Raw genomic sequence first — 57671 nt, forward strand, 5'->3', positions numbered from 1 at the left:
AGGCTAATGCTCTTGGAGGAGCAATATACAATACTGATACTTTAACCATAACAGAATCCGCAATAGAAAACAATAAAGCAACAACAACGGTATCAGCAACAGGATATGATGTAACTGTTGATGATAATACTAGTGGAGGAGTAATATACAATGATGAGGATAATTATAATATTACAGACACGATATTTTATAAAAATAGTCCGGCAAACTTCATCATAAACGAAACAACAAAGAACATACAACTGGTAAATAATGATAATTACATTTCTATTGTTAACTTCACTATCATAGCTGACGGTAAAGAAATAGGAAATGGTAGTTGTGTAGAAAATCTAACACAGTTTACAATACTGGATGAATATAAAAACGTTGAAATAGTCATTAACGGTACAGATGAGAAAACATTGAATAACAGGTACATACTTAGAGGATATAGTACTGAAGTACATAATTACACGCAATTAGTAAAGGCAATAGAAAAAGCTCAACGTGAAAATTATGATAGTTACATAATCAACTTACTGGAAGGGGATTATAATGCAACAGCCACTATATGCTGGAATAATTCAGCTACAAGAAACATCACCATAAAGGGTAATGGAGTGACACTCAACGGACTAGACAGATACCAATTCATCAAGATAGGAAATGGTCACAGCCTAACACTAGAAAACATCATCATTACAAACTACACGGCAGGAACTGGTGGAGCAATCTACAATGAAGGTAATTTAACAGTGACTGACTCACGATTTGAAGACAACAACGCAAACTTTGCTGGAGCAATCTACAACTACAATGCTAATTTAAGCTTGACAGGTACAGAATTTAAAGACAACAACGCAAAAGGGTATGGTGGTGCTATCTTCAATAGCTACTATGCTAATTTAACCGTGACGGACACACGATTTAAAGACAACAATGCAGGGAGTAATGGTGGAGCAATTTACAATTACTGGTATTGTACTTTAACTGTGACTGACTCACGATTTGAAGACAACAACGCAAACTTTGGTGGAGCAATCGACAATCATTTGAGTACTTTGACCGTGACGGATACACAATTTGCAGACAACAATGCAACATATTATGGTGGTGCTATCTACAATACCTATTATAGTTATTTAGCCGTGACAGGCACACGCTTTGTACATAACAACGCTGAACGTGGTGGAGCAATCGATAATTGTGTGGATAGTACTTTAACAGTGACCGGCACACAATTTGCAGACAACAACGCAAGCAGTGGTGGAGCAATCTTTAATAACCAGAGTACTATTGAAGAAATTACTAATACGTTATTCTACAATAATACCCCGGTAAACTTCATCATAAATCAGACGACAGGAAACATACAACTAGTAGAAAATGATGATTACATTACCCTTAGCAAAGTTACACTAATAGTAGATGGTGAAGAAGTATTAAATAATATTGATGCTGCACAGTTAAGTACTTATACACTTCCAGAGGGTAATCATCTTGTTAAACTAATATTTAACGGTACAAATACAACCAATAATGAATATATAATATCAGATTCAATAGACATAACGGATTATGATGCTTTAGTAGCCACAGTAGCAATAGCCAAAGAGAGTCAATATTTCAATATGATAATTAACCTACGGCCAGAAGGAAACTACAATGCAACAGCCAGTATAGACTGGAGTAATTCAGCTACCCGGAATATCCTCATAAACGGTAATGGAGTGACACTCGACGGACTAGACAGATACCAATTCATCAAGATAGGAATGGATCACAACCTAACACTAGAAAACATCACAATAACAAACTACACAGCAGAAGATGGTGGAGCAATATACAACTATGGTACTTTAACCCTGACCGACACACAATTTGCCAACAACTATGCAGATTATGGTGGAGCAATCTACAATGAGGGTATTTTAACCGTGACTGGCACTCAATTTACGGGCAACCATGCTGGAAGTATTGGTGGAGCAATCTACAACTACCATGGTATTTTAACCGTGACTGGCAGTCAATTTGCAGGCAACAATGCAACATATAATGGTGGAGCAATCCATACTGAAGTTGGTACTTTAACCGTGACAGACACAGAATTTACAAACAATAATGCAAGTACTATTGGTGGAGCAATTGACAATAGTGGTAGTACTTTAACCGTGACCGGCACACAATTTACAGGCAACAACGCAAATAATAATGGTGGAGCAATCTACAACTACCATGCTACTTTAACCGTGAACAACACACAATTCACGGGTAACCACGCAATGGGTGGTGGAGCAATTGACAATAGTGGTGGTATCTTAACCGTGACCGACACACAATTTACCAAAAACAACGCATCATATTCTGGTGGAGCAATTGACAATATCTGGCATAGTACTTTAACCGTGACTGACACACAATTCACGGGCAACAACGCATCATATGGTGGAGCAATCAATAATTACTTCAATAGTACTATAACCGTGACTGGCACACAATTTGCAGACAACAACGCAAACAGTTATGGTGGAGCAATCTACAATTACTACAATAGTACTTTAACCGTGACTGGCACACAATTTGCCAAAAACAACGCATCAAATGGTGGTGCAATTCACAATGACTTCTATAGTAATTCAACTGTGATTAACACGCAATTTGCCAAAAACAGCGCAAGCAATGTTGGTGGAGCAATATGTAATAACCAGTCAAGTAATTTAACCGTTAACAATTCAGTACTAGAATACAATAACGCAACAAGTGGTGGAGCAATCTACAACGATAATAGTATTGCTAGTATAGGATACAATTACTTCATAGCAAACACTGCACAGATGACTGGAAATGCCATAATAAACGAGGGAGCCGCCACAATAGAAAACAATGAAGGTGATAAAACCACCAAGTATAGCGGAACAATATACACAAACTCAACCCTTCAAGTGACAATAAAAAACAATAAGTTCTATGACAAATACAACACCAACATCAACATAACCACAAATAACAGTAATCCTACAGTACATTATAAGATAAACTTAACATTCACATTAAAGGACATGTTTGATGAACCAATAGCCCAACAAAACATCACCATCATCATAGATCACACATACAACATAACAACAAACGATGAAGGAATAACAACGATGGAATACACAGTTAAAAGTAATGAAACAGTAGTTACTGCAACATACCCCGGTAACGACAAGTATAGTACAAACACCACGATATTACGTATTACGGCCCAGAAATTAGACACACAACTCAAAGTAGATGACGTGGATACAAAAGTAGGAAAAGTATTCACGATAACCGGAACACTACTAACGGATGGTAAACCAGTACCAGAAGAAACTGTAAAGATAACCGTTAATGGCTCAACAAAACCTGCAATCACAAACAAAGAGGGAAAATTCAACACAACATTCACACTACAAGAGATGGGAGAATACAATATAACCGCAGTATTTGCTGAAACAGGTGCATATAATCCATCAACCAACAACACGGCAAAAATAAATGCAACAAAGACCGACACAAAACTAACACTAAAAGTATCCAACATAACACCCGTAAACAGCACTCCAATAAATATTACAGCAACACTAACAGATACAAACGGTAACAAGCTAGCAAATCAAAATGTTATAATAACTGTTGCCGGTAAAACATACACGGTAAAAACAAATGCTAACGGAACAGCCATACAAAGCTACACGCCAACCAGGCTAGAAAAACAGACAATAACAGCAACTTACAAAGGAGACAATAAGTATATTAACAGTACTGCAACAGACAACATAACAGTCAAGAAAATCAACACGAAACTGGTAGTTAAAACATCCAATAGTACTCCTATTAACAATACACAAGTAAACATTACAGCTACCCTCACGGATGCAAATGGTAACAAACTATCTAATCAGAATGTTACAATAACCATTTCAGGTAAAACATTCACGGTAAAAACAGATACTAATGGTGTGGCAACAAAAGCATACACGCCAACAACCTTGGGAAAACAAAACATAACCGCTACCTATAAAGGTGATAGCAAGTATGTAAACAGTACTGCAACAACCAGTATAACAGTCAAGAAAATTAACACGAAAATAACGCTACAGGCATCCAACACGACACCGATAAACAATACACCAATAACTATTACAGCTACGCTCACAGATGCTAGTGGTAACAAGTTATCCGGTCAGAACATAATCCTAAACATCAACGGTAAAAACTACACGGTAAAAACGGATAGTAACGGTACTGTTACTAAATCTTACACTCCTACGGTGGTAGAATCACAAACAATAACAGCTACCTATAATGGAAACAGCATGTACAACAACACGACAAAATCAGTGAAGATAACCGTGAAAAACAAGATAAAAACCAAGACCACAGTCACTCCGGTCACAGGTGTCATAGGAGAGAAAGTAACAATCAAGGCAACGGTAACCGATACAAACGGAGGTAAGGTAAACGAGGGAAATCTTATCTTCAAGGTAAACGGTGTTACTATCAAGGATAACGGCAAACTTACAGGCTCATCCAACCCACTTAAGATTAAAGTGGTAAACGGTGTTGCTACGGCTACTATCATACCGGATATAAACATGACCAACGCCAAAAACATTATCGCTTCATACATCGGTACAACGATATATAATGCATCCATAAGCAGTCCCGCTAGTATAAATATATCAAAACGAAACGCCAGTATAGAAGTAAGCATTAACAAGAAGATAATCAAACAGGGACAGGTACTCACTATAACCGCTAAAATATATGACACAACAGGCGGCAAGAAGACAACCAACATCACAAAGTACCAGGATGAATATGTCTACTTCAAAGTAAATGGCATAACTTTAAAGGATGCTGATGGCAACATGCTTAAAGTCAAGATAGTTAACGGCACAGCAACGGTAAACTACACCATACCACTGGGAATATCATGCGTAACTGATATGCAAACATTAACACCAAAAAATCACACCATACAGGTAGGACTCTACAACAAAAACTACCAGAACATCATGACAAAAACACCAACCTTCCAAGTGGAAAGATCAAATATTACAATAAACCTATCCAACGCTACAATAAACAACAAGACACACACATTATCCATGAAAATCACAATCAAAGACTATCTCGGCAATGTAGTGGCCGGTCCTAACAAGTGTATTATAAAAGTAAATGGTGTAACACTCAAAAATGGTACGAACGTACAATACTACTACACAACCGATGGAGTCTTAGACCTTAAAAACATACCGGTACCTCAATCTAAAAACTACACCAGCATAGAGGTCATTACACAGGACAGACTGGCATACAACTCACAGAGAAACACTACAAAGGTTATTATAATAACGAACTAACCTTCCCTCTATTCTTATTTTTTTGTTAATTATTATCCAATTTATGAATCTTAAAAAATCTTTTTAATTGTATATTTAAAGAAATGATTATGTATATTATTATTTATAACTAACAAATAATATTGCATTCTGTAGACCTTCAGATATTGAATAAAGATATTATTTGGATTTTTACAGGTGTGTTCTTTCTTATTTTCTTGTTGTATATAAAGGTTGCATGAGTTGATTGATTAATCATGTGCCATTTTCCATATTCATCTGATATTTTCAAGCGTAGTTTATGTAATCGTGTAACTGTTTCATATCTATTTATAATCAAGTTTCTGTGTCCAAAAAAGATATTGAATCGTTACATCAACCAAAGAAATAATAGTCAAAATACAAAATGAAACATAATATTGGCAAAATAATTGTCAGGTTCTTTAGCATGATTTCTTTCTAAATAATCTTGACGTAAGATAATATTGGATTTAGCTTCTTCAAATAACTAATGTACTTGAGCTGTATGTTATGAAAGTGGCACGTACTGTTCTGAAGAGGAGAAGAAAGCTAACTGTCTAACTTATCCGATATAACTCATTATCACCACATTTTTTGTTGTATAGCCTTAATTCAACAGTTAACTTTCAAATTTATATATCTATTGCCTGATATTAGAATATGGCTTATTGTAAATTTAAATCCATATTAATTAACATGTGGTATAAAATTATAATGATTTAAGTTTACACATGCATGATTGTTATGGGTTATCAAATCAATACCTGTAAAAATGTCTTTATTTTTATTGTCAAATTAATAATTAAATCTAAAGCTGCTATAATTTATGTAATGATTGTATATGGATGTGTTAATTATTGGATTGGGGTATATTAGTCTATTAAAACTGTATATTATTATTCATTAATTCTTTATTTTCATGAAATAGGGTTTGAATTATATGTAATTGTATAATCTGATGTTTAATGGTTTATAATTGGATGTTCTAATAGTATATGATTTTTTAATAACTTTTATTTTTCAAAAATACTTGATTTTTTATAGAATAATTATATTAATTGTTAAAAACATATATTTAATTGGTTTGTTTGATTATTAAATAAATAAAATTAAATAATAATATTTTTAAATTATTTATCTTTTCTTAAAAAAAAGGATATGTGAAAAATGCTTTTTTGATAAATGGTATTATTTCATAATAAGGATTATATCACATTCATTTAATCACAATAAGCCAATAACATCTTAATATATAAATTGAACTATTAACTATTCCAGTATATTCTTATCTACTGGGGTGTTTTAGTATCACTTGTATGACCTATACACGTGGTTATACAATAATTATCGGTTTTTTATATTAAGTATAGAATAAGGAGAAAATTATGTTTAAAAGAAAATACTTAATTGTTTTTCTTACATTGCTCTTTGCTTTTATGAGTGTAGCTGTGGCCGCTGATGCTAATGATTCAACAGTTGACACAACTGTTATATCAGATGATGTTCCAACGGCTATCTCAAACGTACAGGAGCAGACAACTGTAAGTGAAAATAATATAATAACAAAAGAAACAAGGAATTTAAAACAGGATCCGACACCAATAATCGTTAATTCAGAAGCAGATTTTAATAATCTGTTTGATTCTGACGGTTATTTAACTGGTGTAACGGATGGTTCAACAATTAAAATTAATGCCGACATTTCAAAAAATGACAAATCATATATTATTAACAAGGCCATTAATTTAACAAGTGATAACAATAACACAATAGATTTAAATACTTCTATGGGATATAATCTTCCCAACAGTCAGTTACATTATACGTCATTTAACTTTGTAGCAGGAGCTGCCGGCTCCAACATCACGAACATACATTTCCATAACACTGAAATATATGTAAACAATACAAACAGTATTGTATTTGATGGTGTTAGTGTTACCGTTACAGATAATAGTGTAGGTACAGAAGTAGGAATAATGTCAATACGTGATGATTCAACCAATATCACAGTTAAAAACAGTTATTTCAATACAAACAATAATGGTGGATACAGCACATTAGTGCTTGCCGGAACCAGTTATTCAACAATAGATAATAACACCATAATTGGAAGTGGAACTGTTGGTAATTTACTGTATTTAACCACATACAATGTAGCAAATATAGCAGAGGATGATATTGAATTAAATTCATATAACAATATAACAAATAACACTATAACCGGTCCAAGTACAGCATCCGGCATCTGCTATGGTATTGCATTAACAGGTCATGACAACCTCATAGCAAACAATATTGTTAACATGGCTGGTCAGGGTATAACAACCCAATGGGCTTATACCGATCCTGCAACTCCGGAAATAGGTAACAATAGTGAACGATATAAAGGAAACAATTATACTAACAATACAATAAATGGTGGTGCGTTATTCAAGGCAACCAATAACAGTACTATTGAAAACAACACATTTACGGGTACCGTTACAAGTGGTGCTAACTCAACACTAACTAACAATACAATTACTAAAAAAGTTACTGCTCAGACCGGTTCATCATTATACAATAACACTATATTTAATGGCGTGTTAATAAATGGTCAAAATGTTCGATTAATTGACAATAATATCAGCAAAACAGTCAATACGACATATGATAATATATACATAGAATATAATCACATTTGTGGTAAAATTAAAGTACCGACAACCACAACAAATGTTACCGTACAAAACAATATCTACTGTAAAGATACTATTTCCGGCAATCCAACCATATTTGTCAATAACACTCATTGTACTGGCAGTTGTACAGCAAATACATGTGGATGTAGTCATGATACACCTAATTCCATGGGAAATCTAAAAGGTGCTGGTCAAATAATTGAAATTACTAGTGATAATATATATGAGTACTTTGAATTTGATGATGAAGAATTTTATATGCCACGTTCAATACAAAATCGTAATGCGGGTAATACATTTATATTTGATCAATCAGCATTTGATGAAATGAAACAGGCTGATTATGTGACGTTAAGCTGTCCTAATGCAACATTTACCGCTAAGGATAATCCTACCTTTAACACAATATTATTCATCACAGATACTCCAAATTACATTGGAAATTTCACTGTTAAATATAATAAAAATAAAGATCATTACTATGCAGGAGTTATGTATTTAAGCGGTGGAATGACTAAAAAAGAGATGCCATGTGTTATAGAAAACATTACGGTAACGGTAGATTATGATTTCGACTTACCTGATGAAACCATTAGGATGATTGTAATTCAATGTGATAAAGACCCATCTCATATAGCTTATGATGAGGATGGAAATCCATATCTATTGGAATATGTAATTAGAAACTCAAATATTAACATGAATATACCTTCTGATGATATAAACTGGGAAGGAAGTGCTAAACCTATTATCATACCTATAGAATTAGTATCTACTGTACAGGGAAATACCGGTAATGATACAGGTAAAAACTGCATTATTGAAAATAACAATATTACACTAAATGAATCAGAATACTATGGTAACTATTCAACAATATGGTCCATATTCAACTGTAAAAACAATACAAAAATACTTAACAACAATATGTACATGAGTGGAGAAAAATATCTGTATGCAATAGAAAATGCCGCATCCAACACCACAATATCAGGTAACAACATTGTAGTCAACGGTACACACTACACTGCAGGTGTATATATAACCGGATTAAATATGCAGAATAACACTGTAGAAAACAATAATATTACACTATACTCAGGTTACGGACATGCAGGAACCAATGGTAAAGAAGAAGACAGCGGATATGCAGTTGTAATTGAGGACAGAGGATATGGCGGAAAAACATATGATGAAAACAAGGGAAGTGCAGTATACAACAACAAAATACTAAACAACAACATCACCACATACGGTAATAACCCATACAGTATAGAACACTTCGGTGGAAAAAACACTACAATAGCAGGAAACAACATAACAGCACATGGATACAACCCAACAGGTATAGCACTCACAGGAGTAAATGTAACCATAGAAAACAACACCATAAAATCATATGCACTTACCAACATAACCGGTGGAACAGTAGACTACTTCCCTGCAGTAAGTACAGGAGTATTACTCCAATGGTCCAAAAACACAACTCTAAACAACAATGTTATAGAAGTGGAAAACGGAACAGGAGTCACCGCAAACAAATATACAGAACTTTACATAATAAACAACAACATTACAACGACAGATGACTATGCAGTTGCACTATATGGAGTGGTAGATGCATCAGTTACTGAGAATACCCTCATTGCAAGAAGCCTAAAGGGTGATGCTGCAGTAAACGATGATGATGGAACAGGCAATATCATCCAGGACAATCAGCCTGCAGAACCTGTCAAGGAATACTCACTTCAGATAGACACTACAGAATTTACACAAGGTACAAATGCAACAATCACGGCAAGCATATACTACGGTGAGGATATAGCAACAGACATCAACAAAGGAAAAATATCATTCAAGGTAAACGGCAAAACATTAAAAGACGCTAACGGCAAGGTAATCTATGCCAAAGTGGTAAACGGTACAGCAATAATAGAAAACTACCAAATACCGGATACATGGACCAATAAAACAGTAATACAGGCAATATACTCAGGATCAAATCAATTGGAAAAAATGACAAGTGAAAAAACAAACATAACAGTAACATCAAAAGAATTAACATTAACTACTAGTGACGTCACTGCAACAGCCGGTTCAACAGTTACACTCACGGCAACTCTAAGCGACAATACGATTAATATTGGTAAAGTAGTCTTCAAAGTTAACGGTAAATCAATCAAAGATGCTAACGGTAAGGTAATATATGCTAAAGTAGCCAATGGTCAAGTAAGTGTAGAATACACATTACCTGAAGATATGAAGGCTAAAGATTACAATATTACTGCAGTATTCCTATCACCAGATTATGAACGCATAGAAGATACTAAGACATTGACTGTCAATTAGTTTAAATTCATTTATTATCATGTGGAGATTAGATTCTCCACTGATACTTTTTTTTTAAATAAAAAATTATTGATTTAAATAACTCAATTCTAGAAATAAAAACAAATTATTTTTAATATAAGAAACATTTTAAGAATTTATTTAATCCTCGCCTCCGTTGAGTGCTGGTTACCACTATCCGGTTAAATATTTTTTACATTTAAAATTATTGGAAATTATATTAACTGCCTGTAACCATATTAAATATTAATCTACTATGTACTGGATAGTAATAAGAATACAAAAAAAACTTATTAATGATATTTTTCATTATACTGTATTTGTTGCTGCCGGTAACACAGGCATCTCATGGAAATTATTTAATTTCATCTTTAATGAGGATAGGATAGTTAATGATGATTGTTCATCGATGATTATTAAATTAATCCTTTTTTTTTTAGATGGGAGTAAGTATCAGGTATTTCCAAGATTATTTAAAGGTTCCCAAAAAGCATATATAATAAATTGAACACTTAACACAGTAACTTCAACAGGACTAATGAATAAAAAGGAGGATGCCAAGAGTATATGGGGGGATAAATATGAATGCCAAGAAGCTGATAATAATATTATTAATTCTTATGATGCTATCCATACCAATAACCTTTGCCAAAAATGGGGATTATACTGTTCCATCAGTGGTTAAGGATATAACGGTAGAAAAGGATGGATCAACGGTTATCACAGAAAAAATAGTTTATGAGATTGAAGGAAGTGTTAATGGAGTATTCAGGGATATTCCATTAAAGGATAATCAGTCAGTCATTAACATTTCCGTTAAAACACCCGGTTATTATAACAAGCTGGATATAGAAAGGAATGATTCCAATGTGAAAATGAAGGTATGGCTCTACAATGATGAGGCCAAAACCCAGAAGACAAACAATGAGAAGGTAGAGGTAACCTATAAGTATACGATAACTAAAGGTTTAAAGATATATAATGATATTGCCGAACTGCAGTACATGACATGGGGAAATGACTGGAATACAAATGTAGACCATATGGAATCCAATATTCACATACCATGCACCAAGGATGATGTTGAATACTGGAACAACCCGGAAACCTATGTCACCTCAAGTGAGTGGACAAGCACTGATACATTAACGACAAAACTGGATAATATTTCTTCAAAGACTTCATTCGAGCAGAGACTGCTAATGCCAAAGGACTACTTTGAAAATGCGACAAATGCTCAGATAATAAATATTAATGCAAAGGATTTAATAGAACAGAATCAGAGGGAGTACAAGCAGCAAAACGATTTTAACGCTACTGTATCAACGATATACAAGATATTTATTGGACTGCTTTGTCTTATACCATTTGGGGTATATTTGAAATATGGCCGGGAACCCAAAATTGATTATGATGCCGAGTATGAATATGATGTTCCATCGGATGAATCACCGGTACAGGTCAATGCCATAATGGTCGGTGATGTTGGTGAGGTGGATATCGACGCGATACCTGCGACAATACTGGACTTAATAGATAGAAAGTATTACAGGATAGTATTGAATGACCAGACAAGTACGATTATAAGACGAACAGATAAGGATGCATCAGATTTAAGGGAATATGAAAAATCAATAATAGCGTACCTGTCAAAGTATGAAGAAAACGGTGACATATCAATCGGGGAGTTTGGAAAAAAATCAAATAGGTCTGATTTCAGGTCGTTCATGTTCAAGTGGCTTAAAGATGCAAAAGAGGAGGTAGCTTCAGAGTCTGTTATTGAAAAATATTTCGATAATAGTGGAAATAGGATTTTTAGGATATTGGCTCTAGCATTCATGTTATTTATTCCACTATCCCTGATATTTGTATTGCTGAGGGTAATACCAATTCGTGTCAGCCCATTTTACATATACTCCTTATTACTATTGTTTGTAATGGCAATAATAATAATTATTCTACCAAACACTCTTGGTGGAAGATGGACAAGAGAAGGAAAAGAAAAACATGAAAAATGGAAGAATTTCAAGAAATACATTAAGGATTACAGTCTAATCGAGGAAAGACCACCTGCATCGGTACAGGTGTGGGGAAGATATCTTGTATATGCGGCGGCACTTGGATGTGCAGATGAAGTAACCAGGAACATGAAACAATACCTGAACTCACATGACGTATCAGAGGACTACTTCAGCCAATCAAGTGCAGTATCATTTGCATATTACAACGGATTTGCACATGTCGAAAGTTCAGTAAACACATTTGCACGTACAGATTCCGACTCCGGCATTTCAGGAATAGGAAGTGCTGGAAGTGGAGGATTCGGTGGTGGAGGAGGTGGAACCTTCTAAAACCACTATTAATTCTTTAATTAAACTTTTTTTAGGTGATTATTTTCATAATTTCCTTTTCTTTTTATTATGATGTTAACATTAATGATTTCATTATGTGAATCGTATACTTTTTTAGTCATATATCTTCAACAAATTAATAACATTTATGTGGAGTTAAATTATTTCATGTTGTCAATATTCATTTTTCTTCTTTAAATTTTTAAGTAAACTAGTAATAATAGCACATTAGTACAGGAATATCTAAAAGAATACAAAGTGGCAACACAGGTTAGCATGGTAATTGAGGAAATACTGGTAAATATAATAAACTTAAATGATAACGTGGATGTGATTGATGTAATAGTAAAAATAAAAGATGAACATATACTCGTATCAGTCAAAGACTCCGGTATAGAATATAATCCAATAATTAAACAAGATAACTTAAAATTTGATAACATTAGTGTATTAAATAAAATAGCAGATAATATAGATTATTCAAGGGTTCTGGGATTGAATAGTACTGTTATTGTATCAAGGCATTCGATAATGAAAATATTGCCGTTTTATTTTAAAATAAAAAATTTAAAGAAAAAATAGAAAATAATGGTGCTTTTAAGTATTAATAGCCGACTATTTTTTAACAAACTTCACCTTCACTTTGTCATTTTCCGGCTTTTTGAAATTCTTCACATGCCCGATACGCGTATACTCATATGATGTGTTAAATGATTCATAAAAAACCACGATGCAATCATCACCGTATAGCATCAAATCACCACTGTTAATCTGATTAACCTTTTCAGGTTTTGACGTTAAGGTAGTATTCAGGCTAACGAATTTCTCATTTGAATTCAAGTCATCAATGTCCACTTCAAGTGGCAGCAAATCCAGAAATGCCTTTGTCGTTGGATTATCCTCCAGTTCAACATCATATTCCGCCTCATCTGTTATCAGTTTAACGCTATCTGTGGTATTGTCCGCATAGGTTGAAGTGGAAAAAAGCATTGAAAGCAATACTATAAATAAAATGTAATGATATTTCATATTACTCCTCCGTTAATTGATAGCTTTGTAATTAATCAATCATAAAATTATCCATTAAAGAATTATGTTTATCCATCATATAATCCACAGTATTAATGGGACTATACCCCACTAAAATTGATGATAATAATGAAGAAAATCAAAAACTCCATATCGCTAATTACAACCAGTTTATCAATATATTCTTAACCAAATACAAGCTATGAATATGAATATCCAACATAACATCAAAACAGCAAATATAATAAAATATAAAAAATAAAAGATTACATAAGGATAAAATTTCAAAAAGAGGGTATTCTATAATGACAAAAATTGTACACATGTCCGATATACACGTGGGTTTTGCAGAATTCAGGGAAGATATTCTATTAAAGGCTATCAATCAAATAAATAAATTACATCCGGATGCAGTGGTAATATCCGGGGATATAACAGATCATGGTTATTACAGGGAATTTGTCAAGGTAAAGGAATACATAGATTTGATAGATTCACCGACAATAGTTATACCGGGAAATCATGATGCAAGAAACATAGGTGATGAGGTATTCGAGGAAATTATAGGTAGTCGTGACAGTACACTGGAATTAAAGGAGTCCAACATAAAAATAATAGGACTGGACAGCAGCGTACCCGATCTTGGTCATGGTAAGATTGGTAGATTACAGAGAAAATTCCTGGAAACGGAAATAAGGGATGCCAAGGAAAGAGACATGTTTATCATCATCACGGTACATCATCATATCATTCCCGTGCCTAACACAGGTAGGGAAAGAAACGTCTTAAGTGATGCTGGTGACATTCTCCTGTTGCTGCTTGAAAATAACATTAACTTGGTATTAAGTGGTCATAAACACGTACCTCACGTATGGAAAATGAACAATACCCTATTTGTAACTGCAGGTACGGTCTCCTCAATGAAATTACGTGGAAATACCCATCCGTCATTCAATGTCTTGGATATAAATGATGATAATGTAAAAATTACTTTATACAACTATGATGGGACAATCCATGAGTTAACACCTCCATAAATATTATTATTTTTTAAACATTAATGCAAATAAGGGATTTTTCATACTTTTAATCAACCCCATTTTTTGAAGCTTAACACATATCTTATCAAACATCCCAAGCTTTAAAAACCCCTTTTTAATATATTGAATTTATCGATAAAAATTAGGCCCATGATTCTATAACTTCAATTATTCTCATACACATATCCAATTATTAATTATGATACTGAAAAAGATATGTATTTGATGGGGTATATATGCATGGATTATTATAAAAAACTGATAATTTAATGATTAATCATAGGATGTGCAACAATCCCGTTTCAATGTCTTCTAACATGTTTAATAACATTATGTTTGATACTTTTTATAATTGATACAATATTTTCTTTAGAATATGGGGGTTATATGATATGCAATTGGTCTACTAATATAATTGTCGCACACCCTCGTTTAAGTACTTTATGTGAATTTTATTGTACAAATTAATTTTGATCGAAATCCAATATGTAAAAAGAAAAAAGGTTTTGAAATTTTTAAAAACTTAAACTGTAAGGGGGAGGATAGTTATGACCTACTCTTTCTATTTATAATCTTAACCTCAGTATCTCCTTCAGTTCTTCGTCTGACAGTTCTGTTATGAATGTTTCATCTGTGCTGATAGTTTTTTCTGCAAGGTCCGTCTTGTTTTTTATTATCTTGTCAATGTTTTCTTCAAGAGTTCCTTTTGTAATGAATCGATAAACCATTACATCATTTTTCTGACCGATTCGATGTACACGATCGGTTGCCTGATTTTCTATGGCGGGATTCCACCATAAGTCATAGTGGATGACATTTTGTGCCGCCGTCAGGTTCAGTCCTGTTCCACCAGTTTTCAGTGTTGCCACCATAATCTTATATTCCTCTTCTTCCTGGAATGTGTTGATGATATTATTTTTTTCCTTTCGTGTCTGTGAGCCATGTAAAAACAGCACATCTGTTTTAAGCTTCTCGGATATCAGTTTCTGTATTATTTTACCCATTTCAACATATTGGGTGAATATCAGCACTTTTTCATCCACGTCCAGTATATTTTCCAGCATTTCGGTAAGTAACTCCATTTTTCCCGATTCATTGATTTTTACATTGTCTGACTTAAGGTATTGTCCGGGATGATTGCAGGTTTGTTTCAGGCAGGTTATCAGTTTCAGGATATTTCCCTTTCTTTCAATGCCCTTTTTGTTGGTTATGGTTTCAAACAGTCCATTCAATAGGTTATTGTATAGTTTTATCTGTTTTTTTGTTAGATTACAGTAGATGTCGTTGACAAATTTCTCCGGCAGTTCTTTTCTTATTTCATTATCACTTTTAAGTCTTCTTAATACAAATGGCTTTGCTATAGTTTTAAGATCGTTTAATGCTTTTTCATCATCTATCTTTTCTATCGGTGTAACATATCTTGTTTTGAAGTCTTCCAAGGTGGATAAATATCCCCTGTTTACAAAATCAAATATTGACCAATAGTCCGTCAATCTGTTTTCTATGGGCGTACCTGTTACCGCTATCTTATTGAATGCGGGTAATGTTTTGATTGCCTGTGTCTGCTTTGAGCCTGGATTTTTAATGTTTTGAGCTTCATCTATCACGCAGATAAACCATGACTCGTTTATAAACATTTCCAAATCCTGTCGTATAATGCTATATGATGTTAGTATAATGTCCCGTATTTCGGATGGGAAGCTTCTATTGGGTCCATGGTAGATGTGATATGATAGTTCCGGGGTGAATCTCTCTATTTCCTGTTGCCAGTTTGACAATAGTGTTGGCGGTACGATAATTAATGAGGAAGTGGCTTCCATCGGATTTTCCTCTTTGAAATATAATATGGTGGCAAGTACCTGTACTGTCTTACCCAGACCCATGTCATCTGCAAGGATGCTTCCAAAACCGCTTTTAATGTTCTGTATTAGCCATGAATAGCCTATCCTCTGATATGGTCGTAGATTTGCCTTTAGAGTTTGTGGCACTTCATAGAGTCCGGATGTTTTAATAAGTTTTCTGAAGTTATCGCTTAGTTTGACTTTCATATCATGGAATTCTTCAAGGATTGCATAGTGCAGTATCTCATTGCTTTTATCCACATGTCTTAGTAGCCATGTGTGTCCTTTCAGTTGACGAAATGCGATTCCATCAACAATGTGGATTTCATCATCTATCTTAATAAGTCCGTTCATGTCATCTGTTATTTCATCAAATCTGTCAAGTGTAATTTCCACATCATCTAATCTTATCTTCCAGATGTAATGGTCAATTATTTTATCCAATCGGAAATCTTCTTTGTCCAAATCAATATCCAATACCAAGTCCATATTGTTGTGTATGATTTTAAATGGGTTATGCAGTTCAACATTAACGTATGGAAGAAGTTTTATTATATTTTCGCTAAATATGATAAAGTCTTTATTGTTTATCATGATTTTCTCATATATGGTATTTTCGATTTTAAAGTATGTGAATAGATCATATATTTTCCTGATATTCTCTAGTTGATCTGTAGTGGCCTCATTAATACTTTTATAATTATCATCCTCTTTTATTTTTATTTCAATATCAAGGTTGTCATCTATAAACATTGCATAACTATATTCCAATTCATTCAAACAGAAAGCTGAAAGCTGTTTTTGAATTCTTTGAATTGTACTATCGTGACTGTGTGTTTTCAGGCTTAACTTTTCTCCTGTAAATAACTTGAAAATATTATCGCCGATATTTTCAAAGTGTCCTATCTGATTTTTCCTGATTGTGTACCGTATTAATCCCTTCATTATCAGACTGATTAGTACTATGACCTGATTATCTTTTGAAAGTCTTTTTTTGTTGAATGTAACCATGTCTTTCGGACAATCCTCATAGTATTTTTCACAGTAGTTAATTACATTGCCGCTATAGAATGATGGAATCCAGCGAATTTGACAAGAGTTTTCTGTTTTAAAAACTTCGGGCATCACTGCATCATGATTAACCAGCGTATATGTCAAGTCCAATACTTCCTTTAGAAATAACACGTGTTCATCCATGTCTTCAATATCTGCCTGCTTTAATTCATTTAAGAAGATAAACAGTTTTTCTTCATCACTGACTTGTTTAAAGCCAACAAATTCATATTCATCATTAATCCGGATTTTTATATTATTTTCGAAGAAGCAGTTGCCCGTGAAATTCTCATTTTCTTCCTTTTGTGATTTGAATGAAGTTTCAATATCCCCGTTATAATCAATGTATGCTGTGTGGGGATTGAATTTATTTGGATATGAATTGATTTCATTTTTTAGTAATTCAAACAAGTCACTGTAGATGAACTCTAAGCCCTTGGTTGGATATTCAACATTTTTAAGTAAAATGACGTTTACATCATATAAATCAATTAAAGAAACATCATCCGTTGTTTTTTTAAATTTAAGCTCTAAAATATCAGGGAATGTTTTAACGGGATATGTTATTTTTCTGGTTAAATCCAATCCCCTGATTTTAAATATTAAAAAGTTATTCTTCTCCAGTCTGCGATTAAATTCCTTAAGAAGGGATAATGTGTCGATTAGGTTATCATTTTCATTGTCATATGAACATTCAACATCCAATTCATCCAGTGATTCGGGTAAAATCTTAATTCCAGAATCTAAGAGTTCTTCAGGTAAAGTCTTGTTGATAACCTTATGGACGTTAACGGGACTGTCATCAACAATTTTACATAATTTTTCCTTTTCATCATCGGTAAATTCCTTGAATTTGATATTAATACGGTTAAAATCATACTTTTCATGACGTATTGACCCACTTAACATGTTGTCTTTAATCTCAACGGAAAGTATATCCTTATATGGACGAAGCTTTTTGTTATGGTTAAAGTTGTAGTGGTACTTATAGTCATGTTCAAAGTATTGTCTGGAAAAATTTTCAAACCAATCCTTCATATGAATCCCCCGTTTTAGAAAAAAAGTTATTTGTCAATTATATACTATTGCATTTAGTCTGGAATGTAAAAGTGGCTATCGAAGCGTTTTAATAATCTAATTCTTGCATGTTGTCATAATGTTAACATCTTCTTTATAATTACCTGTTTGTTTTTTGTGATTAATAGATTTATCGGAATATTATTCTTAGACAATCATTTAATTTGCATCATGTTGCCTATGATTTGAAAAAACTCTTAAAATCTTTTATTTGCTATGTATTTCGTGTTTTTGGGGATTTATATGTGTTTATTTCGTTTATCATAGTATAGTGAAGTTTAAAAAAATATTTCATGATTTAAACAAAAAATAGGAGTGGACTGAAATGTTAGCTGAAATCGCACACTTCCATCAAATTACCGTTATGTTTCAGGAGATATTAAACCTTCAGCAAGAATTATAAGACGATTTATCACTAAATATGAAGGTTATTTTAAAATATTACTTAGATATACTTTAATTTTTAGTCATGAAGTTAATTTAACTAGTTTTAATCAGGTAGCAGTTGATGGTAGTATTAAAAAAGCAAATAATAATAGATTTAATGTTATTCATAAGGAAAATATTGAAATATTACTTGATTATTATGAATGGGAGTTTATATCAGCTGATAAATTAAATAATCTACGAAAACCTGCTAAAAATTACAACAACATAAGAACCCACGGAGTAATCCGGACAGAAAATATAATGAACTTATGTGCATTAACACACAACATAAAAAGAGTATACACTATCAAATACAATATACTCGATGAAATAACATAATTAGACAATTTCCTAGAAAAAATAGCCATACAATTCGAAACAGAACTCACAGCAAAATAAATAAAAAAAGTATTACTAAACAACAAAAAAGGATAATTATGTCAAGTACTCGATATATGAAAAAAAAATAAGAAATAAGGTTATTTTTACATTAAAGACTTAATGCTGCAATCATAAAAATAAATGCATCGGTACATAGGTGTGTGATGTATGATACTAGTAAATTTTTTGTCTTGATGTATCCTATGAATTCAAATATTGATCCAAATCCCTGTATGAATATTGCAAATAGGAACATTTTCAAATCATATGCATGTAATGATGCAAACATGAGCATTACAATTATCATGGATATGATTATTGATGCTTTTCTGTTATCGGTGTATTTATAGAATATTCTAAGCAATAACAGGAATGGTATTAATTTGATTATTTCCTCAGTCATTAGTGAAAATATGAGTGGTATAATTGATATGAATGTTACTGTGCTTTGTTCAATAAGTTGTCCACCTGTGAGTCCGAATTGCTCTAATAAGACTGACATTGCCACTGCATATACAAGGTATCCTACAAATAGTCCTATTGCCAATAGAATATCTTTGGCTTTTGGTTTTTGGAATAATGCCTGATAATCCCAGTTAAGATAGTATAATAATGGCAGAATCATTATTATGAGTATTATTATTGACCCATGTATTGTGCTTCCTCCACCAAAAAGTGATCCGAATATTAATAAAATCAGCAGCACTATCCATGCTTTTTTGGATAAGAGTGGATTTTCTTTATAGAATGGAAAATCACGTTCTTTATCTTCAAATTTAAATCTATCCTTTTCTAGCATAAACATTATGTTTATTGTTAATAGTATTAAAGAATATTGTTAATTATTGTGAAAGTATGTGACAATTATTTTTTCACTATGAATTATATGTGTTATTTCTAGATATAAACTAAATATTCTATATAAAATGGGCATTATAAACACTAACAGCAAGTTATTGTTGAAATGTGCTGAAATTAAATTTTTTTATAAAAAAAAGAAGAAAAAGGTGAGTTTTTATGATATTGTAATGTTTTCAGTATAAGTTTGTGTATCATTACCAACGGTAAACTCTACTTTTAATTCATGATTTCCAAGTAGACTATCAATGATTTCAAAGATTATGGTTGATATGTCATCACCAACAGTACCATTAAAGACTACTTTTCCATCAATGTATACAACCAAATGTCCATTTATAAAGTTTTGGCCAAAGATTTCATTTAATCTTTGAATTGTAAAGTATTTTCCTTCAAAGACTAATTTATCCTTAACAGATACCTTATATGTTTTTTGTATAGTATTTGGAGCTTTTATACTTTTAACCTTTTGGACATTATTATATGTATTGATAGGTTTTTTATACTCTGATGGTATGAATAGTGTAATATTCTCTACTTTACCGCTTATTGGATTTAACACAAATGCGGTGTGACGTCCTCCAGGCAGGTATAATTCGAATAATGCCACTCCATTTTCATCAGTAGTTGCAGTATATTCAAGTCCATTTGATAAAACAGATACCTCTGCATTTGTTAATGGTTTTCCATTTTCATCATAGTATTTTACCTGTATGAGATTCTGTTGGGACTCTATTTCCATATGTGACTTATCAGGTATTGTGTAAACTTTTATACATGCAATTTCATCATCATAATAAAGATCACTATATTTACCATTTATTCCAACAAATGATGAGTTATTGGTATAATGTTGTCTTGTACCTTTTGATACGGGTACAGCTGCACCGGCACCAATTTCAACTATGAATGTATCGTTTTCATCTACTCCTATGTATTTTTCTAATGGTATTGTTTCAAATCCCATATAAGTTGATACACCACTTTGATTATATATGGATATATCATTTACTAAGACTTCAATATTGTAGTTTACTCCACTTTGATTAAAGTAGGTTCCTACAGCAGTTATTAAGTCTTTTCCTACACTTGTATACTGATTAGCATAGGTTACATTTACTTTATAAAGATCATAATCTATATCTGATATAATATCATACTGATAGTTTTTCTCATAGTTAGGATAATCCTCAATTATGAATGCTACAGGAAGTCTTCTTGTTCCAAAGGCAGTATCATAATATGATACATAATAATAACCTTCATCTGCCCAGTCAGTTCCCCAACTGTTCTTGATAATCCATGCACCATCACCTGGTGGTGTAATTCTAAAGTTATCTTTTGAGTAGGAGTCATCCCATCCGACTAGAGTTACTGAATGATCAGTTCCAAGACCAAATGTTTCATTATAGAAGTATGCAGCATTTGTCTTTTCATTGAAACTTGAATCATCTTTTGAAGCTCCATGTACACTTACACCCACAGCACCATATTTGACTAGTGCTTCCTTGAATTTCTGGTTATCGGTAACGTTTTCTCGTGGCATCATAAGTACAACATTATGAATATGATATTTTGTTCCATTATCATATATTGGACTTATCTTTCCAAGTTCATCATATGTATTATCCTCTGATGTTGTAACACCAAGCCAACTTAACATATATGCTGAACCAACGGTTCTTAGAGCTCCTTCAGTAGAATCTGCCATACCATATATGGAATACATCAATCCTGAATCCTGAATGTTTGATTCAGAAATATCAAGTAAAGCCGTCTTATTTGATGCTTTAAGATATGCTGATTCTAGTGAACCAGTTACACCAAATGCCCAACAGGAACCCATATCTCCCTGATTTTTTACTGGAGTTACAAGGCCATAATCTCTCAGGTCAAATGATGTTGCATTAACTAATGATTCATCTAAAATTATTGGACTGTAATCAATTGAACTTCCAATTGAGTCATATACATAAATGTAGTCAGTATCATTGAAATTGTTCTCTTTAAGGAATGTATTATTTTTAAGTTCTGTAGAGTTTTGATCAAACATTGAAGATATGTTACCTGCAAAGTATGAATTTGAAATATTATAATCTGCATCATAAAGATAAATATCACTACCTTCTAATGCATCATTATCCTCAAATCGTGAATTTAAAATAATTAAATCTCCCAAGTCAAAGTAGATTGCACCACCTTGATTGTAATCTTCAATTTCCTCATTTGCACTATTGTCAGTAAGGCTGGAATTTACCACAGACAAATCAGCATTTGATGTATAAACTCCTCCACCATTTATGACAGCATAGTTTTTAGTTAATGTAGAGTTAATTATAGTTAAGGTTCCACCTAACTGCAGGATTGCTCCACCAAAGTTAGATCCACAATCCTCAAATAATGAATTTTTTACTAATACTCCTCCTCCTTTAATGCCAAGCATTCCGTTTATATCGGCAAATAATGCACCACCATTCTTAACTGAAGTTACATTAATGAAAGTACAATTATCAATCAGTACTATAGAACTATCAATATCCTTAACACCTATAGCACCAGCAGTTTCATTAGCATTCAAGTTCATAAATGTACAATTATAAACAACAATCGTACCGTTGGTGTTATAAATAGCAGTTGCATATTTGGATTTCATATTGGCAAATGTTGTATTTGCAATGATGGCTTCAGAATTTGAAATATATATGCAAGCCCAGTTTATGTTTTTATTCATATTAAAGGTTGCATTTGTAAGTATTAGTCCACTTTCATAGGTTACAAATATTGCAGAACCAAACTCATTATTAAGGTTTGTGAAAGTATCACCACTACTGTTATATGAACTTTCAATTACCAAAACAGCTCTGGAATCAGATATATCATTGTTTTCGAAATTTACATGAGTTGTTGTTAAATTTGAATCCGTAATCCTAATTGCATTAACATTTGTATTTCTAATATTTAAATTATTAATTGTGATATTAGAGTTATATGCAGTGAAAAAAGATCCTAAACTATTCATGTTAATGGTATAGTTGTTTCCTTCAATGAATACATCAGAATTATTAATAACAATACCAGTTTCAAAATACTTTGAATCAGGTCCCACTGTAAATTCATAATTACGTTTTAGGCTTAAATTACAATCACTTTCTAACAGATCATTTTTAAAATCATCTATAGTACCAGTTTGGGTGTTTTTATCAACAGTTGTTGAATCATCAATATCACTAGTAGTTGAATCATCAATATCACTAGCACTTGAATCATCCGCACCATTATCAACGGATTCTGTTGTATTATCTGCAGCAAAAACCATTGATGTTGACAGTAAACATACGAATATAAGACTTATAAATACAAGAACTGTCTTTCGATTCACTTTTTCACCTCCGAATAGTTATATATAATAATATGTTTAAAGGGGTTTATATCTTTTTAAAAAACTGAATAATAATTGGATGATATCCATATAATCTATGACATATAAAATATTTATAAAATCAGGAAATATTGTTGTTTTAAAGGAATATAGGTTAAATATATGAAAAATAGTATTATTAAATTATCGGATTTAATATATCCCTAAAGTAGAAAATTATGAAAACTATCAATGAGATGAAAAAGATTATTCTACTTTTATTCATATTAGATCTCCATAATGTTTAAGTATGAATTATAAAAAATTATTGATAAATAGAGACTTGACCAAAACTATTATTAAAGAAGGTGTAGACAATTATTTGCTATTAATAATATCTTTTAACTACCTATTCTATAGAAAATAACAACATAATTATAATTAAACTAAAAACAGCTATCCAATATTTGAAAAAAAAAAGTTTTTTTGTTGGATTGAATTTCAGACACTCCTGATTTAATTCTTTTTGCAAAATTTGACAAGAGATATTGTTAAAATTTTTGTGGCAAGTATTATCCCCATGATTTTTCAGTTTTCTCTTCGTTATATCTACGTATTGCGAAGAAAAAAAAATAAAAAACTACAAAGTTACCAAAAAAGGATTTCTCCTATTAAACTTTAATGATAATTTAGAAAATCATTAAATAACTACAGATAAGATAACAGTCAAACAATAACTAAGATGCCCCATTAGTCAACTGCAGAATTACCACAATCAACATGAAACTATAAAAGAAACAAAAACAATAAATAATAATAGTATTACCAACACTCATGGGTAATACTAAAATACAAAAGTTATTATTTTGTATACTAATTTTTAAGTATATAATCTCAATAATGGTTTTATTATCAAGAGGAATTACCTCTGCGTAATTCCTCTTAAAAAAAGAGACGAAAATCACTAATTTTAAGAAAATTCACAGCCCTTATTATAACAATTCAATTACCCTTTTTTTATAAATTACTAGAAAAACTAGAAAACAGCATATACACAAACAATGAAAAAATAGAAAATGCAATAAATCTCCTTTAAAAAATTCAGCTTTAGGATAAATTCAACAAGAATTTATCGGTACATTTTATAATATCTCTTTTTGATATTTATCTTAATAAATTTAGAAATAACAGTACCATTGGCTTGGCAATAGTTGTCGTACAAGCTATCTGGCAATAGAAAAAAGGTGGGGAGGTTAAAGGGAGTTTATCAATTATTATTCCAAAGGGAGTAATAATCTATTTTTTTACAAGTACGCTTGTTATTCTATCTGATTTGTATGCTCCGGTTTCACCGGCTATGAGTTCTATTGTATGTGCTCCTGTTGTGATGTTTGTTGGAATTGTAACATTGATTATACCATTGGTTGCCGTTGTAGTGTTTATCATCTTGCCGTCTAGTTTTATACCAACAGTTACCTTTCCTGATACGTTGTTTTTGTTTTTATCTACGATATTGGCGGTTATTCTTGTGGTTGTTGTCTTTGTTGTTATTGGGGTGTATCTTATGAATGCTTCTCCTTTTGTCACGTTAAGTTTTCCTGTTGCCTCGATACGGTTGTATCCGGTGTATGCGTATACAGCGGTGAGGTTGTATTCTCTTGCACTTAAGGTGATATTGTAGTCAAGTACTGCTACTCCGTTTACTACGTTTGCCTGTAGGGCTTTACCGTTGGAGTCTTTGAGTGTTACGCCGTTTGCTTTTATTATGACTGTTCCACCGGTTATGCTTTGTCCTTTTTCATCTGTTGCTGTTATGACAAATTGTATTTTGTCACCGTTTTCATGTGTTGGCAGTTTTGCTATTTGGATTTTCACATTTCCTGGTGTAATGTTATTTTTGGTATTGTTTGCCCGGCTTGAGGCGTATTTGTCATTTCCTGCGTATGTTGCCTCTACAGTGGTGTTGTCCTTGTACCAGCTTCTTGGTATTGTATAGTTTAGTGTTGCAGTTCCGTTGTTTACGAGTGCATATAGCGTGTTTCCGGGTTCATCCTTTAGGGTAATTCCGTTTACTTTGAAGGTTACTCTTCCTGTGGTTACTGCTTTTTTGTTGTTGTCTTTGATTGTTGCTTTTAGTTGTGTGGTTGATCCTACTTTTCCGTTTATTTGGGATACTGTTGTTGTGGTTGGTGTTGGGGTGGTTGTTTTGTTTAGTTCTTTGATGATTTCCTGTAATTCTTTTATTGTGTTGTTTTGTGTTTTTATTGTGTCTTGTAGTTGTTTGTTGGTGTTGTTTAGGTTTTGTATTGTTTTGTTTTGGTTCTGGTTTTCTTTTGTGAGTGTTTGTATGGTGTTGTTTTGTTGTTTTATTGTGTTGTTTAGTGTTTTTATGGTGTCTTGTAGTTGTTTGTTGGTGTTGTTTAGGTTTTGTATAGTTTTGTTTTGGTTCTGGTTTTCTTTTGTGAGTGTTTGTATGGTGTTGTTCTGTTGTTTTATTGTGTTGTTTAGTGTTTTTATGGTGTCTTGTAGTTGTTTGTTGGTGTTGTTTAGGTTTTGTATTGTTTTGTTTTGGTTTTGATTTTCTTTTGTGAGTGTTTGTATGGTGTTATTTTGTTGTTTTATGGTATTATTTAGTGTTTTTATTGTATTGTTTAGTTGTGTGATGTTTGCCTGTAGTTGTTTGTTTATATTGTTTAGTGTTTGTATCGTGTTATTTTGTTGTTTTATGGTATCGTTTAGTGTTTTTATTGTATTGTTTAGTTGTGTGATGTTTGCTTGTAGTTGTGTGTTTTGGTTGCTTAGGTTTTGGTTTTGTGTCGTTAATGTTTGTATGGTGTTGTTTTGTTCATTTATGGTGTTGTTTTGTTCATTTATGGTGTTGTTTTGTTCATTTATGGTGTTGTTTTGTTCATTTATGGTGTTGTTCTGTTCATTTACAGTATTGTTAAGTTGGGTTATTTTCTCTTCAAGTTCTCTTATTTTGGCGTCCTTATCTATTTCTACTTTGAAGTTTATTATTGTGGTGGATGATTTGTACTCGTTTGTTTCTGTAAATTCTACTTGGATGGTGTAGTCTCCTGGTGTTAGTGTGGTTTCGGTGATTATTCCACTTGTCGTGGTTTTTGTTATGTCGCCGGTTATGATTATATTGGCATCTGTTATTGGGGTGTTGTCAATTGTGTTGGTTACTGTTATGTTTAATTGTGTGTTTGATTGTGTGTTGTTTATGATGTTGTATGTTATTTTTGTATCCTTCTTGTTTACTGTTATTGATTTTGAAGCTGTGCTTCCGGTGTAGTTGTCGTTGTCATTGTATGTTGCGGTGACTTGTACTGTGTTGTTGTTTTTCGGGGTTATATTTACATGGTAGTTTCCGTATTCATCTGTTGTCGTGGCAATACTTTCCTCGACCATATCTATTATGACTTCCTGGTTTGCCAGGAGTTTACCGGTTTTATCAAGTAGTTGTCCGTATATTGTAACTGTTTTGTTTACCATTGCATTTGGAGTATTTTTAATGGTTATAATTGTCTCTTGTTTAGAGATGACAATAGTGGTTGAGTTTGTACTTTGAGTGTATTGACCGTTTCCTTCATAGGTTACTGTTATTGTATGTGTTCCCATCCTGTTTGGCGTATATTCTGTTGTTATTAATCCGTTATTGTCTGTTCGTAGAGTTTCTGTTTTTCCATTAATGTTTACTGTCACATCCCTGTTTGATAGTTTATTATCATTTTCATCAGTTAATACTGCATTTATGGTTATTGGTGTGTTTATTTTTGGTGTAGTATCATTTAGTGTTATGTCAAGTTGGGTATTAAGCGTTTTGACGTTTATGGTGGTTGAGTTTGTACTTTGATTGTATTGGCTGTTTCCATCGTATGTGGCTGTGATTGTATGTGTTCCTGTCCATCTTGGCGTGTAGTCTTTAATTATTCTACCTTCATTGTCTGTGCGTAGATTTTCAATGATTCCATTGATGTTTAAGGTTAAATTCTTATTGTCGAGTTTATTGTCCTTGTCGTCGGTCAGTTGTATGGTAATTAGTACCATTGTATTGTTTAATGGTGTTGTATTTGTTAGTGTTAAATTTATTTTTGTAATATACTGAACAGTGATATCTGTTGATGTGCTGCAGTTGTAGTATGTTTCATCTCCATCATATGTAACTGTAACAGTATGTGTTCCTCCATGATTTGGTATGTATTCAATGTTTAGCTCTCCATCTTCGTTTGTCATCATATTTTGTTTATCCCCATCTATGGTGATGTTTAATGGTTGATTGGATAATCTGAGTCCGTATTGATCTTTTAATATGACGTTTATATTAATCTTATCATTTACAACAGGTTTGGTGTTATTTGTGGTTATTGTGATGTTTGTATTGAGTTTGTCATGGAACTTGTTATGTTCTATTATAACTGTTTTATCTGAGTTTGTGTATATTGTTCCATGATATTGAGTAGTTGTATCTCCTTCATTGTCTTCTATTACTGCTGTTCCATCATTTATTATGGCATTTCCAGTCATTTTTGCAATATTGGCTATGAAATAATTAAATTCTATAACTGCACCACCTGCATTGTTGTATATTGCACCTCCAACTCCATATCCATCTTGTCCTTGTCCTGTTGCGGTGTTTTGTGTGAGGTTGGAGTTTGTTATGGTAAGATTACCTGAGTTGTGTATTGCACCTCCAACTCCATTTGTTTGTCCTGTTGCGTTGTTTTGTGTGAGGTTGGATTGTGTTATGTTAAGAGTACCAAAGGTGTTGTATATTGCACCTCCATATCCATCATATTGTTGTCCTGTTGCCTTGTTTTGTGTGAGGTTGGATTGTGTTATGTTAAGAGTACCATATACGTTGTATATTGCACCTCCCCATCCATCTTGTTGTCCTGTTGCAGTGTTTTGTGTGAGGTTGGAGTCTGTTATGTTAAGAGTACCATCCCAGTTGTATATTGCACCTCCACGTCCCACTCCATTTTGTCCTTGTCCTGTTGCCTTGTTTTGTGTGAGGTTGGATTGTGTTATGTTAAGATTAGCACCATATGCGTTGTATATTGCACCTCCATATCCATATCCATTTGTTTGTCCTGTTGCGGTGTTTTGTGTGAGGTTGGAATTTAATATTGTTAAGTTACTGTTAGTACCGTTGTTGTATATTGCACCTCCAACTCCATATCCATTTTGTCCTTGTCCTGTTGCTGTGTTTTGTGTGAGGTTGGAGTCTGTTATGGTAAGATTACCCCTATTGCTGTTGTATATTGCACCTCCACGTCCCACTCCATTTTGTCCTTGTCCTGTTGCTGTGTTTTGTGTGAGGTTGGATTGTGTTATGTTAAGAGTACCATGGTTGTATATTGCACCTCCCCATCCCCATCCATCTTGTCCTTGTCCTGTTGCCGTATTTTGTGTGAGGTTGGAGTCTGTTATGGTAAGAGTACCACTATTGCTGTTGTATATTGCACCTCCATATCCAGTATATGTTTGTCCTGTTGCTGTGTTGTTGTTGAGGTTGGAGTCTGTTATGGTAAGAGTACCACTATTGCTGTTGTATATTGCACCTCCATATCCATCTTGTTGTCCTGTTGCTGTGTTGTTGTTGAGGTTGGAGTCTGTTATGTTAATAGTACCACCGTTGTTGTATATTGCACCTCCACATCCAACACCTTGTCCTGTTGCTGTGTTGTTGTTGAGGTTGGATTGTGTTATGTTAAGAGTACCACCATTGTTGTATATTGCACCTCCTTGTCCATTTTGTGCATGACAGTTGGTGATTGTGATGTTGTTAAGGTTTACCATTTGATTACTCTGTATATTTAAAAATCGGTATTTGTTATCTCCGTTTATTGTGTAACTGTTTCCGTTTATTGTAAGAGTCTTTATATTAGGATTTAGTGTTGGACTGGCTGTGAGTGTTATGTTGGAGTTAATGTTTATAGTTACCTCTTCATCGTCACTACCCATTGCATAGCTTAGATTAGCATAATTGCTTACGTTGTGGGTTTGGCTTGCGGTTTTTAAGTTTTCTTCTTTTTTGTTTATTTTTTCTACTCTATTGGTATCTTCTATGGATACACTTTGTCTTTCTTGTACTGCTACTTCATTAACTACCTGTGCATCTGTACTTATACTGTCAGATATATCAGAGTTGATGCCATCAGTATTTGTGTCTGCTGCATTTGCTACTCCCACCAGTAGTAGTAATGTTACCAGTAGCAGGATTATTAATTTTCCTTTCATGTTAATTCATTCCATGTATTTTTTTTAGTTTTCATGTATTGCTATTTTGATATTTTGTATTATCTTTGCATGAATACTGAACATAATTTTTTTTTATATGATGATATTAGATATTGTTTTTATTTATATTATAGTTTATATGGGTTTTGAATGTAAACCTCTGGAGGGATTAGTTCTTAATGGATACGATGTTATTTTCCTTATTTGTTTATTCATGAACTATTTTCGTCCCATTATATTTTTTATCGCTAATAATGTTTTCATATGCTTTTTATTAATGCGTTATATCCTGTCAAGTTGAAGTAGGAATCATAAGGGTTTCTTATTAAAAAAGTTGGGGGGTAAAGGGGTTGTTAAATATAGTTATAACTATAAGAAAGACTTAAAGTATACGATATCTTTATATAGTATGATGTTAAGAGTATTATTAAAAACAATAAAAACCGACTGAAAGTCGAAAAAAGATTGATGAAAATATGAGGTTAATTATGATATGAAAACCCCTAAATCTTTAATTAATGGAGGCAACCATGAAAAAAGGTGAAAAAAGGAAACAGATGTTATTAAAGATTGCCTATGATATGTTTCTCACAAAGGGATATGAAAATACCCCCGTCGACGAAATCATAGAAAAAGCACAAATAGCTAAAGGCACATACTACTACTATTTCCAAAGCAAAGAACAGATGCTCGAAGAAGTCATAGACATGATGATTGAACATGAGGCCGAAATGGCAGAACAGATTATCAGAACGGATATTTCAGTACCGCAAAAAATAGTCGGAATACTTACATCAATGAAACCTACCGAAGCAGAACAACCCATAAAAAACACACTTTTCCAAGAGGAAAATGTGTTAATGCACCATAAGGTTAGAAAAAAACTGATTGATACACTTACTCCACTTTTATCCGAAGTTATAGAAGAAGGAGTAAATGAAGGCATCTTTAAATGCGACAATATACCTGAACGTGTTAAGATGCTCCTTATCATAAGTGATGGTACATTTAATGAAGCTACATTCAGTCAACGGGACATTGCAGTCTTCATAGACATGACTGAAAAACTTCTCGGAGCGGAAAACGGAACGATGAATTTCATATACAATCTGATTGATAAAACCGATATGGAGGCGGTCGAATGAACAATACAGGAAACTACAAATATAAGCCAGTACTCTTTTTTGTGATGGCATATGTTTTTACATGGATATTTTGGATTCCGGCAATCTATTTGCCAGAAAGCATCAGTCCATTACTCATGCTGGTAGGCCTTATGGCTCCAGCTATTGTATCTACAGTTTTCATTATGATGTCAAAATCAGATGCACTTAAGCAGGACTTTAAGAATAAGATATTAGGCTTTTACAAAGTAAAATGGCTGAACGTACTTTGGGCCGTAATTGTATTTGCTATTGTTATAGTCTGTTCTATCATGTTGTCACTACCTTTTGGACAGTCGCTTGGCCAGTTTTCCTTCACTGAAGGCTTTTCTTTCACTGGAGTTGGAATAGCCGGAGCATTCATTACCATTACGATTGCTTCGATAATTGAGGAAGTGGGATGGAAAGGATACTGTGAGGATTCAATCGGTAACTATATGAACTGGTTTTGGGAATCCATGATTTTTGGAGTGCTATGGTCTTTATGGCATCTTCCCTTAATCTTTATTTCGGGAACGTATCAGGCAGGACTTATGGTGAATCCTCTTTATGTGATTAACTTTTTCGTAAGTGGAATCCCAATGGGATTTGTTATTACATGGGTCTATCTTGAAAGTGACCGTTCGATATTGGCTTGCATGATATTCCATTTCTTCGTTAATTTCATGCAGGAGAAAATAGCGTTAACTCCAGAGACAAAGTGCCTGGAGACAATTGTGATAACTGTGCTTACAGTTATTATAATCATGGCTAAAAAAGACATGTTCTTCGAAACTAATCATGTCGGAAGACTACTTGAATACAGTAACAGAGATTAATAAAATAAAAAGGTTATCTGAAGATTAAATTAGATTATAACTAGTTTACAAGGATGTTTTAAAAATAATCAAATAAAAAACCCCTAACCCCCACATAACTCTTTTAATAAAATGGGTAACCTGTGAATATGTATAATAATTCGATTAAAAAAAAGATAATGTGATGCATATAAAATATGCAATAATATAAGTCAACAAATCATAATCGCTATTTAAGTGATTGTTTCACCTTTAACCTCTTCAATCTGATCATAAAGGAAATCCTCATCAATACCCAACTCATTAAACTTATCCTTCATATCCGTGTGGACACTTAAAAATGAATCGGCCTCCAACTTATATTCACTGGTCTTATTACTATAATCACTAATCTCCTTATTTTTATCTTCAATCAAAGATAAAGTTCTTGATGCTCCAATCTGACCATTCTGATATTGTTCATAAATATCAGAACCCTCCAACATAGTAGTATAAGTCCTATTTTCACTATTCAAGCGATTAATCTGAATATCAATAAATTCAATGTAAGATTCATTAGAAAGCTTAGACTTCAAATCCTGCAACATTAAAACTTCTTTGGAAGTAGTGTTAATTGATTCCAGGGTATACTCTTTAATGTCCTTATTTGACGGTGCGGTTTGATTTCGTATTATATCACCCTTAGCATCACTTTTATTTTCAATGTCACTGATATTCTTAATACCATTATAGAATGCCTGTACTTCCAGATCATGCAAATATCCCGAAATGCCAATATAAGCTAGGGGAGCTATGATAATAATTAATAAAACTATAATTATCAACTTGTTTCTTTTTTCCATACAATATCACCATGTATATTTATGTGTAATATATATGTACCTTTCAAATATTAAAGGTACAAGATTACTTTTTACACTTTGACATGTACCAACAATTTATTTTTACTTCCCAATTCAAATGAAGTTACAGATTCATGTTTGGTAAATAATTGATCCAAACGTAAATGTTCTATTCTCCCATTTATACTTTCCATGAAAAGTTTTAACATATTCTTACCAAACTCTTCATTTTTCAATCTAGGGTATATCCTCTCAAAACATCAATAAAATACTGGAAATATATTTTAAAAATAAAATAACTCCTTATAAAATAAAGTGATGAAGTGGATATTTTATCAAAAAATCCAATCATTTAACTCATATAATCCTGATATGTATTTCCTTTACTATCTCTGGTGGTTAATACATTAGTTTTAGGATTATATGATTCTTTTATCCCACCTTTTGTATCTATATGTTGAACACCATTACTATCAGTGTATTCTTTCACATAATCACCATATTGTGCCGAATAATGATATCCACTATCTGAATTGCTTTTCTTAGATGAGCTACTGGTTGTTTTTTTAGTAGTTGTTTGTGTGGATGTATTATTGGTAGTATTGTTACTTTCATTTAATGAAATATTGGATGAATTGTTCACAACAGTGGTATTATTTGAATCCGTAGAGTTACCATTGTTACCAAGCAAAATGGTAGCTGATATAACAGATACACATATTATTATCCCTACTGCTAAGATTAGCAAACTTCTTTCTCTCAAATGATTACCTCCTAAGATTAAATGTAATATGTGTAAATATATATTTTTATCGTATATTAATTATTACTATGATAATACACTCTCATATTTCTTTAATGTTTGTGTTTTTCATGAACAATACACTTATGACTACTCCACTAAAAATCACACAATTCACAAGTTTCTGAATAAAAAAAACAAACATCATTCTCAATAATCAAAGTCACAATAGATTCCATAACAAAAAAAGATATGAAAAAGAGGACATGGCTTGGAATGAGAAAAAAATCATTGAAATATATGCTGAAAGACAAAAACTCTAACAAAGAAAGACATGCCACATGGAAGAGCAATATAAAAAATATGCTAGGAATCTAACTCTTCGATTGTCCCTCAAAAGACAGAATGTCTATCAAAAAAATTAACCAACGTAATAACAGGTTACATATTGATTCAACCATGAAACTAAATATCGCATCCACATTAAAGTAGCACAAGAAAAAAATAATAATAAATACAATAAATAGATAAAAAAATGAATATACAATGTTAACTCTGACCAAATAACAATTGCAATATCTTCTAAATATGATTTCACTTCTCTTCTAATGTAATTTAATCTTCTTTTTTTCTATATATTGGTTATTAAGTCATAACAAGTTTGGAAATTAATTTTCAAGAAAACGTATCTTTTTAATCTGGAGAATAAGTATATAAACTTCAACATAGATAACATATAATTAGTAAAAGTCCATATTTCTATGGCTTTTGAAAAACATGAATTTATTCTAATTGAAAGTAATAAACTCATTGTTCATAAAGATATTTGTATTACTTTATGTTCGAGAATATTGTTTATATGTAATTTAATGGGGATGAATCTCTAAAAAAGAGTATATTCAATTTATTTTCAAACAATTAATAATATAATTTTCTTAATGTAATGATTATAAAGTGATAACGATGACGGAATTAAAATGTAAAGAATGTGGAAGCACTGATATAGTTCAAGAAGGAACCCAATATCTATGTCAAGCATGTGGTACAAATTTTTCAGATGAAAACCTGAATCAAGACGAGGTTGAAGCAACAAACAATCAAACACCTCAACAATATGATGGCACAACACAACAATATGGTGCTGAACAGCAGAATACATACAATCAGCAGCAAGTACCTGCAAAAAGAAAAAGTATGATCATTTCAATGATATTATCAGTAATACTTGTAGGATTTGGATTAGTATATCTAGGATTTATAAAAAGATGGCTCGTTGCTCTAGTCATATCTATTGTATTGTCAATATTGTTTTTACCCTTAGGTTTCATATGGTTTTTATACATGTTATATGACACATATGCATGTACTAATGCTATAAACAACGCTCAAGTACTACCTAAATTAGCTGGTTTCATTGACATGGACTAAAGTTTATAAATTACCTTTTTTTAAATTTTTTTATCATTTTTTTCAACACCAAATATGGATTTTTTCGTGACATAATTTTAAATTAAGTGTATGTATATATTGAAATTTCATATTTTTAATCGACTCGATTTTTGATAATTTGATTTTATTAATCTAATGTTAACATCGTACCGATTAAAATCTACTTTTAAAATTTTAAAGATAATGATTTATATTATAATATTTAATAAGTTAAATATTGAAATTATTTATCTAGTATTTTATTATTTTAAAGTCGATATTGAATTTTTATTTTTTCACATAATCAATGTACATGTGTAGGTATCATTTTTGAATAAATATTGAAAATATTAATATCTTCCAATGAATAACAACTGAACTCCAAAAGATAATGGATTCCAGTCAAGATGCAATAATTATATATGAAATATCGGAGAAATATTTAAATAGAGAACTAATTGGAATAGAAATAAATCCGATGGAATTGATTACCTAACCATCCTCAGTGAAAAATACATTTTCAATGGTGGACAATCATCACCCTATTTTCAAGGTTTTATATTACTTATTTCTCAAGAATACGGAAAAATTTCGGTTTTATAGTAACTTACCAAACTTTTAATATATATGTTTTATATATATAATATTATGTCAAGAAAAAGTGAAATTAATGTGGATAATAAAACTAATATTACAGAGATTAGAAAAGAATTAGCTGGATGTAAAGATACTGTAAGGTATTATGAACGTCTAATAGCTATGGAATATATTTTAAAAGGTCATACTATCAAAGAAGCGTCTGAATTTGTTAATGTGTCATATAATACAGTCCATAGATGGGCTAAAATTTGTGAAAAGAGTGGATTAAGTGGTTTAAAACCTAATTTTGGTGGTGGAAGACCCTCTAATTTATCATTTGATCAATTAGTTGAATTGGACCAATATATAATGAATCATAAAGGTATGACCCAATTAGATGTATTAAATCATGTTAAAAATGAATACGAGGTTGAATATAGTTTAAAACAAATAGGGGTTATCGTAAAGAAATTAGGATACAATTATAGTAAAGCATATCCTAGATTTTCTAAAACTCCCGATGATGCCGAAGAACAACTAAAAAAAACTTAAAAGAACATTATGTAACTCAAAAAGACATAATAGTTTTATTTGACGAATCCTCATTTCAAAATCAACCTAATAGAATTAGAACCCTATATAAAAAAGGAACAAAGAATATGGCAATTGTTTCACCATATAAATTTAAAGTAAATGCAACAGGTTCATTAACAATTAATGGTAAAAGTGATTTACTCACTACTCACTCTTCAACAGCTCCAGAAGTAGCTTTAGCATTAATAAATCTTAGATTATCTAATATGAATAATTTAAATAACAAAGATATACTTTCAACAATAATTAATGATATAGACCTTTCTGAAGAAGAAGTAACGAAGGGTTTAAACTCTAAAAATATGCCCAAAGATAAATTCTTAGAACTTATTGGAAAAACACTAGATAAATATAGTGAAGAAAATTTAGAAACTATTGCAAGAATTTTAAGTAAAAAATGTAAAAGCGTTTCGACAGATAATGTCTCTAAAAGAAGAAATGAACAAAGAGAAATTATTCTAGAGTCAATTGATACAGAACTAGTTAGAGAAATATGTAATAAAGAAGACAGAATATGTTTAATTTTAGATAATTACAGCACTCACAGATCAAAATATATTCAAGAAGTGGCTAAAATATTGAATATTACTTTAATTTATTTACGACCTTATTCTCCGCATTTAAACCCTATAGAACAAATATGGATAATATTAAAAAGAAAACTAAAACAATACGACTTAGAATCAGAAGAATTTCTCAATAATACAATAATCCAATCCTATGCTGAAATAATCAATGATAATCATGTCATTAATAACTGGTATGAAAAATATATACCAAAAGTTTGGTAAGTTACTATAATCTCATTAACTATATTTTCATTCCATACCTGGATATGGGTTACCTGCTTATTGTTGTTAATGAATGCTACCTGAATCCATGTACCGTCATGATACGGATACTATATGCACCATTGTATACCTTAAATCCGTGTTCTATCGGTGCATGACCGAAGGGATCCCAAACGACCAATATTACCTTTTGCATAACTCCTCTAGGCGGAACGTGCCTTTTTACATCAACGCTATGATTGGTGTTTTGGAACTATTATTTGAAACAATTTGCTTCTCTTCTAACTCTTGAGCATCATAAAATCCTCAGCTACGACAATACCCGTGAATACCAGTAATACCATCGCTGCTACTAATATTATAGCATTTCCTGTTCTCATAAAATTCTCCTCTCCATTTAATAATTATTCTTGTTATTTATAAGATTGCTATAATAATAACTCATATATAAAAGTTATGAAAAAAGGTATTTTTAATCCATTCAATTTTCATATCATAGCCTATAATTTACGGGCTCTAAACGTCAATGGATCTAAGCATACTTTTCCTTTTTTATCACTTCATTCCCACTCTGGCAGTATAATTAGCTTAATACTCCATTATGTGTTCTGTATCATATTTTAATGATTTCTTTACATTTAAAGCTTAACTACTTCTCTAAGATTACCTCAACAATATGTTTGTATGCATCCTTTGATTCCGGAACCAATGGATAAATCGGGTACACATGAGTCATGTTCTCACCGATATTCAATTGGGCATCGACACTGGCATCTTTCAGTTTCTCATAGAATTTGACGACATCAGGGTAGAATACTTCATGTGTTCCAACGAATAGGGTAGTTTTTGGAAGCTTTGAAACATCACCATATAACGGACTTATCCTGTAATCCTTCACATCCAATTTTCCCGCCCAGGTCTTGCCCATTTCACGAATACCATCCACTCCAAGCATGGGATCAAATTCAACCTCATCATAATCCCCGGACATTGACACGTCAAGCCAGGGAGAGATAGCAATCAGGTTAACCGGTTGAGTCAAGTCATTTTCTCCAAGATATTCACAAAATGCCACCGATAAGCCTCCACCAGCTGAATCACCCATTATTATGATAGGCTTATCCGTTTTTAAAAGTGATTCGTATAGTCTTGTTATGATTCCATAGGTTTCATCATATGTATGATTTGGAGCAAGTGGATATATTGGTGCAAATACCGTTGCATTGACATCCTTTGCAAGCTTATCACAGAATATGATGTGAGGCTTTCTAATCTCGTTTACATATATTCCACCATGAAGATATATGACCACATGCTCGCTATCCGGGTTATCATTAAAGACTATCATCTGACAGCCATGAAGCGTTTTGCTTTCAACCTTGCTTTGATATAATATCTTCGGCAATTTGTAGGTCTCATCCTCCTCTTGTGATCGCTGCTGCATATGTTCATCGGCCTTTTTGGCATCATCAACGTATTCGCGGTGCTTTTTATCCATTACCTTTTCCACAATCCTTGACATTTTTGACATAAATTATTCCTCAATAGTTATCTGTTATGATGTGTAATTTTATATATCTACTCATTTATATACTTGTCATCCAGGATTAGCCTTTAAATCTGGTAAATCAAGGGATATTTCATTTGTCAATCGTATTGGAGGTACCGTTTAATCCAAACAGGTCTTGAACAGTCAATATGAAAAACTCCCCCATATCAGCGTTATTATATTGTTGACATGCTTGAATAAGCATGATGAGGATCATCATGAATAGGTTCACTGATAGAAAATGAAATCCAAATCACATTTCTACTATTAGCCTGCACGTAGAATGTGTACTGGAATGTAATCAACATAACATTCACATAAATATCCCATTGATTCTATGCATAAGAAAACAATGCTGACCGTAATATTATCCTGCATTATCACACTCATCCGCGTTGATGGAAAAAACGACTTCAGAATGCTTTCTAAAAAGCAATATTTCCAGAATCACAAAAGCCTACTGAATTTAATATTGGATAAAAATAAGTATTAGTTAAGAAAAAACATTAATTAACTTATGTTATTCAAAATATAAGGATTCTAATATTAAAAAATATAAACTTTAAAGGAAGATTGGATATGAAAACCAGGAAGATAATACTGTTGGTTGCACTGCTTGTAGTACTTATGGGTGCAGTAAGTGCTACCGGTGTTTCAGATGAAACACTTGGTGATGATACGTTAGATTCAAGCGATAGGGTAGCACAATATACTACACCTGCAACTGTAGAGGAAAGTGTAACAAGCCAACCAAAAGAAAGTAAGAAAATAGTAAAAGAAGAAAAGAATAGTAAAACCGCAGGTAAAACATATGATGTAAATGACTATGACACACTACACAGCGTGCTAACAAGTGACGTATATGACAGGCTGACATTAAACATCAAATCAAACGTCAAACTAAAAGGCAACACAGAACTCAACGAAGCAATAAAAACAGTGACAATAAACGGAGGCGGAAAAACGATTGACGGGAGTAACTACTATCAATTCCTCAGAATCGAATCAGCTAATGTAACAATAAACAACGTTAAGATTATCAACTGTTATTCAACGGATAACGGTGGAGCAATATATAACTCCAATGGTAAACTAATCATAAATAATACTGTACTGAGCAATAACATTGCCTACGATGATATAAATCGAAAAGATAACTATGGTGGAGCAATATACAACGATAAGGGTATTTTAAACATCAGCAACTCTACACTCAACAACAATCAGGTACGTACTGATGGATGGGCTGGAGATGCTTCTGGTGGAGCAATATACAACAACAACGGTAAACTCACAATAAGTGCGTGTAAACTAAACAACAACTCCGTATTAGGATATAACGGTAACGGGGGAGCAGTATACACGGGTGGAAAAGCAACCATAACAAACACTACCTTGAATAACAACAGGGCTAACAGCAACGCAGGTTCCAGTTATGATGGTTATGCCTATGGAGGAGCGATATATAACGTCATGGATTTGACAATGGAAAATATGACGGTAAATAACAACACCGCAGTTAAGGAATCACGTATGTCAACTTATAATAATGGAGCAATATATAACTCCAAGGGTAATCTAATCATCAATAACGCCACACTAAAAAATAATATAATCGCAATATGTAGTAACGGTACTTTGACCATGACAGACAGCCGGATAAACAATGACACAATAGACAATGATCATGGAAAAATGACGATAAACAACTCCACACTAAACAACAACTCATCAATATCCAACTATTACGGCAATATAATACTAAATAATTGCACGCTAAAAAACAGTAAATATGTATATAATGGTACTATGTGGAGTGGATTTGACGTTACCGGTGGAGCAATACATAACATGTATAGTACCATGACCATAAATAATTCTATATTAAAAAATTATGAACTATACTCGGTTAATGATGATGCCGCCGGTGGAGCAATATACAATTACGAGGGTAAGATGACCATAAACAATTCATTATTAGACAACAATACAGTTAAGGGAGAATATGAGGATAACACACTTGGAGGAGCAATCTACAATGAGGGAGATTTAATCATCAACAACACCACCTTCACAAACAATACGGCACCATCCGGTGGGGCAATATACAATGAGGGAAACCTTAGCATAACCAACTCTATACTGGCAAACAACAAGGCCACATATGGAGGGGCAATATTCCACAATGGAAGTAACTTCAACATGACAAAAAGCATATTCACCAATAATACCGCAATCAATGGAGCGGCAATCTATAATCATGGAAAAGCATCAATCGAAGAAAACACATTCCAGACAAACAAGGCACAAGTCGATGGAAAAGCCATAATAAAGGCGGTATATGCAACAACATCAAACAATACCAACGCGGAAACATCTAAATATAGTGGAACAATATACACGAGAACATATGCCGATGTAACAATAATAAACAATATATTTGACGACGGAATAAAGTATACAAAGACAACAGTACAAACAAATAATGGAATAATAGGAGAAAAACTAACATTAAAGGCAACAGTAACCGATACAAATAATCAAAAAGTTAATGAAGGAAACCTGATATTCAAACTAAACGGAGTAACCATAAAAGACAACGGAAAACTAACCGGCAGCAATAATCCACTTAAGGTCAAAGTAGCCAATGGAACAGCCACTGCCACGATAAAACCCGACCTGGATATGAGAAATGCCGACAAGCTCACAGCACACTACATCGGAACAGACCTGTATAACGCCTCTGCCAGCAGCACGGCCAAAATACAAATAATACAACGTAACGCCAGCATAGTAGTATCAACCAACGTAAAAACAATCAAACAGGGACAGGTGCTAACACTAATAGCAAAAGTATATGATACCACCAATGGTAAAAAATCAACCAACCTGACAGCATTCAATGACCAATTCGTCTACTTCAAGGTAAACGGCATCACACTAAAAGACACAAAAGGAGCAATGCTCAAAGTAAAAATAGTAAACGGTACCGCTACCACCCAATACACAATACCACTGGGACTATCCGGTGTAACAGACGGCAAGACCATGACACCAAAAAATCACACCATACTCGCCGGTTTCTACAACAAAAACTACCAGGAAGACATAAGAAACACGACGTACTTCCAGGTAGAAAGATCAAACATCACCATAACCATAACAAACGCTACCGTAAACGCCAAGACACATAAACTGTCACTCACCGCTACAATCAGGGACTACCTGGGCAATATCGTTAAAGGACCAAACAAGTGCGTAATAAAAATCAACGGCATCAGCCTCAAAAACGGTACACAAGCAAGGTACTACTATTCAACAGATGGAATACTCAACATCCAGAACATTGACATACCATCATACACCAACTATAAGACAATAGAGATAGTAACACAGGACAGACTCGCATATAAAAGCCAAAGAAATACCACGACAACCATAAAAGTAACCAAATAAAACCCTAACCTCCACCCCCTTTTTCAACAATGGATTACTATAAGTAAAAAAGATATTTAAATCACTACAGTAGACATTGATGACAATTTGTAATATAAATTATTGAAGATAACCACCTATCAATGATGGATTTTCCACATAAATAAATCATGAAAGTATACCAAATCTAGAATCCAAAGAATTTAAATCTACTTAAATGTTTCCGCATAGTATTTCTTGAATTGGCAGATAACTTTTGATTAAGCAGAATGTCTGCATAATCCTCGTAGTAGTAAATAGCATTATGAAATGAATTGAATTCTAGGTAAACTTCATCATCCAGTTTGTCCATAATATCATTAAGCAACTTACATGCGAACTCATATTCCTCAAGATTTACTAATTTCTTAATATCCTCTCTCATAAACTGTTTCAATGGCTTAGCTAGAGAATTCATATCATAATAACCACCATAGCTAAAACCGGGAGCCTTAGCATTATTAAATATTCGATTAAGTTTCTTTTCATATTCCTTCTTATCAATCAATGAATTAGTCTGGAAGTGTTTAATAAAATCATACTTAAACTTCGGATTATTTCTAAATTCCTTTTTAAGAAACGAATTAATCTTTGTTTGACTTATATTTTTTAATATATTCTCAGTATCCACATTCAAAACTGATTCATTCTTATCATAATACTTTCTATGATCTTCTAATAACTCTGGATATTCATCGATAAACTTCAAAAATATGGCTTCATGCAAACAATGTGATTTACTTGAACATGAACAGAACACATCAAGAAACAAATCCTCTTCCAGCAATAACTCCACATTAAACTCACGACTTGTTTTAACCTTTCCCTTAATTGACTGAGGTGTATGTTCAATATCCACAATTTTACCCTTAAAATTCTCAACCTTTTCCAGGATGCTTTTACTATACATATATCTCCAATTATCCATACGAATCATCAAATAATTATTTCAAACAATATAATTTCTATATAATATATTTAATTTTTCAGTTTATATATGTCAACTTCCCAAATATTCTAAAAGATAATAATATCTCCAATATAATATGAAATTATTTATTACCATTAGGATAATATAATTTAATATAAAGGAGGGAAAAAAGTATGAGAAAAAATTTCAAAATCCTGCTAATGGGAGTACTGGCACTAATTCTTGTAGCCTCTGCAGCTGCATATGTGCTACTTACACCACAATACAAACAAATAGAACTAAACGGATACAAAATGGAAGTACCAAAAAGCAATGCAGAAATAAGTATGATAAATAACAACTACAGAACATATGAGGATAAAGAAAACAACATAACAATAAAATCATATGCATTAATCAATCTAAATGAAACCAACTATACAGGAGCAGGTGATGTAGGAGCACAGGTAGGATTCAACATAGGAAACAATACCACAATAGAAAATAAGACAGTACTAAACCAAAGCGGAAAATACACATACTATGACTTAACCGCATATCAAATGATAGTAATCACGGCAGACAATTATGAAACAATGTCACACATACTAAAAACATTAAACAAAACAGACATACATCCAAATACAGAAAACCTGACGGTAAACTTAACATCATTAAACAACACCAATGATACAAACAACACAACAACAACCACTAAAAAGACCCAATCAACGACTAAAAAAAGCAGTTCAACTTCAAAAAAATCAGGCAGTGATACATTTTATGTAAGTGATCCAGAAGGTAGTGGAGAATATGTTGGCGTAGGAGAAGGAACATACCGAAAAAAATCAACAGGGGAAGTCTATGTTGAATATGGTAGAGGTAACTTTAAACGCAGAGCCGATTTAGATAATAAAGTAGGTTATTAAGATAAACTACTTGTTATCTTTTATCAATCTACTTTTTGATAATAGATAAACTGAATATTACAGTTTATTACTAGTTTTAACTATATTTTTATTAGATTATTATTTACATAATTGATTTAAGTTTCTTTTATTTCATTTTTTGAAATATAACTTTTGTCTATTTCTAAAATAAAACTTAAAAATTCCTTTGTTAAAAAAATAACTCGTTATTTGTTTAATTCAAGAAGTGTTTAATTAGGATTGGATACTTAAGGAATCTATTAATTTGCAATTACAAATAAACTAAACTTATCGAGTCATTATTGTATTATAATTATTGTTTAAAAAAAAATTATATTATAATTTATTTACATATTATTATTTAACAAAGTTTACGGTGATTTTAATGGATAATCAATATGATTTACTTGCTAACAGAATTAGAACTTATTTGGATGAAAACAATCTGGGGGATTTTTCAATAGATAACTTTGAAGAAAAATATAAATTCTTCTATGACATGTTTTCTCCGGAAATATTGGAAAACTTGGATGGCAAAGAGGCACGTGATAGAATATTTATGCATGATGGTGATAGAAATAATTTATGTTATCTTATAGAGGCATCTCCTGAATATCGTAGTTTTTGTGGGGGTATTCGTGGCGGAACTGCATATAAGTTTAGCTTGTTTAAAAAGGAAAGTGGCCAATGGGCAACTGGTTCTTCTAAAAAGAATAAAATACTTAGTGATGATGAATCTATTGAGATAGCTACACGTATACGTGATGCAATGGTTGATGGTGCTAATTACATAAGGAATACTGCATTGAATACGGTTGAGGATTATGTTAAGTTAGGTAAAAAATTAGAGGAAATCTTCAGTAATTGTCCTGTTAAGCCTACTAATTCATGGATTCACAAGTATTATTCCATTATTTTCCCAGAATATATACCTATATGTCATAAGGATGAAATGAAGAAGGATATGATTAGAAAATTTTCCTTAGAACCTTTAAATGATTTTTGGGCAAATGATGGACAGTTATATTTATTATCCAAAAAATCTGGAATAAAGTTTTATTCCTTATTTGATGAATCCATAGTAAGTTTGTTTTATAAGTGGGAAAATCATATGTGGACCGATAAATTTGATAAACGTAATTTGGTTGGAAAAAACTTTATTAAGTACTGGGCTTTTACTCCAGGTATATTGGCTAATAGGGCCGATTTATGCTATGATAATTCGCTCATGGCTATGGGATGGAATTATCTTGGGGACTTAAACCAATATGAAGATAATTTTGATGTTGCTATCGCAGATATAATAAAGAAGAATGAAAAGTTAAAGATGAAACCTACCTCAGCATTAAGATCATTACATGGTATTTATAAAGATATTAAAGCAGGGGATATCATTTGCATAAGAAGAGGATTAACTACTATCATTGCAGTTGGTCGAGTAACAGAAGAATCAAAATATTTCTATGATGAAACAATTGATAATTCCACAGAGGATCCTTTTTATCAGTTAAGAGATGGAATTAATTGGTATAGACTTGAAGAGGAATATAAACTGAAAAATTCTAAATTTCTAAGGGATACATTATATGAAATAACTGATAAAAGAATCATCAATACTATCCGTCAATTTGAGGATAAAATTCCACAAGAAAAGATTCCAGAACAACAAATCGTCACAGATAACTCTTTAAGTAGAAACATAATATACTTTGGAGCACCAGGTACAGGAAAAAGTTATACATTAAATAAGGATAGAAAAAAGCTTATTTTAAATGATGACAATTATGAAAGAGTAACATTCCATCCTGATTATTCTTATGCACACTTTGTTGGTTCATATAAACCAGTATCATCAGAAAATGGTATATCCTATGACTATGTTCCCGGTCCTTTCATGAGAACACTTGTTAAAGCTTATCGAAATCCTGGTGAAAATTATCTATTGATAATTGAAGAGATAAATCGTGCCAATGTTGCAGCAGTATTTGGGGATGTATTCCAATTATTAGATCGTGACAAGACGGGCTCTTCACGTTATCCAATTGAAGCATCAGAAGATATTAAAAAATATATGGAGATGGAGTTAGATGAAAATTATAAGAAAATTATGATACCCTCCAATATGTTTATATGGGCAACAATGAACAGTGCTGATCAGGGAGTATTTCCTATGGACACTGCATTTAAGAGAAGATGGAAATTCAAGTATTTTGGTATAGATAATAATGAGGATTTAATAACGGACATGACTGTAAATTTAAACGGTAATGAAATTTCATGGAATGAGTTAAGAAAAGCAATCAACGAGGAATTGCTAAATTATAAGATTAATGAAGATAAGTTGATTGGTCCATTCTTTGCCTTTGATGAATATGTGGGGGAAAACATACCTATAGATGAGTTTAAGGAAACATTTAAGAATAAGATTTTAATGTATCTATTTGAGGATGTTGCACGATCTAAGAGAAACATATTGTTTTCAGGAGTAGGTAATAAAGGTAACTATATCTATTCACGTATATGTGATGAGTTTGACCGAAAAGGTGTGGAGATTTTCTGTAACAATATTACTGAGCAGTTTATTGATGATAATGGAGATTAATTTATGGATTCAGTCTATGTTAGACAATTGCAACATTACTCAATAGGATACCTAAATGATTTGTTGGGTGAAGACATTCAAGAAAAGCTGTCTTATCATAGCATTGTCAAATATGATGCAGGTACAGGCCAATATCAGTTCCATTATGTGGGTGTAATTATAGTGGATGATATGGTCATAAATTGTTTTCCAAAGTACATTCATGACAAGCAAAATATAAAAGATGATTTTAAACAGGTAATAAATGTCATTAAAAAATATGAAGCATCAAATGAAGATGTGAGCTATGATGATATTGAAATAGAAAATATTTCATTCAACCTACTTCCAATGATGCTATTTTTCATTGAGGATTATTATGAAAATGGTGTATACACGAGAATTCGTAACATACTTGAAGAAAATGGAGATGGAGAAATTGATTGGGATAGGACAGTAAATAATAATGTGGCATATTTAATAGAAGACAAGCCTTTTTACACCCAGCTTGATACTAAATATAAAATCAATGATTTGTATGACTATTTCAGAATGTTACATGAATATATCATAACAGAATGTTCCAAGTATCTTGAAAAAAGAGAATTATTGGATTTATTTGATTTAACACCAGTTGAGCTTAGTGAAAATTCACTTGAAGATTTTGGACAATTGGATTTCATATTAAACAGGTTACAAAAAGAGTTAAATATTGAATTTAATACACATAAACGAAAATTATTACAGGTAATGTATTCATACCTATCAAACAAAAATATCTTTAATGAAAATGACAATCTAGTCTTGTATGGTACAACAGCATATCATGATGTATGGGAAAAAATATGCAAATTCGTATTTAATGATAAATTAAACAAAAAACTATCTAAATTAAAATTACCAACACATTTAAATGAAAAATATGATGCTGATGATGAATTATTAAATGTCATAAAAAGACCTGTTTGGATGTTAAATGATAAAGCTCCCAGAGAAAGTGACACATTCATCCCAGATATTGTAACAATTAAAGATGATAAGTTTACCATATTGGATGCAAAATATTATGATTTAAAACTAGATGATGTAATTACAGGTCAACCCGGACTAGAATCTATAACTAAACAATACCTATATGAACTAGCCTTTAAGGAATTTATACAAGATCATGGATTTAAAACAATAAAAAATGCCTTTTTATTTCCAACACAAAAAACAGATATATCTAATGAGGGAAAAGTAACACTGGAAATATTAAATTCCCTTGGATTAGAAGATATTCAGATAATAATGTTACCTGTACATTTAATGTATGAATGTTATCTAAAAAATCATAAACTTAACATTTCTACTTTAAAATTAGATTAAACATTATTAATCTTTTATAATATTAACTATAAACAGGATATATCTATGTTTAATGTATAGTTCTCTTATTTTGGGTAATATTAGTATATATTAACTTTATTATAATATAATGTGGAAAAATGGGGGAAGAGGAATTAAAGTTTAATGGGGAAATGTTTTCTAAAATTATATGGATAGTCTATGGATGTATTAATTATGGAATATCCTAATATGCTCTATTTATAATTTAATTGTTTCAAATAATTCTTCTTTATCTTCATTATTTACTGTTAATTCTATTGTCACATCCATTTTTTCTGAATTTACTTTATGTATTGAAATATTATCCGTATATTTTCTGGTATAATATAGTAAATCAAGTAATGTGTCATATTTATTTATTTCGATTTGACATTTAATTATTATTAAAGTGTTTTCAGCATATTCTTTGGTTAAAAGATCTGTTTCTATATTTTCCGTTTCTTCTGTTTCTATGGTATCAGTAATGTCCTCTTCGGAAATAATTTCAAGATTATAAGTAATTTTACCATCAATAATCTGTTTTGTTATCCTATTTTCATGGGTAAACTTATTCAATGTATTGAAAAAGGTATCCTGTTCCAATTTTAATTGATATTCTTTCATTAATCGTTCTTTTAATGTGGTATATAAATCATTGTAATGTATCTGCTTTGTTTCTGATTTTTTCAAGAGTTTATCTAATAATTCACTTAATCTTCTTTGATTATTATCTTCATCTTCAGATAATATGTGAATATTTTCGTTTTTATTAGTTTTTTGTTTATCTTCCTCTTCAACATAATTTAGTTTAATATTAAAATAGGTTCTATTATTATCATGGAATCTATCTACATAGGGGTATGTTTGGAATAATAATGACGTGAAATAATTATTGAAATCTTTTTTGGAAATCTTTTCATTGTATCTGTTTTTAAGATATAATGAAAAATTATTGTATATGTCATCTAATGAGACATAGGTATCTTCTGTTGGTCTATCTATTTCTTCAATAGTATTTTGAATAAATTCTTTTAGTCTTTTTATAACTTCCTCATATTTAATTTCTTTAATAAATGTTAGATTTTCTGTTTGTTCAAAGTTATTTTCATATAATTGACTGATTTCATCTTGATTATATAGCTTAACATTTTTCAGGGCAGATTTTTCGTTTTTATTCACATAGAATTTTTTTAAATTAATAATGTAATATACAATTTCTTCTAACTGTTTTACACGAGAAAATCGGTAATCATCAATATTTTCCTGTGATTTCTTAAATTCATCAGCTAATTCAAATTCTTTAAATACATGTATGTCTAAAACGTTTTTATCAACTATCTTATATATTACCCATCCATATTCATGCATATTAGATAAGTTCAATGATGTTTCATCATTTTCAGAATATTTTTGAATGTACATCTCCAATACTTTCTTATTTTTCCAATGATAAACATCATAATTTTTGAATAATAATCCTACTTCTTCTAATGTCTGCAAATTATATTGAATAGTAATTGGATTAACAATTCCTTCTTGGATAAGATGATTTTTTGTAAAATAATCATGATCCTTTATTTTAGGATATTTTTTTAGAATTTTTACAGCATTAATTTTTTTATTACAATTTGCACATACCTTTTTATCATCAGAAACTTCACAATTACAATAATAACAAGTATTCAAAATAAAAACCTCCTTCTACTCAAATTCTAAGTGGATAATATCTGTCTTATCCAGTAATAAATTCCATTTAGCAATTTCATAAGATCTTATATTAAATAAATCCATTAAAATATCATCAGGAATAAAATAATAAGAACTATAATTAAAAGATACTTCCTCTGATATTCTATATACTAGTTCATCTTGATTAGTTAAATTGTTATTTATCAAATCATCAAGTTTTAATATTTCAATATATAACATTTGTTGTGAATTTTTATAAACTGATAAAACAAACCAATCATTTGCATTCAAATTCACTTCCTTACGTAAATTTTTTGGAAAAACAATTCTTTTTATATGATCTTTGAGAATAAGTTTGCTTTGATCTATAAGGAGGGAATTATTTTTAATTTCATCGATACAAACAGAATTATTTAAAGGTAGGATATATACATATGATTTATCATCAACCATGTCATGTTCAAGTTTTATAAGATCCTTGTGTGTAAATGAAAATATATTATTTACCATTGATGGTACTTTAACAGTATTACCGGAATTTAGTTTTACCTTGAAAGTTTTAATAACGTTATAATCTCTATTTAATTGTTCAAACGATAATATATTTTGAATATTATCTTGAGAATCCACACATAAATTCCAGTAAACATCCTCTTTAGAACTTGAATATAGTACATTACCAAACTTAAATGATAGATTTTATATACTAATAAAAACATAGTATTATACATGGCAGGAAAAAGTAAAATTAATGTTCTGAACGTTACATCTAAATCAAAACTCGATGAAGCTATTAGTGAATATGTTACAGCTCACAGATATTATCAAAGATTAATTGCTATGAGAATAATTGCTGAAGGCAATACTATTCAACATGCAGCAAATATTATCGGAGTTAAATATCAAACAGTTCATGGTTGGGCAAAAAAATGTGAAGCTGAAGGTATTGAAGGATTAATACCTAACTTTGGTGGTGGTAGGCCTTCAAAATTATCACAATATCAACTAAAAGAATTAGATGAAAAAATTCAAAACAGCCCTAGAATGAATATAAAAATGCTTAAAAAGCTCATAGAAGAAGAATATAAAGTTAAATATACTTATAAACAAGTATGGGTTATTGCAAGAAAATTGGGCTATTCTTATGTTAAAATTTATCCAAAATTCTCACAATCACCAGAAGATGCTGAATATCAGTTAAAAAAAACTTAAAAAAACACGATGTTAAAAAAGATGATTTAATAATCTTTTATGACCAATGTAAAGTATTAACTGAACCCTATGTAGGTAGAGGATTATTTAAACAAGGAATGGAACATGTCAAAATAGTAAATGGTAACAAAATCACGTCAAACTTAGTTGGTGGACAAGCAATAAATGGAAATTCCGTACTATGTTTAACCAAATCTTCAACAGCACCAGAAATAGCAATATCATTCATGGAAATCAGATTATCAAACATTACCAACAAATCAACCTACAATAAATTAGATCAAATACTAGACGAAGTAACGGATATAGACGACATAATAAATGATTTAATAATCGAAGACAACTTATCTACAAAGGATTTTATAGCAAAAATAAAAAGATCATTAAAACGAAACAAAAATGATTCAACTGAAAAATTAGCTGATAAAATCAGAAAAAACTGTAAAAACCAACTATTAAACAACATAACAAAACGCAGAAATAAACATAAAAAGATCATAGAAGTATTATTAAATGAATCAAAAATTAAAAAAGAATTAAAATCTGAAAAACCAATTAAATTAATTTTAGATAATTTTAAACCACATAGCTCCAAATTCATATCTAGAATTTGCAAAATATTAAATATTGATCTTATATTTTTACCAACAAGATCACCTCATTTAAATCCAATAGAACAAGTTTGGAGACTAATTAAAGCAGAAATCAGAATGTTATATATTCAAAATCAAGCTCACTTAGAACAAGTAATCATGAAAGTTTTTCCTGAAAAAGTAAATGAAATCTCAACTGACAAATGGGTTGAATCATATATCAAATAAGTTAGGTAATAAACTATATTTCAAATTATCTACAATACCACTTGTTAAATTAAGGTTAAAAGATTTATTTCCAAGAACTTTTGAAATACAACTATAAACTATCATAATCACACCATCTTATTAATTCTGAAGAAGAACATATTCCTGTTTAAATAACATGAAAATAAAATATATTCATCATCGAGGATACCTAAATAATCGGCAATTTTTCTAGGAATAGGAATACCAATTGAAGCTACGCCATTATAATCATAAACTTTAATAATTTTTCTTTCTATCAAATTAAAATCCGGAAAATCAACGTACTCATTTACTTTAGTATAAATTGCATAATAATCAGAATTTCGTTTATATAATGATAAAACTAAAAAATTATCATTAATCTTTAATAAATTATTCAAGGATAAATTCAAAGAAAAACTGTTATGTGACTGTCTAATTATATTATTATAATACAAGGCAATAGATTCATTATCAAAATTTTCTTCAAAATAATTTAATGAAAAATCCTCCCCTATTTTGTAATATTCAACGTCTTCTGTTATATTTCTAAAGATTTTATAATCAGCAGTAATATATTTCATAAAAAAATCAGGAATATAAATATAATACTTTTCGTTATATTTTTTAATGAGTGAATTAACAGAAAAATAAACATTAAAAACATCCTTATTTAAAGAATCAACATCTGTAATATAACAGTTAAGGCAATCCTCCTCAACTTGAACAAACCATACCATACTTAAACTAGTTGTAATTTTCGAATCATTAATAAAATCAAAAGGTAATTCTAAATAATTATTATCATTTAAAACTTCCACATTCACACTATAATTATTTGACATAAAAATTCACCCCATAATACTTTATATTAATAATATATCTGAAATTACTCATATAAACTTATTTCATCAAAGTTTTTTTCATATTCTAAAAATGTGATAGTTATTAACATTACAAATATTTATTTAAGTATTTGGCTATTTAATAAATTATACTTAAATAAAACCTCTTTTTAAGATTTTATGTTAGAAAATAATGTTTATTGCTTTTTATTATGGATCTATAATGTATCTGTGCTATAACTTACATAAATAACTGAATTTTCAAATAATATATAAACTATATTTTATCAGGAAATATAACTAACTTTTTTTAGCAAACCCCTATTTTTTATTTCTAAATAGTTTTACAATAAACAATTTTTAAAAACCATCATCAAATCTTATTATATTAAATACTTCTATTTAACATAAACAATATTAAGAATAATAAATTATTGTGGGCTGAATAAAATGGTAAAACTAGATGAATATCAGATAAAAGCAGTAACATATGATGAACCATTCAAATTACTGGTTCCAGCAGGTCCCGGTGCAGGAAAAACACGTGTATTAATAGAACGTGTAAAGTACTTACTGGAAAATGGTGCAAAGCCAGAATCATTCTTAATTATAACCTTCTCCAGAGAGGCAGCAAATGAGTTAAAAGAAAGATTAAGTGACAGTAAAGATGGTATTGACATTCATGAAGTAAACAAGATGCAAATCAGTACTATTCACAGCTTTTGTAATGAACTCTTAAGAGAATCAGGAAAGAGTGGATTTAACATATTGGATGATGACTTTGATGAAAGAAAAAGTATGTTTATCAGGCGATATCGTGACGAGCTTGGATTAAAACGTGAAGCACGTATAAGTGGAAGTAAACTAGGTAGTGTAATAAAAAAATTCAATGAATACTCCACATTCAATGTAAACACGCCTAAATTAACCGAGTATATCAGGGAAAATTATCCTGTTAGCCAGGAATACCTGGACTTAATAGCCAGCTGTGGTGAAGGAAAGGACTTTGAATACCCATATGAGGACATATTTGCCGATGAAGAACTACGTACAAGTGCATCCAATGCCCAGTATCTAGCAGTGGCAGAGGCATATCCAAAATACTTGGAATTATTGGAAGAAAATAATTATCTTGACTATAATCAACTACAGATAAAAACACTGGAATTACTCGAGGAAAATCCAGATATAGCACTAAACAGTCGATTCAAGAACATTCTCATCGACGAGTTTCAGGATACTGACCCTATACAGATGAGAATATTCAAGCATTTCATGGATGACTATGAATCATTTACCATAGTGGGAGATGATGATCAAAGTATTTATGGATTCCGTGGAAGTGTACCAGATTACTTTACAAATTTCATAAAAAAATATGGAGCAGATGAACAGATCTTAATAAACAACTACCGCTCAGGTAAAGAAATAGTTGAATTTAACGAAGAATACATTCAACCATACCGTGGAATGGACAAAGAATTAAAAGCAGCAAATACATTTGATAGTGCTGTTTACTCATTACCATATAAGAATAAGGATGAACAGGGATATAACATTGCAAGTCTGATAAAATATCTTAAAAATAGTGGAAAACTCAAGTCTTATAATGATGTGGGAATATTAATGCGTTCTGTAAACAATGATGCATTAACTTCTATTATCAGGGAACTTAAAAAAGAAGATATTCCATTCGACATGCCGGTTTCAACAAGTATAACTGACTGTGATGAAGTAAAGGCAATCATAACACTATTATGGTACTTAAAAAGTGACGGTGATAAATACATACCAACAAAATGGGAACAAAACTGGCTTAATTTAACATGTTTTGATAATCCATACTTCAAATTAACTGATAATACAATAGAAATATTAAAAAACAAGGAATGTGAATATCAACAAAAAGTCTTGGAAGTAGCACGTAGAATATATCAGGAAAATAATGTAGAAATAGAATCATTAGACTCTTATAATGAAATATTTAAACAGGAACATGCTCTAAGAGATCAAATATTTGAAGAAGCAGGAAGACCATTTACACTAGGACACATGACTATGGATGAAATGGTAGACTTGGGAATAAGTGATGAAGAAGACCTTAAATTCTTTGGCTATCTTAACTATCTTAAAGAAAATCAAGAATCAGCCAACAAAGATAAAAGCACACTACTTGAAGTATACTACTTACTGTTGGATATGCTAGGCATAACAGAAAATCGATTCGAGCAAGAAAACGAGGAAAACACGAGAATATTATTAAACCTTGCACTGCTTAGCCAAACCATAGCAAACTATGAAGAAATAGAATGGAAACATGATTTAAACGGATTATTCTGGTATATGTCTGCAAATCTTGATAAAAGAACAACGCCTGAAATAAAAGAAGAACGTGATGCAGTACAAATAATGACAATACACAAATCCAAAGGACTTCAATTTGAAGTAGTAATAGTAGGAAACATCACACGTACCTACAATGATATAAAAGATTTGGATAAAAAAGCTCAGGAAGAACCAAAAACATGGGATAGTTTCCTTCATCAGCCAACATTTCCAACCCCAATAGAATACCTGAAATATAAGGATGGAACAAGACGGGATGAATTAATAAGAGAATGCCTGGAAGAAAAAAGAATATTATATGTGGCAATGACTAGGGCTAAAAGAATACTCGTACTATCCGATTGGGTTTATAAAAATGATAATCCAGCATCAGAAGTTATAAAACAGATGAAAGAAAAAATACCTGCATTTAAAGACTTAACATCTGATAACTATGAAGATCTTCCACTAGCATATGACTTTGAAGAAAGCACAGATGATACACCTAAAGAAGAAACTATTGATATAAGTTATACAAGCTTCTCAGACTACAGACAATGTCCACATGACTATAACGTTAAATATAACTATGGATTCAGAAGTACACCAAACGAGTACGTACTCATGGGAACAATAGCACATGGAATAGTCGACCAGATACACCAGAGGCATATCAACGGTCAAGAAGTGACAGATGACGTGATAGATGAAATATTTGCCAAGACAGAACATTACAATCGTAACATAGACCCTGAAGACCATGAATACCAACTGGTTAAAGAAGCCATACATAAATACTGGGACGAGGATGGAAAAACATGGGATATAATGGCATCAGAATATCCATTCCACGTAATAAAAACAGGCTACAACCTAACCGGAAAAATTGACTTAATAGTCAAGGAAGGCAATGATATTACAGTAATAGACTTTAAAACAACAGAAAAACCAATAAAAGAGGCCGATAAGAAGAAGTATCTGGAGCAACTAAGTATCTATGCAATAGCACTACGAGAAGACCCACAATACAAAGACTACAACATCAAAAAAGGAATAATCTACACAATAAAAAACAACAAACAATACCACTTTGACCTAACAGATGAAATAATATTCAACATGGAAAAAGAAATAGAGGAAACCGTAGAAAAAATAAAAAACCATGAATATCCACGCTGCAACAAGGCCAACTGCCAGTCATGCAACCGTTTTAAAACACTATCCAGTTTCGAGGATATAATAGAAATGATAAAATCCGAGTTTAATGGTGACAGGCAACATGACCGACAGATTATACAACAGGCAATGCATGACTATGCAGCTCATGCATATGGAGAGGAGATAATCAGGGAACTAGGACGAATGCTATGGGACTACTTAACTCCAGAAGAACAGGAAGAATTCAAAAAAGCAGTAGATACAGATCAACCAATAGTCGGCATGTTAAATGATGTTATCAGCCATATCAATGAGAGTAAAAGTGATGAAGCATTGGATATACTGGAAAACTTCCTAAAAAAATATCCAAGAACATTCTCTGATGATAATGTAAATGAATATCATAGCTTCAACAATCCAATTGAAGAAGTCCTATTTATGAAATACATCCAACCTGAAAAAGAAGTAAGGATAATACCACCAAATGCACCATGGTTTGATGTATACTATATCTATGGAAGACTACTAGTAGAACATGAAAGGACCGATGAAGCAATAAAAATCTTTAAAGAAGCACTAAAAATAAATCCAGTTTCAACAGCAACACTACTAATGCTCGCACAACTACATGAAAAAGACCTACAAGAATACTTCAAATACTCAATGGAATCCTTAAAATATGCATATCAATACCAAGAAGTAGCAGAAAGCTACCGAAAAATAGCAGATTGCTTCTACAGAAAGGAAAAATATGAATTAGCAGTGGCAATATACCTAAATAGCATGTTTTTTGAAAGTATAATACCAAAAGAAGTAGAAGAAATAGAATCCAAAGGATATGATGTAAACTTTACAGAAGAAGAAATAATAACTAAACTAGCCGAAAGTGGTGTGCCACCACGTGGAAATCCAGAGGTAGTAAAAACAATCAAAGACTTAGCAGAAGAATGTGAAGCACATAAAGACTATGAAGCAGCAAGATTCTTTTATACCAAACTCTTGAACATGACCTATGAAACAGAGCTAATGGAAAAACTAGGACAACTGGAAGAATTAATGAAGAAATAATTCTTTATCCTCTTATTTTATTAAGTGGTGATTTTAAATGTCAAAAGTAGAAAATTTAATAAATAAAACTAAGGAATTACTAAAAAAAGATGATTATCCTGAAGTTATTGAAACATGTGCTGATATACTTGAAATAAACTCTGATAATGAGTTTGCACTTCGATTCATGGGAATATCAAATTTTCACCTGAAAAACTTCAAAGAATCAGAGAAATACCTTGAAAAAGCGTATCAAAACAATCCAAAATATGATAAAATCGTAGAAGATTATGGTATGGTATTACTGGAATTAGATAAACTTGATAAAGCATTATCATTATATGATGATTACTTCAAATCTCCAGATATTTATAGAAAAAATGAAGTCAAAAAATATTTCATTACATTAGCTAAGGAATGCTCCTATAGAAATAAAATAAATGAAGCACTAAAATGCTATGATTATTATCTAAATCATCAAATAGATGAAGAAATATTATCTTCAAAGATTAATTTATTAATACATCTAAAAAGATTTGATGATTGCATGTCCTGTTATGACTTATTGATTGATTTAGAAGATGATGAGCATAAGTTATCAGGATTATATTATGATAAAATACTTTGTCTTGAATTTAAAGCATTAAAATTATATGATAAATTTATTAAAGAACAAAATAGGGTTTATCCTGATGGAATGTATGTTCAGCCTATAAATTATTATGTTTATTTGGAAGAGATGTACACTTGTTATAC

General features: G+C 31.5%; 31 protein-coding genes (2 of these 31 only partly in view). 18 read left to right on the plus strand and 13 right to left on the minus strand.

Annotated features, from left to right (window positions below):
* From AW729_RS01330 to AW729_RS01350, 4 genes are all read left to right on the plus strand, one after another.
* Positions 1 to 5375, plus strand: partial view of an S-layer family protein gene (locus tag AW729_RS01330; protein WP_112123386.1) — the 3' portion only. The gene continues 2347 nt to the left of window position 1, outside the view; only the last 5375 of its 7722 coding nucleotides appear in the window; the start codon falls outside the window, past its left edge; it ends in the stop codon at positions 5373 to 5375.
* Positions 5376 to 6760: 1385 nt separating this feature from the next.
* Positions 6761 to 10408: a right-handed parallel beta-helix repeat-containing protein gene (locus tag AW729_RS01335; protein ID WP_112123387.1), complete on the plus strand. Its 3648-nt coding sequence runs from the start codon at positions 6761 to 6763 to the stop codon at positions 10406 to 10408.
* 581 nt (positions 10409 to 10989) lie between these two features.
* Complete coding sequence (locus tag AW729_RS01345; protein WP_162685721.1) at positions 10990 to 12759, plus strand: DUF2207 domain-containing protein; 1770 nt, start codon at positions 10990 to 10992, stop codon at positions 12757 to 12759.
* Positions 12760 to 13035: 276 nt separating this feature from the next.
* The gene (locus tag AW729_RS01350; protein ID WP_162685722.1) at positions 13036 to 13341 is read left to right on the plus strand and encodes an ATP-binding protein; all 306 of its coding nucleotides are present in this window, start codon (positions 13036 to 13038) and stop codon (positions 13339 to 13341) included.
* Between the two features lie 33 nt (positions 13342 to 13374).
* On the opposite strand, the gene AW729_RS01355 is transcribed toward AW729_RS01350, so the two are convergent.
* Positions 13375 to 13788, minus strand: a complete 414-nt coding sequence (locus AW729_RS01355; protein WP_112123391.1) for a cyclophilin-like fold protein — start codon at positions 13786 to 13788, stop codon at positions 13375 to 13377.
* A 305-nt stretch (positions 13789 to 14093) separates the two neighbouring features.
* On the opposite strand from AW729_RS01355, the gene AW729_RS01360 reads away from it, so the two are divergent.
* Positions 14094 to 14825, plus strand: coding sequence for a metallophosphoesterase (locus tag AW729_RS01360; RefSeq protein WP_112123392.1), 732 nt, complete (start codon positions 14094 to 14096; stop codon positions 14823 to 14825).
* Between the two features lie 569 nt (positions 14826 to 15394).
* Here the strand turns inward: AW729_RS01360 and AW729_RS01365 are convergent.
* The 4 genes from AW729_RS01365 to AW729_RS01380 all read right to left on the minus strand — a co-directional run bounded on the left by AW729_RS01365 (position 15395) and on the right by AW729_RS01380 (position 30071).
* Positions 15395 to 18760, minus strand: coding sequence for a DEAD/DEAH box helicase (locus tag AW729_RS01365; protein WP_112123393.1), 3366 nt, complete (start codon positions 18758 to 18760; stop codon positions 15395 to 15397).
* A gap of 958 nt (positions 18761 to 19718) precedes the next feature.
* The gene (locus tag AW729_RS01370; RefSeq protein ID WP_112123394.1) at positions 19719 to 20408 is read right to left on the minus strand and encodes a hypothetical protein; all 690 of its coding nucleotides are present in this window, start codon (positions 20406 to 20408) and stop codon (positions 19719 to 19721) included.
* Between the two features lie 216 nt (positions 20409 to 20624).
* Positions 20625 to 23846: a C1 family peptidase gene (locus tag AW729_RS01375; protein ID WP_112123395.1), complete on the minus strand. Its 3222-nt coding sequence runs from the start codon at positions 23844 to 23846 to the stop codon at positions 20625 to 20627.
* 1275 nt (positions 23847 to 25121) lie between these two features.
* Positions 25122 to 30071 (minus strand): Ig-like domain repeat protein, encoded by a 4950-nt coding sequence (locus tag AW729_RS01380; RefSeq protein WP_112123396.1) that lies wholly within the window; start codon positions 30069 to 30071, stop codon positions 25122 to 25124.
* A 530-nt stretch (positions 30072 to 30601) separates the two neighbouring features.
* Between AW729_RS01380 and AW729_RS01385 the strand changes: the two genes are divergently transcribed.
* Positions 30602 to 31216 carry a TetR/AcrR family transcriptional regulator gene (locus AW729_RS01385; RefSeq protein WP_112123397.1) on the plus strand — a complete coding sequence of 205 codons (615 nt, stop codon included), beginning with the start codon at positions 30602 to 30604 and terminating at the stop codon, positions 31214 to 31216.
* Entirely contained in the window at positions 31213 to 32052 is an 840-nt protein-coding gene (locus AW729_RS01390; protein WP_112123398.1) for a CPBP family intramembrane glutamic endopeptidase, read from the plus strand. The genes AW729_RS01385 and AW729_RS01390 overlap by 4 nt, the downstream gene beginning before the upstream one ends.
* Positions 32053 to 32264: 212 nt before the next feature.
* Here AW729_RS01390 and AW729_RS01395 read toward each other — a convergent pair whose 3' ends face one another.
* Both AW729_RS01395 and AW729_RS01400 read right to left on the minus strand, forming a co-directional pair.
* Entirely contained in the window at positions 32265 to 32873 is a 609-nt protein-coding gene (locus AW729_RS01395) for a hypothetical protein (protein ID WP_112123399.1), read from the minus strand.
* Between the two features lie 352 nt (positions 32874 to 33225).
* A complete protein-coding gene (locus tag AW729_RS01400; RefSeq protein ID WP_112123400.1) occupies positions 33226 to 33636 on the minus strand; it encodes a hypothetical protein in 411 nt (136 codons plus the stop codon).
* Positions 33637 to 34578: 942 nt separating this feature from the next.
* On the opposite strand from AW729_RS01400, the gene AW729_RS01405 reads away from it, so the two are divergent.
* The 3 genes from AW729_RS01405 (at position 34579) to AW729_RS01415 (ending at position 37007) form a co-directional block, all read left to right on the plus strand.
* Positions 34579 to 35043 carry a DUF2798 domain-containing protein gene (locus AW729_RS01405; protein WP_112123401.1) on the plus strand — a complete coding sequence of 155 codons (465 nt, stop codon included), beginning with the start codon at positions 34579 to 34581 and terminating at the stop codon, positions 35041 to 35043.
* A 672-nt stretch (positions 35044 to 35715) separates the two neighbouring features.
* Entirely contained in the window at positions 35716 to 36174 is a 459-nt protein-coding gene (locus AW729_RS01410) for a helix-turn-helix domain-containing protein (RefSeq protein ID WP_236951244.1), read from the plus strand.
* Between the two features lie 107 nt (positions 36175 to 36281).
* Positions 36282 to 37007 carry a transposase gene (locus tag AW729_RS01415; RefSeq protein ID WP_112123402.1) on the plus strand — a complete coding sequence of 242 codons (726 nt, stop codon included), beginning with the start codon at positions 36282 to 36284 and terminating at the stop codon, positions 37005 to 37007.
* A gap of 649 nt (positions 37008 to 37656) precedes the next feature.
* Here AW729_RS01415 and AW729_RS01420 read toward each other — a convergent pair.
* Together AW729_RS01420 and AW729_RS11610 are read right to left on the minus strand one after the other, a co-directional pair.
* Positions 37657 to 38538, minus strand: coding sequence for an alpha/beta hydrolase (locus AW729_RS01420; RefSeq protein WP_112123403.1), 882 nt, complete (start codon positions 38536 to 38538; stop codon positions 37657 to 37659).
* A gap of 109 nt (positions 38539 to 38647) precedes the next feature.
* On the minus strand, positions 38648 to 38776 hold the full coding sequence (locus AW729_RS11610; RefSeq protein ID WP_257791404.1) for a hypothetical protein: 129 nt from the start codon (positions 38774 to 38776) through the stop codon (positions 38648 to 38650).
* Positions 38777 to 39135: 359 nt separating this feature from the next.
* Here AW729_RS11610 and AW729_RS01425 point away from each other — a divergent pair, with 359 nt between their 5' ends.
* Positions 39136 to 42012 carry an Ig-like domain-containing protein gene (locus AW729_RS01425; RefSeq protein ID WP_112123404.1) on the plus strand — a complete coding sequence of 959 codons (2877 nt, stop codon included), beginning with the start codon at positions 39136 to 39138 and terminating at the stop codon, positions 42010 to 42012.
* A 166-nt stretch (positions 42013 to 42178) separates the two neighbouring features.
* Here the strand turns inward: AW729_RS01425 and AW729_RS01430 are convergent, their stop codons facing one another.
* Positions 42179 to 42889 (minus strand): hypothetical protein, encoded by a 711-nt coding sequence (locus AW729_RS01430; RefSeq protein ID WP_162685723.1) that lies wholly within the window; start codon positions 42887 to 42889, stop codon positions 42179 to 42181.
* A gap of 245 nt (positions 42890 to 43134) precedes the next feature.
* On the opposite strand from AW729_RS01430, the gene AW729_RS01435 reads away from it, so the two are divergent.
* The 3 genes from AW729_RS01435 to AW729_RS01445 all read left to right on the plus strand — a co-directional run bounded on the left by AW729_RS01435 (position 43135) and on the right by AW729_RS01445 (position 47818).
* Positions 43135 to 43869 (plus strand): hypothetical protein, encoded by a 735-nt coding sequence (locus AW729_RS01435; protein ID WP_112123406.1) that lies wholly within the window; start codon positions 43135 to 43137, stop codon positions 43867 to 43869.
* Positions 43870 to 44254: 385 nt separating this feature from the next.
* A complete protein-coding gene (locus AW729_RS01440) occupies positions 44255 to 46471 on the plus strand; it encodes an McrB family protein (protein ID WP_112123407.1) in 2217 nt (738 codons plus the stop codon).
* 3 nt (positions 46472 to 46474) lie between these two features.
* On the plus strand, positions 46475 to 47818 hold the full coding sequence (locus AW729_RS01445; protein WP_112123408.1) for an LlaJI family restriction endonuclease: 1344 nt from the start codon (positions 46475 to 46477) through the stop codon (positions 47816 to 47818).
* A gap of 219 nt (positions 47819 to 48037) precedes the next feature.
* Here the strand turns inward: AW729_RS01445 and AW729_RS01450 are convergent, their stop codons facing one another.
* Entirely contained in the window at positions 48038 to 49504 is a 1467-nt protein-coding gene (locus AW729_RS01450) for a hypothetical protein (protein WP_112123409.1), read from the minus strand.
* Between the two features lie 15 nt (positions 49505 to 49519).
* Positions 49520 to 50137: a hypothetical protein gene (locus AW729_RS01455; protein ID WP_112123410.1), complete on the minus strand. Its 618-nt coding sequence runs from the start codon at positions 50135 to 50137 to the stop codon at positions 49520 to 49522.
* A gap of 99 nt (positions 50138 to 50236) precedes the next feature.
* Between AW729_RS01455 and AW729_RS01460 the strand changes: the two genes are divergently transcribed.
* Positions 50237 to 50719: a helix-turn-helix domain-containing protein gene (locus AW729_RS01460; protein ID WP_112123411.1), complete on the plus strand. Its 483-nt coding sequence runs from the start codon at positions 50237 to 50239 to the stop codon at positions 50717 to 50719.
* A gap of 98 nt (positions 50720 to 50817) precedes the next feature.
* Complete coding sequence (locus AW729_RS01465; protein ID WP_112123412.1) at positions 50818 to 51540, plus strand: transposase; 723 nt, start codon at positions 50818 to 50820, stop codon at positions 51538 to 51540.
* Between the two features lie 107 nt (positions 51541 to 51647).
* Here AW729_RS01465 and AW729_RS01470 read toward each other — a convergent pair whose 3' ends face one another.
* Entirely contained in the window at positions 51648 to 52385 is a 738-nt protein-coding gene (locus AW729_RS01470; RefSeq protein ID WP_112123413.1) for a hypothetical protein, read from the minus strand.
* Between the two features lie 450 nt (positions 52386 to 52835).
* On the opposite strand from AW729_RS01470, the gene AW729_RS01475 reads away from it, so the two are divergent.
* Positions 52836 to 56936, plus strand: a complete 4101-nt coding sequence (locus AW729_RS01475; protein ID WP_112123414.1) for a UvrD-helicase domain-containing protein — start codon at positions 52836 to 52838, stop codon at positions 56934 to 56936.
* 37 nt (positions 56937 to 56973) lie between these two features.
* A protein-coding gene (locus AW729_RS01480) for an IBR domain-containing protein (RefSeq protein ID WP_112123415.1) crosses the window boundary here: on the plus strand, positions 56974 to 57671 show its 5' portion. It continues 1060 nt past the right edge of the window; only the first 698 of its 1758 coding nucleotides appear in the window; the start codon lies at positions 56974 to 56976; its stop codon lies off the right edge, out of view.

The sequence above is a fragment of the Methanosphaera sp. BMS genome (assembly GCF_003268005.1).
Lineage (GTDB): Archaea > Methanobacteriota > Methanobacteria > Methanobacteriales > Methanobacteriaceae > Methanosphaera.

Excerpts from the sequence above, each read along its gene's own strand:
- AW729_RS01335 (WP_112123387.1), top strand. The coding sequence starts at position 6,761 with ATGTTTAAAAGAAAATACTTAATTGTTTTTCTTACATTGCTCTTTGCT.
- AW729_RS01345 (WP_162685721.1), top strand. The coding sequence starts at position 10,990 with ATGAATGCCAAGAAGCTGATAATAATATTATTAATTCTTATGATGCTA.
- AW729_RS01350 (WP_162685722.1), top strand. The coding sequence starts at position 13,036 with ATGGTAATTGAGGAAATACTGGTAAATATAATAAACTTAAATGATAAC.
- AW729_RS01355 (WP_112123391.1), bottom strand. The coding sequence starts at position 13,788 with ATGAAATATCATTACATTTTATTTATAGTATTGCTTTCAATGCTTTTT.
- AW729_RS01360 (WP_112123392.1), top strand. The coding sequence starts at position 14,094 with ATGACAAAAATTGTACACATGTCCGATATACACGTGGGTTTTGCAGAA.
- AW729_RS01365 (WP_112123393.1), bottom strand. The coding sequence starts at position 18,760 with ATGAAGGATTGGTTTGAAAATTTTTCCAGACAATACTTTGAACATGAC.
- AW729_RS01370 (WP_112123394.1), bottom strand. The coding sequence starts at position 20,408 with ATGCTAGAAAAGGATAGATTTAAATTTGAAGATAAAGAACGTGATTTT.
- AW729_RS01380 (WP_112123396.1), bottom strand. The coding sequence starts at position 30,071 with ATGAAAGGAAAATTAATAATCCTGCTACTGGTAACATTACTACTACTG.
- AW729_RS01385 (WP_112123397.1), top strand. The coding sequence starts at position 30,602 with ATGAAAAAAGGTGAAAAAAGGAAACAGATGTTATTAAAGATTGCCTAT.
- AW729_RS01390 (WP_112123398.1), top strand. The coding sequence starts at position 31,213 with ATGAACAATACAGGAAACTACAAATATAAGCCAGTACTCTTTTTTGTG.
- AW729_RS01395 (WP_112123399.1), bottom strand. The coding sequence starts at position 32,873 with ATGGAAAAAAGAAACAAGTTGATAATTATAGTTTTATTAATTATTATC.
- AW729_RS01405 (WP_112123401.1), top strand. The coding sequence starts at position 34,579 with ATGACGGAATTAAAATGTAAAGAATGTGGAAGCACTGATATAGTTCAA.
- AW729_RS01415 (WP_112123402.1), top strand. The coding sequence starts at position 36,282 with ATGGCAATTGTTTCACCATATAAATTTAAAGTAAATGCAACAGGTTCA.
- AW729_RS01420 (WP_112123403.1), bottom strand. The coding sequence starts at position 38,538 with ATGTCAAAAATGTCAAGGATTGTGGAAAAGGTAATGGATAAAAAGCAC.
- AW729_RS11610 (WP_257791404.1), bottom strand. The coding sequence starts at position 38,776 with ATGATGATCCTCATCATGCTTATTCAAGCATGTCAACAATATAATAAC.
- AW729_RS01425 (WP_112123404.1), top strand. The coding sequence starts at position 39,136 with ATGAAAACCAGGAAGATAATACTGTTGGTTGCACTGCTTGTAGTACTT.
- AW729_RS01435 (WP_112123406.1), top strand. The coding sequence starts at position 43,135 with ATGAGAAAAAATTTCAAAATCCTGCTAATGGGAGTACTGGCACTAATT.
- AW729_RS01440 (WP_112123407.1), top strand. The coding sequence starts at position 44,255 with ATGGATAATCAATATGATTTACTTGCTAACAGAATTAGAACTTATTTG.
- AW729_RS01445 (WP_112123408.1), top strand. The coding sequence starts at position 46,475 with ATGGATTCAGTCTATGTTAGACAATTGCAACATTACTCAATAGGATAC.
- AW729_RS01460 (WP_112123411.1), top strand. The coding sequence starts at position 50,237 with ATGGCAGGAAAAAGTAAAATTAATGTTCTGAACGTTACATCTAAATCA.
- AW729_RS01465 (WP_112123412.1), top strand. The coding sequence starts at position 50,818 with ATGGAACATGTCAAAATAGTAAATGGTAACAAAATCACGTCAAACTTA.
- AW729_RS01470 (WP_112123413.1), bottom strand. The coding sequence starts at position 52,385 with ATGTCAAATAATTATAGTGTGAATGTGGAAGTTTTAAATGATAATAAT.
- AW729_RS01475 (WP_112123414.1), top strand. The coding sequence starts at position 52,836 with ATGGTAAAACTAGATGAATATCAGATAAAAGCAGTAACATATGATGAA.